This window comes from Methylomonas sp. LL1 (assembly GCF_015711015.1).
Lineage (GTDB): Bacteria > Pseudomonadota > Gammaproteobacteria > Methylococcales > Methylomonadaceae > Methylomonas.
Genome location: NZ_CP064653.1, coordinates 2,592,175 through 2,649,845 on the forward strand (window position 1 = coordinate 2,592,175; position 57,671 = coordinate 2,649,845).

A 57,671-nucleotide genomic window follows, 5' to 3' on the forward strand; every position below is an offset into this window, starting at 1 on the left:
GCGCCATAAAAACATTCTTGGCGGTACACATAAACCTCAGCCACCATCTGCCCCCCAAGTCATCACATTCCTTCCGATCATAAGATCAAGTAAAAAAGCGGGGCAAAACTCAGAGGATCGGCGAAAAACAGCTAAAAGAGAGGTTTTTCGAACATATAGAATTTTTGTCAACATCGTAAACTCGCTTCAAGACCAAAACGGTGAGCTGACGATGTTCATTATTCACATAAAAAATCAAGAGTTTAACCCCCCTGGCATTTCAATCCAAATCCCTATTAAGCACCTTTGGATTGGCTTGATCGGCGGCCTTTGCATCATCAGCCAACCCATGGAATCAATGGCTGCTGATTCCATTCAAGCGAATGGCAACAGCCTACACTCCCCGGCATCTAAAGCTAAATTACAAAACACGCTGTGGGGCCGAGTAGCTCGTAGACATCGCATTGACCCCTATATTCTGTATGCCGTTGCGCTCACGGAGTCGCGAAAAAACGGTGAACAGAATCGTGTCATGCCCTGGCCCTGGGCCATCAATAACGCCGGCAACTCCTTTATTCCTAACAGTCAGCAGGAGGCAGAAGCTTTACTCAATCAAATGCTGGACCAAGGCAAACGCAATATCGACGTCGGCATCATGCAAGTGAATCTGCGATGGCATGGCCATCGCGTTGCAAAACCCGAGCTTCTCTTGATCCCGAGCACCAATCTCGAAATCGGCGCGAGTGTACTCTCAGAGGCCATCCAATCGGTACCTGGCAATCTTGCTCATGGCATAGGGCGATATTACAGTTGGAAAAACGAGCCGGCAGCTATCCAGTACGGGCAAAAAGTGATTGCCTTGGCCGATCAAATCCGTGCAATTCTTTAGCCAATAAAGGATTCCACCATGGATGAGAATCTCTACAAACTGAATCTCGACTACCTCATCGTCGCTCAATCCTTAATTTTTTCCGAAAGCGAACAGAAAGCTATGTTCTGCCTCGGCTTAACGGCAGACGCGGTTTCATTGCTCAGAAAGATGCCACTCGAACGACTGAAGAGCCTGGCACGAAGCGATTGCCTGACCTTTATTCCCCGATTCAATCCCCACAAATGGAGCGAATTCCTAAACACCCCAAAAGCCGAAGTCCCGGATGTACTCGACGCACGAGCCATCGATCTACTGATGCTTTTGTCCGCCCACCCTCCAGAGTCATGAGTAGTCATTGCGCCTTTGCTGCTCGGCTCAATGATCAGTATTGGGCCTATCAATTACTGAGACGAAAGTTGCGTACAAAATTGGCCAGCCGGGCCATCAAAACCCTACGCCCCAAAGACTTGTGTAACCTTTATTTTTCGCTGCACCGAGAAAGTCCAGTATCTGGGCTAGTTCCCAGCATTACGTCGCTACCGCAAGCGCGCGAGTCGTTTCTGTACATGGCCCTATTTGCTTCAATCTATCGAAGCGCTTGTCGGGGCGACATCAGAGCGGAAATAGACCTGAACGCCATTGTCTTTGCCTGGGATTATTTTTGTACCCTCTATCCAAACCATATTAAGGAACGTCGGCCGTTTGGCCGCATACGGCCTGCAAATTTCGATGAAGCCTGGATTATCACCGAAGCACTGAAAGACGGACTCGCTGAACTACCTTATTGTACAAGCTGCCATTTGCCCTATTTGGTTATTCATGGCTGTAAATACCAGCAGGTCTGTCAAATGTGCGTGCTAAACCAGATGCCTAGATCCAGATACATCATTGACTAATTGATTCTTTCCAAAAATCTTGGGATAGTAGCCACTAGAACATAGGATCAGCCGAATATTCGAAGTGGAGTCCAACAATGGCGACATTCTCATCCCAATTAAGCCGAAAAGACACTTCCAATCCCTCAGTCTTTGCCGGACATCATGCTACAGTGATTTGCAACGAATGCAACCGATCCATGGTGCCGAGAGTAGTCGTTTACTATGGCAGACCAACCAAGTCGGTTTGCCCTTTCTGCGGCGCAGCGTTTACGCGGTTTCCGAGCGGACTACAGCAATTTTCACAACGGTTTTCCCAAAAAATTGTTTCATTCGCTGCTTTTAAACGAATAGCTTTGGTCGCCGCTGGCTTTAGTTTGATTTGGCTTCTTGCAACGATGGAAATACTGCCTAGCGAGATGGAAGCCCTTGGGATTTTCGGTAGCATCATTTTCAGCGCTTTCGGCCTAACTGAACTTTTTTATCAAACTATCGAATTCATTGCGGAACAGTTATCGCACAACAGTAACTATTATTGGTCGGCTATAGCTTTGATCGTAATTCTGATTCAGTATGTTAGAGATGATCTAACTCGTTACGTCGTGATGGCTTCCTTCCTGATGATAGTTCGATGGATACTAGCCGGTTTTGCAGCCGCTAGAAATTATTCTCAGTAAAAGTTAATAGTTTATGCGGCCTCGCGCCCGATTGTAATTCCCAATCTGGTCAATCAGATCCATGCGGCCTTGACCAGCTGCACTTTTAAGTAGCTTGGCGATATCATTACCTTCGACACTGCCTTCCTCTTCTATTAACTGGCTTCTTGCAATACCAAGGGTACCGCCATATTCGCCAGCAACGGCAATTCCTGCAAACGCTTCAAACATGGCAGCTCGATAATAAGCCTGCTGACCTGGAGTCAACCTATCTGCAACTTCGTTTACTCTCTGATCTGCCCATACTTCCGAGGCGTCTTTAAAACCGGAATACGACTGGTTTGACGCATACTTTATCGAATCCCAAATACTCATCCCTTTTGCCTGACCCTGTTGTACAAACTCAGCAAACTCTCGGATATGTTGATTGCTAACGGAGCCCACAGCTTCCAGATTCTTCGCTGAGTTGTAAAGGCCACCACCCAAATAATCAAACGACGCCTCAGCTACCGAAGGCGTTTCATTGGCCGCTGCCGCAATCGATTTCCTAAAGTGCTCCGCTTTGACATTCGCCAATTGACCGAAACCTTCTCTTGAGTTTTGTTCACGCTCTGCCAGATTACGATCATGGTGTGCTTCGACACGGGCTTCGCCTCCGGAAATTTTTCCCGTCGCTGAACCAATCTGTGCCTGTGCACGCTGATTCAACGGTTCAGTTTCAGCGTGCGGATCGTTGAGATGAGCCTGTTCGACTAATGCCTGAACCTTGCCAGTTTCCGGTACATTGGCTTTCAGCGATTCGTTCCTACTGGCATCCCAGGTTTGATCGGCTTGCGGCGCATTAAAGGCATCGCCGAGCAGTTGGTAACCCGAGATTTGCGCCTGGTGCGATTGTTGGTCATCCAGCGTGCGATAACTGGGTGATGAGAATCCGGTCAATAACGACATCCCGGCGGCGGCGTAGGCTTGATCGGCATCGCTGATCCAACCTGCCGCTTTCCATTGCGATGCCAGCCGTTGCGTATCGCCCCGCAAGCCGTATTGATCCAGCGTCCGATCCAGGCGTTCCATCAGGCCGGGGTCATGGGCGATTTTGTTACCTGTTTCTGCCGAACCGAAACTGGCTTGTGTTCCGAAGCGTTGTTGGGCCGATAGGGTTTGTTGATAGGATTCGCTGGCGGATACCGCGTCGGCTGCGCTGTGTTGCAACGAGGACAGCGATTGATTTTGTAGCCCCATTGACGCGACGTTTCGGGTACCGGTTTGCGCATCCATTGCCAGGCTTTTCGCCAACCCGGCTTGATAGCCCTGACTGTCGTTGACGGTTTGGCTGATATCGGCGGCAATGGCGTCGGACTTGTCCTGACTGACTTTGAAATCGTTCTGCAAGCGTCCGGAGATTACGCCACTGAGTTGGTCGCTACCCAACTTGGCACCGGCATTGGCACTGCCGGCCACCAAGGCCGAGAACTGATCGGCGGATATGCCGGTATCGGCATGTTTCTTGGCAAAGGCTTCACCGAACTGACGGTTATAGGCGTCGGTATAACTGGAACTGCTGGCAATCTGATTACCCAGCGAACGGCTGTCAAAGGCATCGCTGCTGATGCTGGCCGATTTCATCGCCGTTGACGACACACTGTGCATGAAGCTCCTGGTCGCCTGTTCCGAAGCGCTGTAAGCCGACGACACCGCCAAACTCATGTCCTTGCCGGCGGTAAAGGTGGGCAGCACCTTGTCGACACCGGTTTGGGTGACTGCCGACAACGGACTGTATTGGTGTTGCGCCTGAGCATTCAAGACCGGCGCCGGGCTGATCACGTCAGGCGTGGCGATCTTTTCATTTACATAATCGCCACCGTCCATGCGTCCCAGAAAATGGGTCGCCGTCACCGCACCTCGGTAGATCAGCATCAACGTGATCGCTGGCGTGGATGCCGCCAGCATGCCGCCAATCGACAGCCATTGCTGCAACTCCATGTCCAACTGGTAAATGCCCATCATCGACGGCAGGTTATAGGTGGCCGTGGTCAGCGCCGCCATCTTGCCGGCGGCCGACATCTGGATGAACAGATTGATCACCGCCAAAATTGGCATCCATAATTGGATCCACAGCAACATCGAGAAGTAGCCGATATTCATCCGGATGCCGACATTGCCCAGCATCACCACGAAGGCCATGATCGGGGCAATGGCATAACTCAAGCCTTCGATGAAGGCCATCATGGGCCGTACAATCTTGGCAAACAGCGTTTGCTCGGCGGCCCATTGGGTATTACGTTGCTGAATCGCTTGCTCGACCATGGCCGCTTTGTTCCAATGCAAGCCGTCCTCATGCCGGCCGATCACGCCTTTCTCGAACATTGGCAGGATCGCCGACATCAGCATGTAATCGGCGGCATCGACCACACCGGGCCCTGCCAGCGCATCAAAGGCATCCTGGATTTTCGGCACCGTGTCACCTGCTGCCGGCACAGCCAACGTCGGTTGCAACAACCCTTCCAGCGCCGTCGCGAAATTGCCATTGGCCACCACGCTCAAATCGGCCCAGGCATCCGTGCAGGTTTTGGTTTGTGGTTGGCCGCCGACATAGATTTGGGTCATGTAGATGTCGGAATCAAACCTTATCGCATTCAACGGATCGGCATCGCGCAAGATGGCATCTACTGATTTCTGGTTTAGATCGACACCGGTTAAGGTGCATTCGCGCACGTAATTGGCAAATGAGGTTTCCATATCGCTGCCAGCATTCGGCACATTGGCTGCGCCTAGATTGATCCGCGACAACAGATTCTTCCGTACCGCCGTCAAAGTCTGCAAACTGTCGGCAAAGCCATTGCCGGTCATCGACGGTGTACCAAAGCCTTGTTCGAACAGTCTTGTGGTTCGATAACCCATATTCGACATTACACTACCCACGACCGCCGGACCCAGGGGCACATTGTCGACCACCACGACGCTGCCAGTATAGGCATCCTCGATCGACACCCGCACCGACGGCGCATACAACATCAGCCACAACACGTAGGCCAGCAATAAATCCTGATAACGAATGCCGCGGCCATCCCATTGCAACAACGCTCTGAGCATGACGATGATGACGCCGATCAAACCACCGACGGCTGCGGCGGTCCGGTAATCGCCAGTCCCGGAGATCATCGCGATGGCATTCAGTACAGCTTGCAAATAGGCGGAATCGCCCACGGAGAAGATTTCAAACATGGGCAACCTGCCTTTTAAACAACGAGGGAGAAAACCATCATGGGGAACGGGGAATGAGCGTTTAAGGACTTGGCCAAGCCGCCCCGGAAGCCGGCAATTGCGCCACGGTACCGTAGTGTTTAGGCTTCACGGTGGTCATCAATTGCTGGTAAAACGCCATCAGGGTTTGCGGATTGCCATAGCGTCCGGCGATGGTGACGTATTCGTCCTGGATTTGCTCTCTAGCATCTTTCAGAGCATCCATCAGCAACTTGGCGTAGGCGTGGTCATTCATGTGTGCTGCGGTTTGCACGGCATTCAGCAAATCATTGACGATCAATTGCGCCAGTTCCAAGGCAATCACAGGGGCCGCTTCTTCGGCCCACAGCTTGGCAATGCCGGCATCTTCTCGTGCCAGGTTATGAATCATGCCGCCGATGGCATCCGGCACGGTTTGCATGAAGGCTTTTTCGCTATCGGTGATTTGACCGCTGTTGGTCGAGAATTTGTAAATCAAGCCGTTGCCGGTATTAGCCGAACCCAACAGGATTTCCATCACCCGCTGTTTCAAGCCCACCAGATTGACGTTTTGGACAATGGGTTTCAAACACTGATCGGCATCATGGCCATCCGAACAGGTGTACATCCTGACGGTTTGATAACTGTTGCCGGCGTCGTTGCCGTACATCAAATCCTTGATCCGCAACACCGGAGGCGGCGCGCTGATGGCATTGTTCTCGCCTTTGCCGTCGGGCGCGGCTTGCGGGGCATCGACGATCACGGTACCAGAAATACTCATCGCCGCTTCCAGCAAACTGTTGCCGCCGAAACGAAACCAGCCGCCGGCATTTTGATTGACCAAAGCCCGCCAGACCAGATTACCCTGAATGATCTTGGTCATATCGGTCGGGTCGTTCTGCTTGATCTGCTGTACCGGATCACCCAAAGTACTGGTATTGGTCCAACTGGAAAACACATCAGAAATACCTTGGGTAAACGAGGCATTGGACAGATTGGTCTTGCTTTGTAGGTCGAAGGCTTTGACCGTGTCGTTGACCAAACCCTGAGCTAATCGGCAGGAGTTACTGAACATCTGGTTCATCTCCTGGATTTTCTTTTGCAGGTCGGTCATCACCGACGCACACCAGGGACACATGGCACCGACCGCCAACTGAAACGCATAGCCCGCCGCATTGCCGGCCACGTTACGCATCAATTGCACGAACTGGTTAAAGTTGATGAAACTGAAACTGCCAGCGAACAAATCGATACCGCCGCAGCCGGCGCTGAATGAAGGCGGCACGAACGAGACCAGATTGGTGTTGGTGATGCCATTGCGCGCCACCAGGCTGCCGCCGGTAATCACGCCGCGGCGCTGCCCCAAATGCGCGGTTGGGGCCGTGAAATTGGTCATGGTGCCGAACATGCTGTCCATTTCCTGCTGTAGGTCGGCATAGGCTGGAACGGAACTCTCGACCAACAGAATCAACACCAGCACCTGGCGATAGCGCAAAGACAATGAAAACGAAATCATGGCGTACTCCCCATTTGCGCACTGCGTTGCAATGCCTGGATCAGTGACAGTGGGTCTTGAGTGACCGCAGGGCTGATGCTACCGGCGGCCGGTAACAGCATCGGCGTATTACGAATGCCTTGGGTGGTTTGGTATTGCGAGGCATCGATCCAACCCGATTCCTTGGCAGCCAGTAAAATCCGGCCGGTAACTTCCTCTAACGACAAGGCGCCTTGCGCCAACGGTACAATTTGCTTCGGTGGTTTCATCAGAAACAGCGCCGGTGTCTGTTCAACCCCCAACATCGCCGCTTGCCCTTGATCGCGTTTGAACTGACTGAAAAAGCCGTTCGGCATGGGCAAACCATCCAGCGACACGGGATAGATTTTGAAACCGTAGGCGTTTTCCAGCATCGCCAGAATCGGCGCCTGCACATGGCAATAAGGGCAATCGGACCGGAAGAAAAACAAAATACCGGCTTGGGCGGCAATCGCCTTCAAGGCGCGTTCGGCCACCACGCTGGCTTGATGATTGGCTTCATTGGCCGCATAAGTTGCCACCGGACGGCGCACGGTTTCATCGAGTTGCGGATCGGACATCACCACATAACGAGCGGCGTTGGTGAAGCGCTCGGCTTTGTCCATCATCACACGCTGCAGGTAATAAAACGCTGCGACATTCTCCTGAGTGGGATCATCAATGGCCTGGTTCAGGTAATGCTCCAGGTTTTGCTTCAACCAGGCGGAGGACAGTGGTTGGAGTTCTGCAGAAGGCTGGGCTTGAGTTTTGGGTTCAATTTCAGCTTGAACGACGCTGGGCGGTTTGATGTCAGGCTTCGGTTTGTGCTGATCGGCTTGAATATCGGGTTGGGCTTTTTTAACCGGCTCCGGCAATACCTCATACCAAAACCAGCCGCGTTGTTTGTCGGCGAAATAGGAAACCTCGGGCGCGTCGTCTTTACCCATTGCCAGCGAGGCTCTGAGACACAAGCTCATGATGATCGGTAAAGAAATGGCGTTTCGGTTCATTGCGCCATTGTCAGTCAGATTTTCCCAGCGACTTTTGCAGCTGACGACGAAAACGCTATCAGCTGCAAGATGGCTCGAATTGCGATCTCAGAACGCGACCGTAACGGCAGACGATCACGAATTCGTCGTCAGCTGAAATCGGCATCCAATATCGGTTGACTAAAATGTCGGCGTTATTGCGAACGGACGATAGCCCGCAAATCCCAATAGGAATTCGACTTTCGATTTCCCCACTGTAGTAGGGAAAGGTGGCAACGGTTAACCGGCCCGTAATCCGACGTTATTTCCAAGGTAGGCATGAGTCACGCTATTTTGCCAAGGCAATGCCTAAAAGAACCATCCAGAAAATGACAGTGATATGCCTACTGCGGTAGGCATTTAAGGTGCAAATACCTATGCAGTAAGACGTTTTCCAAGGCTCGCAATGAACAGAAAGTCCCTTAGGCATTGTCCATGTCTATCCCTACAGTTAAGTAATAGGAAAATTCATGTCCAGCGAACAACCTGTCAACGCACAGCCCACTCTCACCGAACAAGACCTGCTGCATTGGATCGAAACCCGGTGCGATCATCTCCAGGCGCAAGCCAAAGTGCTGGTCGATGATTATTGGCGCCAAATGAAAAGCCAGCGCCAGAAACACAGCAAAAGCGAATCGGGTCGAGTTGGCGTCCGCATCCGTTGCCGGGAAAACCAACGCGGTTTCAGCATCGAGTGGTACCGCATGGCCACATTGCGGCAAAACGGTCAAACCAAGCCAATTGCGCAGTACGTTAAGAAAGGCCGTGGCTATCGCTATCCGCTCGGCAACCTACTGAAGGGGGAACCCACCTGGGAAGCGGAATTAGTCGAAGAACTGGAAACCGAGTTTGCCCATATTCGGCAACAGCTCGATCGATTGGGAAAAATTCGTGACGCGGTGCAGCGTTATTGCAGGGTAATTGAAGCCGATGCGAACAACAAATTCATTGGTTGAAGCGAATAAAAGGCAACCATTTTTCTGATTAGCCTAATACGGTCTTAAGCATTATGTTCTGCCAATTTGTTACAGCAGAGTTAGAATTACGAATGACGGCATTGAAATGTTTCAATGGGTGACGTGAAAGGTCAGGGGCTATTAGAGAACAAAAACATCGCCAGTACTTGAAGCGTTCGCGCAGGTAATCAAGCAAGCTGGATTTGATAGCAGCTTTGCCCGAATAACATAAAAAGTCGTGCGTCTAATGGGCGCTCAACCTTGCGCACGTACCCAAAATTTAGGGCGATATGCAAAATATTCCAATCGTCTAAATCCGATTGACAATACCGAAATCCCATCCGATATTTACAGGAGATACAATTTGAAATCTAACGCTAGAGGAGCGATCGTACTTCGGGCTATTGCCGAAGGAAAAACTCTAAACGATGCCGGAAAATCGATTGGTGTAAGCGGAAACCGCGCTAGCCAATTGCTTAACCGAATATGCCGCGAACTAGATTTACCTAGTGAAATCGCCGATATAAGGCGCCACAAGGAAGAGTGCATTAAAAAGATTGAAGGCCTTGAAAATAGCACACTTGCTGAACTACACCCCAAGATTGCCGAGAATTTGGCAAGGGTGCTTCGCCTAGGAAAAGTGGAAGATCTCACTCCGGAATATCTTTCGAATCTATCCGCTTCGCAATTACTAACCGCCAATTTAACGTTAGTTGCGGTAGCCGAAGCGCAAGAATGGCTAGTCAAGAACGGAACATCGCTTAAACGACGGCCACCCGAAGGCAATGTCGAAATGCAAGCCGCTCAACGTGCTATTTCTACGCTTGACGCGTTTCAATTCGATACAACTTTTGTCAGATCGCAACTTCAGTTTCTAATAGATTGTGACGACGACTAACCCTTTATCTCCCCAAGTGTCCGATAAAGCGTTTCCAAATTTTTTATTAATATTCTACAAATAGGGTAAACCAGTGGATCTGTGCATCACTGAAATCGTTGATGATGGATATTCAATGGATAAGGAAGTGGTATGGCTGAAATGCCGAACATCTTCAAATAATATTGTTGCGCTCTGGGGCCAGCTAGGCGGGCCGAATCGAAACATAGCGTCGTTAAAGCACCAACAATTGCCAGTTTATTTGGAGATCTCGGCTCCGGAGGACTGTATTCCTACGCCGAGGGAGAAGTCCGAATATAATCTCTCCGTGAGTGTCCCTTCAAATGTCGGTATTTATATCGACCCCGAGCGCTAAACTCTCGGCCGCGTAATAGCAGTTGACGATGGGGAGAAATGTCTTAGCAAATTCGAACTTAATGAAAATACGCAAATGGATATGATAATAGCCCCCCAATGACGGCCCCATTACCAGTGTCGACGTTAGTCGAGCCTCTTTCATTACCAAGAAAACCACGTTGACTATTGCAAACGACATGCTCAGAAAGATCAATATCGATCAACCCAGCCAATTTTTGAGTTTTATTTCGATTCCGGTGGATATGGTTAAAGCGATTACCGCTATTCCCGGTTCCATACTTTCGATGAAGATCCAAAATACCCAAGATCAAGCCAGTCTGTATAAGGCGCAGACCGATCTGTTGACCCCAATTGCAGGCGCTGCAAAAAATGCAGGATTCCAAAGCGACAACTTCACCTTAAATCATCCGACACAGGGCGGTGGGATTGACTCCTCCCATTGCCCTACGTGCTAAATTGTCAAAGCTAAAAAATCTTCAATTGCTTTGAGAAAACAATTTGATCCGAGTCATTTATATTGCTAAAGCGTTTCCGTTTCTTGCCTTGTTCGGTAAACACATCTATTTCTTTTGTCGCCGCTAGATTGACTATCGATTCTTTGATCAGCGTGGATGTCGCTGGCGTCCAATTGCAGGTTTCGGTAAATAATTGATCGAACCGCATTCCATCCGGTTTTTTACAAAGAAATTGCGGTATTTCATCATGCAATGTATTAATGCTTAATTCCTTTGCCTCGTTATCGAACTGGAAGCTATCGATCGACATTTGACCTGACTGCGTGTCGTCCTTTTTGTCGAAATACCCTAGCATAAACATGTCTAAACCGGGATCACCATAATGGATGAAATAATTATTCAAATCCCAATGGATTCCTGCCATTACATCCCTGGCTTTTGGCTGTTGAGAGAAGTGCAGTAGCCAATAATCGCCATGCCCCCTATCGGATCGGATGAAAAATGATGTAAAAAATTGCGCCCCGCAGGCTTTTACAAAATCCTGATACAGCATCGATTGAATAAAAAGCCGCCAATCTCGCTCGCTGGACTTGATTTCTTCAACCGTTTTACCTCGGAGCAAGTCGGGCGTTTCGATCTTTTCAAGGAGTTTTTTTGTTTGTTCTGAGTCGGAAATATAGTTGATAAGGGAATCAACGGCGTAGGTTAGGATAATTTCGCTTCCTGGAAGCTTGCTGAGTATGCCTTGAATAAAACTTGGCGATATTTCGGAATAGCCATATTGATCCAGCAGGAAAATTGCTCTTCTAGCCCTGGGTGTTTTGCCTACGATGCGCTCGACAAGGTCTGCAGATTTTTTTTGAAATTCGGAGTTCAAGATAAAAATTTTGTCGTTTATAAGCGACTCATATCCGCGTAGTTTTAATTCAAACTCCAAGAACTTATATGCATGTCTGTTTTTTTCGATAAAAACAAAGTCTGCGTCGATTTTTAAAGGTTTCGTTCTGGTTGCGTTGATACTGGCTTCGGCTTCTTTGACTGCATCCAACATGATAAAAGGCGAGCCCAAGGTGATTTGCTTGGTATCCTCATGCAGATAGGCTCCGCCGCCAGCAAAGCCGTCGATTAACGTCAATTTGATAATTTCCCGGCCAGGATTGAACGTTAAGGTCTTGAAGTATTCAATTAAGTAGGCTTTTAAAATCTCGTGCTTGGCAATGCTGTGTTGTCTGATAAACGGATATTCCTTTCCGGGTGTACCCCATTCATAAGATTTTTTTGGCATAAACTTCCTTGATTTACAGGCGTAATTCCGGCATTTGATCCCAGGTTTTACCGCCGAACTCGCGTCCGTTGGCTTTTTTATGGCGTTTTACACCATCTGCGCCCCAGCCGCCCCATTGCTTAAAGAAAAACGCCACGCCGATTCTATCGGCTTGGATTTTGATGTTTTCCACCCATTCCGGCATCATCGGCCTGGCTTTAGGACCGGATTCGCCGCCAACGATTACCCAATGGATACCGTTGAGGTCGATTGTGCCGAGGTCTTCCAATAACGGCTCTATCGACAGAAAGCGAATGGCGGCATTGACCTGTTTCAGATGATTGATGCGCGGTACGCCGAACTTGCGGTCTTCTACTGATACGCCAAGCCAGACGTTCGTCGGACAATGGCGATGGTTAAAATAATCGGGCAAGCGCTCCGCACGCTTTGTCAGTATCTGATAGGTGTGATGCGGAGTTTTTTCGATGACCGCAAATACTTCGTCCAGGTAATGATCGGGAATGTCTTCGTGGAATAAATCGCTCATGGAATTGACGAAGTACACCGTCGGCTTTTTGCGCTTTAACGGTTGACTCAGCCTTTCCGGTATCAAGGTTAATTGAAAGCCGTTTTCGTAACCTCTGGCTTTCATGGCATGCAGGCGCGCAGCCATCAACTCTGCATAACAATGTTTGCAGCCTGGTGAAGTTTTGGTGCATCCCGTGGTTGGATTCCAGGTTTGCTCGGTCCATTCGATTTGCGATTTTGTTGCCATGAAAAATATCTCCTCCGAAGGATTTTAGTTCAAGAAGGCAGTGAACAACACCCCATTAACGATAAGGCAGCTGGAAAAGTTCTGACTTCAATATTGCAAGGGCCGTTTTCGCATGCAAACAGGAGCAAAAAGTTACGCACATATATTCATGTCAAAGGCGAAATTGTCCACAACTCCCCTTTATTTAGATTAAATAAAGATTATATATAGATTAGCACCCTCGATTTTCAGCACAAAATAATCGCCGCAGCCCACGGATAGCATGGCCTACAGCGATTTCACGTTTTGCTCGAAGCGTCGGTCTAATGCCGTGTCAAACGTCGGCCTAATGCCGTGCTTTTTGTCGGTCTAATGCCGTGCCCGTCGGTCTAATGCCGTTACCTTGTCGGCCGAATGCCGTGCCTCCGTCGGTCTAATGCCGTATCCGCGTCGGCCTAATGCCGTATCGAGAGGCTTCGACCGACCCAAAATAGCGTCGGTCTAATGCCGTGCTTTTTTAGTGCTGCTGGTCGTCCAGAAAACGCTGTTGACTGGGCGTCGGCTGGCGTTTGATCTTCACGATATCGTCAGCGAATTCAAAGCTAGCCAAAGTGCCAATGTTCACCAAGGCCTCCAACGCTTTACCCAGCCGATACTTGAAATCGCGCAGGGTTTTCGAGCCACTGCCGCTCAGTCGGTGAACGGTGGTAATTTTCATCGGGAACGGCGCCGCATGGGACGACAGAAAACCGTGTAACCATAATGCCAAGGGTTGTTTGCGCAATTTCTGCCGCTGTTCGAATTCGATGTAGGTGTAGCCTTCCTCGAACAGGCGCAGCATGGATTCGGTCAATTCCACCACGTAGCGCTGCGTCAGTTGGTCACGGTAATAGCGCAAGAAGCCTTTTTCACCGAAGGCATCCCGGCCGTGAAAAGTGATTTCGACAAAGGCGCCTCCCAGGCGGGCCATAGCTTCTTTCAACCATTCATGTTGGCTTCTACCACTGCCGCGCCCCAATGCCGTCAACAGGGCATGGGCACTGAAGGTCACGCTAAATCCCGGTAATTGTTGCCGGGACAAATGCACGATCTGCATCCAGACATCGAGGTCCGATTGGTTGAGCTGTATGCCGAGGTAACGAACCTCGATCCCGTCTACCGCAGCCAACAGGGTGCGTTTTTTGTAGGCAATGCGTTCCTTGCCTTGGATGCCGGCGAACAATGCACTTCGCAAACAGGCATTGGGCGTACCGCGAATTGCCGACGGCCAGTTGGGCAAAGACATCAAGGGTTCGACGACCCGCAATTTGGCCTTTTTCCGTTCCGTCAGAGACTGAAAACGTTCGGTGAGATTGTCGAGCGAATGGTTTGTGCTATTTCTATCCATGACGACCACCTCACTTCTTTAGGTTGCCAGGATTGCAGCCATGGCCCAGAACGCTGTGCGGAATTGGCATGGTTTTAACTAACGCCTGCTCCTCCGGTGTCATATCGAGTTGGTGATGGCAATATTTTCGCCAGGCGCGTTCGATGACCCGTGCATCGTCATCCTGGCGATCGGGAACGCTCGGCGTGCTGACATTAAGGACACGGCCCGCGGTGTCGTCACTTGCCACGTAAACGCTAAGCGGCTGATCGACTTGTCTGACGACGTGTTCCATTGCTGCAGATCGCAGCACTGAACCGCTCAATCCACCTGTCTGCCAAGCATGATCCAGGCGCCAGGGTTGTTCGGGTTGAATCGGCACAATCGATTCGATGACGGTTTCGCTCACGACGGCATCGGGCCGATTCAGCGAAGTACAGGCCGTGCCGCACACTGCGGACACAAGACAATGGATTGCCAGCGATTTGGATTTCATGAGAGCTCCAGAGTAATTAAAGGGAGCTCGTTACACTAAACACTCTTTTACAAAGCCTGCTTGCAGCTGACGTCAAATTCGTCGTCAGCTGCAAGCGACGATTGGAAAATTCCCGGCAAGATGCGGCGTTATGGAAAATACGCCCTCGACTTTGATTGCCCGCATCCGCCAACGCCTGTTTGGCGTCGAGTCCGCGCCTGTCGCTCAGGTTGCGACAACGATGGATGAGGACGTGCCGCGTTATCCGCCGTTTATGAAGGGTCTGCCGGCTGCGCCAGTGGAGCGCATCCTGACCAGTCAAACGGAATTGATTGCGTCTATCGAACAGGCGCTGGCCATGCCGGATAGCCTTTATCAAACCATAGCCGCGCCGGTCATACGCCGTTATGCCGCCTTCAGCCACTTATTGCCGGCTTCGGAATCTCATCACCATCGTGGCGCCGGTGGCTTGTTTCGGCATGGTCTGGAAGTCGCCCATTGGGCGACCTTGGCATCCCAAGGCAGTTTGTTTGCCACGTCAGCATCACCCAAGGAACGAAAAGCACAAGAGTTACGCTGGCGATTGGCGGTCTGTTTTGCTGGGCTGTTGCATGACATCGGCAAACCGGTCGCCGATATCGCCGTGGTCGACGCACAGGGGCAACATACATGGAACCCTTGCGATGAAAACATCACCGACTGGGCTTTGCGAAATGAGATCGACCGATACTTTCTGCGCTGGCGGGATAACCGCCATAAACGCCACGAACAGTTTTCTGCCTTGGTGATCGAGCGCGTCCTGACCCGCGAAGCCCGCACATTCATTCTGGAGTCTGGCCCCGACATCATGCAGGCCATGCTGGAAACCATTAACGGTTTGGACCGCGGCTCCAAAGTTTACGCACTGGTGATAACCGCCGACTGCAAAAGTGTGGAACGGGATTTAAAAGCGCATTATCAAAACATCGACTCGGCCTTGGGCATGCCGGTGGAAAAGTACTTGTTCGACGCCATGCGCCGATTGGTCAAGTCCGGACAATGGACCGTCAACGAAAAAGGCGCTCGGCTATGGCGTTTTGAGGATGGCCTGCATATCGTCTGGCGTGCCGGTGCGCAAGATATCGTCACATTGCTGGCCAAGGACAAAGTGCCCGGCATTCCGCGTGACGAAGACACCTTGGCGGACATCCTGATCGAACGCGGCTTGGCAATCCCTAAGTCCTGGCCAGATGGTCGGCAATACCGATATTGGCAAATGCAGCCAGAAGGCTTGGACAATCCGTTATATCTGTTGCGCCTGAAATCCGCAGAACTGATTTTCAGCGGCGAACCACCCACTGTGGTAGCCGCTCACGAAATCAACGAGCCGGATGTGAATGCGACCGCCGTAAAAACCGAACCCGTTACCAATCAGGCACAGCACATCAGCAAACTGGCAAAAACCAAGAATGTCGCGGCTCTGAAGCAATCCCAACGCACAGATAATCCGAAGCCAGTTGAGCCAAAAGAACCCCAGATAGAACCTGCTCATGACACGAGCGCTGAACTCGATCTACCGGTCCTCGAATCGGCGCCAGGCATTTCAAATTCCTTGCCATCAGATCCCGACCAAGGAGTCTCGCAATCCAAATCAGCCGATGGCGCCCCTTCGCTGTGTCATACCGAGCAACCGAAAAACGCACCTCCAGCCAAACCGACCAACACAGAAAAAACTGATTCAACCGCAAAACCTAATTGCTCCACGACAGACACGAAAAGCATCTCTAGTCCGATCGACACCGCCAAATGCTGGTTGGAAAACCACGGCGATGGCGGTCAATGGCTAATGGACATCGCCTCAATGCTCAATCAAGGCCAATGGCAGTTAGGCAGCGATATATTGGAAGTCCAAGACAAATACTTGCTCCCGTTTCCGGCCACCGCTGAAAAACTCGCTATAGAACCGCCTCAGTTCATCAAAATGCTGGAGGAGACGGGTTGGCTGGTGACCGACATCCTGTCGCCAATGCGCAAGGTCCAAACCATCCAATCGGTTCGCGGCATCCTACTCACATTGGAACCCAGCTTGGCCATAAAGGCGTTATTGAAATCCCAAGATGAAACCAGACCATCAGTGTTATCAGCGCCACCTCCAAGCGACAGCACAGACAACGTCAGTATTCAGGTGCCGTCATCTAAACCTCATAAACGCGCGAAACCTGAATCTAAAGTCGCTCAGCTTCCACCAAAAGTGTCCGGCGACCAACAACCGAGTAACGGTAACGCTTCAGATATTTCGGTCAAATCGAATGTTGACAAATCAAACGCGCCCCAAGCGACAACTCCGGCAAAACCCGGAACTATCGATTTGCTGATAACGCATGTGCGACAACAAAATATTCCGCCCGATGAATCATCGCCAGACCGTAACTGGCACAGTGTTTCTAATACGGAACTCGACCGGTTTTTAGCACAACATCCGACTGTCAAGCGCACTCGCCTGATGCTCGAGATCGCCAATCACCCAGATTGTCGCTCGGTCAGCGCCACGGAAGGCATTAAGGTACGTCTAAGACCATGAAATCCGATTACGACTATCAGTTTCCCTGGCGACCGATTTTTGAAGTGTATGCCATCACTGGCTGGATCGGAGGAGCGGGATTGGCGCATTGGATAAGTTGTTGGTCGGGATTACCGCATGAGCCGTTCGACTGGTTGATAACGGCGTGCGGGGTGATGGTCTGTTGGCGGCTGCCACCGGCAGTGCAGCTTTGGTATCGCAAACGCCGTTTGCGGCAATACCACTTTCAATACCTGGACGCCGAGAAACTCGGGCAAATGGTGCAACACCATCCCGATGAGTTGTGGTTCGGCTGGGGATTCGATTGGGTACAAAAGCATGCGCAATTGGCTTATGAGATTTTGAAACGCGACGTTTCGACGCTGATTCCGAGCGATCATCAACGCATGGGATCGGCCTGGATTCACGGCCTTGAAGTGTCCGAAAGCGACATCCGCCAGCCTTTGCAGCATACCGCCGGCCATACGCTTCTGGTCGGTACCACCGGCGCCGGTAAAACCCGAGCCTTTGACGTGTTGGTTACGCAAGCGGTGTTGCGAGGCGAGGCGGTGATCATCATCGACCCCAAAGGCGATAAGGATTTGATGGCCTGTGCCAAACGGGCTTGCGCCTTGACCAAGCGGCCGGATCGTTTCGTGTATTTCCACCCGGCGTTTCCGGAAGACAGTGTGCGGCTCGATCCTTTACACAATTTCAACCGGCCTTCGGAAATCGCCAGCCGCATCAGCGCCATTTCGCCCAGCGAAAGCAGTAACGATCCGTTCAAGGCTTTTGGCCAAAAATCGCTGGATAACGTGATTCAGGGTTTGATGGTAATCGAAGAACGGCCAACGCTGGTGAAATTGCGCCGTTACCTGGAAGGCGGTCCTTCGACGCTGGTGATTCAGGCCTTGGAACGCTATTTCGACAACAACCTGGGCCATTGGCGGCAAGAGGCGCGGCCTTACCTGAAGAATGCCAAGGACATCGACTCGAAAGCCGTGGGCCTGGTTCGGTTTTACCGGGAGGTCGTGCAGTACCAGTTGCCGAATTTGGATTTGGAGGGCCTGTTGTCCTTGTTCGAACATGACCGAGCGCACTTCAGCAAAATGGTCGCCTCGTTGATTCCGATCATGAACATGCTGACCTCGGGTTCCTTGGGCCCTTTACTGTCGCCCAATCCGCATGACGTGGATGACCTGCGGCCCATCACCAATACCGGCCATATCATCGAAAAGGCTCAGGTCGCTTACATCGGCCTGGACTCGTTATCGGATGGCATGGTGGGCAGTGCGATTGGCTCGATTCTGTTGGCGGATTTGGCTGCCGTCGCTGGCGATCGATACAACTACGGCGTCTCGGACAGACCGGTGAATGTGTTCGTCGACGAGGCGGCGGAAGTCATCAATGATCCCTTCATTCAAGTCCTGAACAAAGGTCGGGGCGCCAAGATTCGCTTGTTCATCGCCACGCAAACTTTTGCCGATTTTGCCGCCCGCACGGGCTCCCAGGACAAAGCTCGCCAAGTGCTGGGCAACGTCAACAATCTTATCGCGCTCAGGATCATGGACAGCGAGACCCAGCAATACATCACCGACAATCTGCCCAAAACACGCTTGAAGTACATCATGCGTACCCAGGGTGTTGCTACCAGTGCGACCAATCCGACGGTATTTTCCGGCAATGTTGGTGAACGCCTAATGGAAGAAGAAGGCGATTTGTTTGCACCGCAACTCTTGGGGCAGTTGCCAGATTTACATTACATCGCCAAATTATCTGGTGGTCGGATCGTCAAAGGCCGATTGCCCGTGCTGCAATCAGCACTTGATACCCAACCGACCTAATCATGCAACGCAATTTGCTATTCAGTCTGATGATCTGGTTGTTGGAAGTGATTCTGGTTGCCAGCTTTGTTTCGGATCGCTGGACTCGGGAAATCCAGGCAACCGAGGACCAGATGCTGATTGCTTTTTTCGGTGTCGAAAAGGAAGCGGAAATTCGGCACACGGCTCAAAATTGGTTTGATCAGATGTTTGTCCGTACCGGGATGAGGAAGAGCATATACCGTTACTTCATTCCTACCGAGCGAGAACGGCAAATGTCCAAAGGCTTTGAAGATGTCGGCCGCCATGATTTGTTTCCCTTCATTCAAAGCCGGTTGGATGTGCTGTGGGATACCGTGTATCAGATGATCAAGCGATTCGTCATGGCCTGCGCCTGGTTACCCTTTTTGGCAGTGGCCATACTACCGTTTGCCATTGATGGTTTGATTCGACGCAAGGTCAGCCAGACCAATTTCGATTATCCCAGCCCTTTGGCGCATCGATACAGCATCTATGTGCTGTTGGGAGCTCTATATCTACTGTTGATGGGCTTAACCCTGCCTTTTCCCGTGCCACCGCAATCCATGCCGATTGGCATATTTATCGTGGCCGGGGCGATGAACACTGTATTGGCTAATACCCAGAAGCGGGTCTGATCAGTGTCAAGAGATAGGCTGCCAGGATTCTCATCACGAAGCACTTGATAAAGTGACGAAAATGGCTGGGTTTAATCATTGACACCACGTTATTCAACTGACGGCCAAAACAGAACCGCTAGAAACAGCATTTCGGAAAGGTTTGGTTATGGCTTTGACGCCTCCGAGTCTGACTTTGAAGCCGATTTTTTGGAAGAAATCGCCTCACCAATGCTGAATTTTTCGCAAAAGATCCGCTTTGGCAATTTTATAAAAACATTGACGAGGCAGACGACCCCGAGTTGGCCAATATGCCTGAAGAGGAGTTTAGGGAGTTGGGTAAGACAAGCAGTCGCGTCACTAGCCTCCATTTTAATCTGTCGAAAGCCCAATGGCAGGGTGGAGCGGCTATACAAACCGGAAAAGTGCATGTGACCTACTCGGCCTTTGCTGACACTGGGCTCTTCTTAAAGCCGCCGGTCCGGAATGACTATTTCCATGCACCACGAATCACTGCTGACGGCCCTTTGCTGTCAACCAAACGATGATTCTGCTGCATAGCTTTATCAAGAAAAATCAAAAAACACCAAAGTCGGAACTTGAACTGGCAAAACAACGATTGAAAGCATTACAGGGAAAGAAATGAACAGTCAACACGAAGAGAATCCTCATATCGGCAGCAGCTTACGACTTTCTTAGCGGGGAAGCGATTCTCGAAGAGGTAACCTCCGTTGCAACCAAGCGAGTCATTGCCTGGCAAATTTCTGAAGGCATGTCTTCGCTTAAGCTGAGTAAAACGGCAATGGCCAAAAAAATGCACGCCAGCCGGGCATCGCTAAATAGGTTGTTAGATTAAGAGGACACCAGCTTAACCCTTACAACCTTAGTAAGCGCCGCCGCTCTTGTGAAAAAGGTAAAAATTGAGCTGGAACCAGTTTGAGTTGAGGGTTTACCGATAAGATAAGATGGGCCGCGTTATCTTGGCCCATCTGCATAGCTTAATTTGCTTCGATTTTGACGAAACAATTTCCTGCTTACATCTGACGATGCATCGCCGCCATACTCAAATTAGCCTCTGCGGCTTTTTCATAGGCGTTAATCAGCACTCGGCAATGGCTTAATAAGGTATCGGCCTGTTTACCGTAAAGATAGCTTTTTGACTGGTATTGGCTGAGCAGCTTTTTGTGTTCTTCAACTTTAAGTTGCAGTTCTTTTGCAGCTTCTTCGTAATGTTTTGCCAGTGCCTCGTGATCAGCTTTGGTCGTTGCGCTTTGTACAGCTTGGGTCATATCCATCGGATGAGGGTTCATCTCACTACATGCCACTAAGATGCCAGCACTTAACAATAAGGTAAGCAATAGTTTTTTTTTCATAGGTTTTCTCCAGATTTATTGGTTATTAATCGTTAATTTCGTCCTGTTTTTATAGTTCATGGAGTGATGAAAAATTAGAAATAACATCAATCCATTCTATAAATCTTTATTTTCAAAGCACAAATAGTGCCATCACTAAAATCAATGAGTTAAATTCATCTTTACATACTCTCGCGGCTAATTGCGCAATACTGGTGCAAACAAAGGTGTTAGCGCACCGCATTGGGTCAACTTCCTAAGCCGATGTGCGTGCAACTTCATATCTTGCCTTTCGAGCCTTAAAAGCTGTGTTCAAGAAGTGTTCGCCAACGAGGCCTTGTAGCATTGCCTCCAGTTGAGATTCGCCTAAATCATTCACCTCTTGATGAAGACGCGGAGCAATCTTGGCAAAAATCGTTACCAGTTGAGGGTCAAAGTGGCTGCCGCCCTCTTTTATGAGCTTGGCAATAGCATCGACCGCAGACCATGCATCCTTATAGGGACGTTGCGAGGTCAGCGCATCAAACACGTCACTGATCGCGAATATTCGCGCGTTCAGTGGAATGGCTTCCGCTTTAAGGCCTTGAAGATACCCGCTACCGTCATATTTCTCATGGTGAAATTCCACGACATCCCGCGCACCGGTTAACCAGTGCGATTTGTTTAGAATTTCCACGCCTAATGCCACATGCGTTTTCATGACCTCGAATTCATCCGCTGTCAGTTTTTCCGGTTTCAGCAAAATCGGATCGCGGATGCCAATCTTGCCGACATCATGTAAAAAGGCTCCTGCAATTAGATCGCGCATATTTTCTTCAGGCAATCCGATGGCTTCGCCAAGCCGAAGCGCGTAGTACGTCACCCGATAGTTATGATGGTTGGTTTCCGAATCGCGCTCTGCGATGGCACAGCCCAGTACATTCATCAGTTCCAGATTGCCTTGCAGTAGTTCGCCGGAAAGCCTAATCACGCCTCGATTAAGGGCCAGGACAATCGGATACATCAAGAGGCTGGTAAAGAAAATGCCTAGAGTCACGAACGCCAGCATACGGATTAGGTTTTGCTTCAAAGTGGCAAACGTTTCCGGATCAACCTGATAAACGCCCTCGAAATAACCCATCGGCGAATCATGTTCGCCGAGTAGCGGCACCAGCGTCACTAGCCACAACTGTCCATGAATGAAATGTAGGTCATGGGTAACCCCGTCAGCTTTTGGAAACTGATGTCGATATTGATCGATGAATTGCTCGACAAATTCCTGTCCTTGGCGAACAGCTTCGAGTTTTAATTGTTTGTTACGGTCGTACAATTCGACAATCAGAAAATGTTGACTAACCAGTTGTTCAGCCAGCTGCCTCAGGTGTTCCGTCGCTTGAATATCGAGTTGCTCCAGAGTATGGGCAGATTCCCCGCTGAATATTGCTGATTCCTTCAGCGCAAGGGCATGAACTAACTGCTCGGCCCTCTTGATCTCCAGCCATGAAATGGAGCCGCCTACCGTTACACTCAGGAACAACCAGCCTAAAAACAATCGGGTCAGAATTTTTCGGTGGATAAAGCGATTGGTGGAAATCGCGTGTGGCGATTTCATCCTTTTAGGCTGATGGCGACGTGATTGCTTGGTTTTCATCGTTCTAAGCAAACTTTGTTGCTCGGTTAAGCAGAATTTTTCTGAGCTCTAAAATTGCCAGAGGGATAAATCCAACCCCGATCCAGACTACGCACTGATGTAACGACACCGATTTGATCTGAAACAGGGTTTGCAGCATCGAAACATGGTGTATCGCCAACTGTAAGCTGAAACTCACTGCCACAATCAGAAACAACCGCAGATTGGAAAACAAGCCTATTTGCCAGATGGTACGCTGATCGCTCCGTGCGCCGAAGGCACGCAGTAGACCGGTAATCACCAGAGCCGTAAAGGCGGCATCGCGGGCCTGGTCAATGCTGTTGCCGACCACATGCAGTTCATAGGCAAACACGCCGAGAGTGACGCTAGCGGCTAACAAACCGGTGAATAACGTGAGGTAAAACAAATGCCGGTTGAGTAACTGAGACTGGGCATGTCGAGGGGGACGGTTCAATACCCCTGGATCAATTGGGTCGGTGGAAAGCGCCAACGCAGCAAAACCGTCAGTGACCAAATTGATCCACAGCAGGTGTAACGGTAAAAGCGGCAATGGCCAGCCCAGTAGCACCGCGCCCAACATCACCAACAACTCGCCGGTGCTACTGCCCAACAGGTAAGCCAAGGTTTTGGCGATGTTGTCATAAATGCCGCGTCCTTCTTCGACCGCAGCCACAATTGAAGCAAAATTGTCATCCGCGACAATCATGTCGGCGGCTTCTTTGGTAACCTCAGTACCGGTAATACCCATGGCGATACCGATAGATGCCTCTTTGATTGCAGGCGCATCGTTAACGCCGTCCCCCGTCATCGCGACAACCGCTCCAGTCGCTTTCCATGCCCGAACGATGCGCAGTTTATGCTCGGCGGTCACCCGCGCATAAACCGAAACATGGGATACGCGTTCTTTCAGCGCACCATCGTCCAAGCGGTCAATCTCCGCACCGATGAGCACTTCATCGCCCTTGTTCAGAATACCTAATTCATGGCCGATCGCCCGTGCCGTATCCGGATGATCGCCCGTGATCATTACGGTTTTGATACCAGCCCGTTTACACTTGGCCACAGCCTCTCTGGCTTCGCCACGAGGCGGGTCCTGTAAACCGACGAGTCCTAGCAAAATAAGCTGTTGTTCAATCTCGGTATCATTGATGACCACGCCTTCTTCAAAACTAAAGCCGTCTAAAGATCGTTCAGCCACTGCAAGTACGCGCAGGGCATCGTTCGCCAGTAGGGTGTTAGCTTGGAGGAATCGGGTGCGGTCGTTTTCTGTCAGTTCCTTGATGCCTTGATCGGTACGGATCAGGGTGCAGCGGCTGAGAATCACTTCGGGTGCGCCTTTGACAAATACCCAGGGATGGTTTTCCTGACGACGGATAACGCTCATGCGCTTGCGGTCGGAATCGAAAGGGATAACCGCCAAACGCGGCATCTCCGTTTCAACGGCCGAACGGGTAATAGTAGCTTTCTCGGCGGCCACCAATAACGCACCCTCGGTAGGATCACCTATAACAGCAGGTCGGCCATCGATTAGCGTGAGTTCGGCATCGTTGCATGCAGCCGATGCACGTAGCAGTGCGAATAATTCGGGGTTTCCTGATGGTAGGCTTTCCACGTTGCCGGAAAAAAATGCGCCTTCCGTGGCGTAACCTTCGCCGGTGATGCGATAGAGGCTTTTTGAGGTAATCAACTTGCGGGCCGTCATTTCACCCATCGTCAGCGTGCCAGTCTTGTCGGTACAAATGACTTGCGCACGGCCTAATGTTTCGACCGAGGCCAAGCGTCGCACTAAGGCATGCCGTTGAACCATCCGTTGCACGCCTAATGCCAGCGCAATCGTCACTACCGCCGGCAACCCTTCGGGAATTGCCGCGACGGCAAGGCTCACCGAACTTAAAAAAAGCTCAAAGGGAGCGATGCCTCGCCATAAGCCAAGACCGAAAATCAAGCCGACTATGCCGAAACACGCCATCAACAACAGGCGCCCAACCCGTTCCAGTTGGCGTTGTAATGGTGTTTCTCCACTTTTGGCCGATTCGAGTAGTTTCGCTATGCGGCCAAGTTCCGTTTCCATCCCGGTGTTAACCACCACTCCGCGAGCGCCCCCCCCGGTCACACTGGTACCGAGAAACACCATATTGTTCCGCTCAGCCAGCGGTGTTTCCGATACCAATCTATCGGTAAACTTAGCAACAGCTTGCGACTCCCCTGTGAGCGGGGCTTCGTTGACACGAAGCACGGATGCTTGAATAAGGCGAGCATCCGCTGCGATCAAATCCCCTGCTTCGAGTAACAAGAGGTCGCCAGGAACGACCTCAGACGTGATGATCACCAGGCTATGACCATCCCGAATCACTCGGCAATGCGGCGCTGTTAAACGAGCGAGTGCGGCTGCCGCTTTCTCGGCACGATACTCCTGGAGAAAGCCAATTACCGCGTTCAAGATCACGATAGCGATGATCGCAATACCGTCGATGACTTCACCTAGCGCGACGGAAACAACCGCCGCACCAATCAGTACCCAAATAACGAGACTTTTAAACTGGCTTATAAAAATCACCAAAGCCGAAAATCGCTTGCCTTTATGCAGTTTATTTTGCCCATATCGGGCAAGTCGATTTTTCGCCTCTTCGACGGCAAGTCCCTGCTGAATATCGGTCGCAAGCTGGCTTACAGCTTCGGTTACTGATAGCTTGTGCCATGTGTTCATCATGACACACCTCCCTTTAACATTATCGGTGATGGAAGGGATAACGACCGGTGGCAGCGGGGGATTACCAAAGCAAGCCCCTATTCAGGAATACTACTTAATAATGAATCCACTGCGGTCGAAACCGCTATATCGATCCTTTTATCGTTTATTAACCCGCCAAATATCCCGCCATCCCCGACCAAACAAATAGTGCTATCTCGCCATAGGAGCACGCCCTTCTCCTTGTCATATAGAAAGCCTGCCACTTCCACCTTGTCGTTGCTGCCAACCACATTTAGATCGATAAGGGCTAAGACCATGATCCAGCGTGCTTCTGGCGGACCAAGGCGTTTTATCAAGACAGGATCGGCGGCCCGTAGACTATCGTTCGTCAGGGCAGTGCCCTCGCGCGAATCACTCAGGATCACCGGGTATCCTTTCCGCTTCAGGATCGTTGCCGCCTTTTGGCGAAAGGGTTCTTCAAGATGTGTCGCGACATGCTTATCGATTCGCCCATCAACGGCAGGCAGTAGCGTAATCTGACCTATGGATTCGGGCTTAAATTCCGAAGCCCGGTAGAATGCGGGCTGGGTAACGGCACACCCTTCCAGCAAGAAAAGCACACCGACTAGCGTGATTAGGATTGATTTATGCCAACGGATAGTCATGACTCTTCCCCCTTCGCTATTTCTGGCGATGCAGATTTGCCATCATCAAATTTTCCTCAGCCGCTTTTTCGTAGGCATTGATCAATGCTTGGCAATGTTCTTTAAACCCTTCGGCTTGCCGGCCGTAAAGATAGCTTTTTGCCTCGTATTGGCTCAAAAGCGTCTTGTGTTCCTGGACCTTGGCCTGCATCTCCTTAGCGGTTTCTTCATAATGCTTTACCAATGCCTCATGCTGTACGGCTAGGTCCAAATCCATCGAATGAGGATTGATTTCACTACAGGCAGCTAGTAAGCCGGTCGTTAAAAGCAAAGTAATCAGTAATTTTGTTTTCATAGGTGATTTCCAGAGAAACGGATTTTAGTTTAGTAATCCAGAAGCAAATTGACGGTGCAGCCGAGCCATTTCCAAGTTTTCTTGCTCGGCTTGAGCATATATTTTGATCAGTTGTAAACAATGTGCTTCGAATTGAGCATATTGCTCATCTGCTTTTGAAAGAATTGCTTGATATTCCCCTAATTCTTTTTTGTGGTCTTCGGACTTCACTTTCATTTCATAGGCTATTTGTTCGTAATGAACTGCCAGCGCTTCATGATCTGTCTTTGTTTTCGCGTTATGAATGGCTACGATCATGTCCATGGGATGAGAAGTCAGCTGGACGCAGCCACCCAACAATCCCAGCATTGCTGAAATGAGTAAAGTTTTCGTCATGCTCATAGTAAAGCTCCTTAAATAAAACCCTGTTTTTGGGGGTGGAGGCACATTAAAATTGGTCGCTAATTAGGTTTTTCGTTTTACGTTTTCCCTTGGTTATAGAGAATGCGGTTCATGTAATTCTCTAAGCGCGGAGCGAATAACCCGGAAAGAAGAATTCAACAACAGCATAACAAGACAGGATGCGACGAAAATATCCGCCCATCCCGATTCAAAGTACCAAACTGCTCCCGCTGTGATAAGTACCGATAGATTTGACGCTATGTCATTTCTTGAACATTCCCACACGGAACTCATGTTAATGTCTTCGTTTCTATGCTTCCACAGAAGAAATAGGCATAGCGAATTTGCAGCCAGGCCAGCCAAACTGAAAGCGCCCATGATCTCGTAAGATGGTAGAACAGGCACAATCAACCTCTGAATGATTTGCGCCGAGACCACACACGCCCCGATCAATATCAGGCTACCCTTGAATAAAGCCACTTTCGCCTTGGTGGCAGCTTCTTGGGAAACGGCGTAAAGGCTCAAGCCATACGTTAGCGCGTCGCCGAGATTGTCCAGGCTGTCCGAGAGTAGAGCCGTCGACTTTCCGTAAACGGCTCCGCCGACAATGACAACAAACATAACAGCATTAACGATGAGAACCGCTTTAAGCGTGCCGCGTTGTCGTTCGCGTAATTTCTCAATTGCGCAGTTATTTTCACAACATGAAGCCATATCAAATTCCCTCGTGAACCTAACAAATTGATGAAAGCATAAGTAACCTCTAAGGACTATGGGTGTCGAAACCGTTCTTGAAATTGCAACACCAGACTGTAAATCACAGGAAATACCAAAAGGCTTAATATCAACACGGTGAGCATGCCGCCCAGCGCGGGGGCGGCGATACGCTGGGTGACATCAGCACCAGTTCCGGTCGCCGTCATGATGGGTATCAAACCTATGATGTTGGCCAGCGAGGTAATGGCTACCGGTCGCACCCGTAGAGCCGTCGCCGCTTCGCTAGCCGCTCGGATTTCCTCGCCGGTCAATGGCCCCTGTTTTTGCGCCCGCAGCTTATCAAGTTCAATGTCGATAAAACTCAGCACCATCACCCCGGTTTCCGCCGCCGTACCGGCCAGGGCGATGAAGCCGACATAGACGGTAATCGACAGGTTGTATCCCAACCAGTATATGAACCAAATTCCACCAATCAGGCTGAATGGAATCGCCAACATCACGATAGTCGGCTCGGTGATATTTCGAAAGGCGGTATACAGCAGGATAAAAATCAGCAGTAGCGTGATGGGCACCACGATGCGCAATCGTTCCGCCGCCCGTTCCATGTATTCAAATTGACCGGACCAAGTGACGGTATAACCTGCCGGTATCGTGACATTTTCGGCTAAGGTCTTTTTTGCCTGCTCCACATAACCACCGATGTCAGAGATTTTAAGGTCGACATAAATCCAGGCGTTGGGCCGTGCATCCTCGGTTTTAATCACATCCGTACCGCGTTTAAAGTTGATGTCTGCCACCGATGTTAAAGGAATCTGGCTGCCTGTCGGGGTGGGAATCAACACTCGTCGCAAAGCTTCCGGGTTATCCCGCAGATCGCGCGGATAGCGCAAATTGACCGGATAGCGCTCTAGCCCTTCGACGGTTTCAGTGATGTTCATGCCGCCAATCGCACTTTGAATCACATCCTGTACATCGCCGACCGTTAAGCCGTAACGCGCGGCTGCTTCGCGGTTGATGTCGAAATCCAGAAAATAGCCGCCGACGGCCCGGTCACCGTAGGCAGACAGCGTATCCGGCAGGGTTTTCATCGCCTGCTCGATTTGCAGCGACAGGGATTGCAGCACATTCAGATCGGGACCGGACACCTTGATGCCCACCGGGGTCTTGATGCCGGTAGAGAGCATGTCTATTCGGGTTTTGATGGGCATGGTCCAGGCGTTGGCCAAACCGGGAAAATGGATGGCCTTGTCCATCTCATTCATCAGTTGCCGGGTAGTTTTGGTCGGATCGGGCCACTGTTCTCGCGGTTTTAACTTAATGGTAGTTTCCACCATCATCAACGGCGCGGCATCGGTGGCGGTTTCGGCCCGGCCAATCTTGCCGAACACATGATGCACCTCGGGAAAGGTCTTGATAATCTTATCGGTCTGTTGCAACACTTCCCTAGCTTTGGTGATGGATATGCCCGGAAAAGTAGTGGGCATGTATAAAATATCGCCTTCATCCAGCGGCGGCATAAACTCGCTACCCAGTTTTGATAGCGGATAGAGCGTAGAAGCCATCAGCAGCAGAGCCACGATCAGCGTGGCAGCCCGCCAGCGCATCGCCATCTTTAATACTGGCGAATGGATGGTATGCAGGAAGAGATTGATCGGATTTTTGTGCTCGGGAATAATCTTGCCGCGCACAAAATACCCCATCAATACCGGCACCAGCGTGATGGTCAAGATCGCGGCGGCCGCCATTGCATAGGTTTTGGTGTACGCCAGTGGGCTGAATAGACGGCCTTCCTGCGCTTCCATGGTGATAATGGGCAGGAAGGACACGGTGATCACCAGCAAGGACGAAAACAAACCGGAGCCGACTTCGCGCGACGCGTTGCCGATGGCTTGCCAACGTTCCTGTGAAGTCAGCTTGGCTTGCTTCTTCTCGGCTGCTTCGGCAAGGTGTTTATGGGCATTTTCGACCATCACCACGCCGCCATCGACCATGTCGCCGATCGCCAGCGCGATGCCGCCCAAGGACATGATGTTGGCGTTCATGCCTTGCCATTTCATCACGATAAAGGCCATCAATATCCCCAGCGGCAAGGTGATGACAATCACCAAGGCTGAGCGCAGATGCAGTAAAAACAAGGCCACCAAGGCGCAGACGATGATCAGCTCCTGGCTCAGCGCCTCTTTCAAGGTATCCACGGCTCGCTCGATCAAACTGCCTCGATCGTAGACGGGGACGATTTCCACGCCTTCCGGCAGGCCTTTCTTGAGTTCATCCAGTTTTTTGCGCACGTCCTCGATGGTCGCCAAGGCATTTTCGCCGAAACGCATCACCACCACGCCGCCGGCCACTTCGCCTTCACCGTTGAGTTCGGTGACTCCACGCCGCAGTTCCGGGCCAATCTGGACATGCGCCACATCCTGCAGGCGTATCGGCGTGCCGTTGGCGTCGACTCCCACCGGTATGGTATTCAGATCGGCGATGGATTTGATATAGCCCAGGCCTCTGACCATATATTCGGTTTCGCCGACTTCCAGCAAACGTCCGCCGACATCGTTATTGGAGCGTTTGATGGCCATCATCACCGTGGACAAGGCAATGTCATAGGCTTGCAGGGCGTTGGGATCGACTTCCACCTGGTATTGTTTGACGTAACCGCCGACCGAGGCGACCTCGGAAACGCCGGGCACGGTCTGTAAGGGATAGCGTAAGTACCAGTCCTGAATCGAACGCAGTTGAGCCAGATCATGCTTGCCGGTCTTGTCCACCAAGGCATATTCGTAAATCCAGCCAACGCCGGTGGCATCCGGCCCCAACGCTGGCGTGACGCTTTGCGGCAGACGATTTTTCACGTAGTTGAGGTATTCCAGCACCCGTGATCTGGCCCAATACATATCGGTGCCATCTTCGAAAATCACATAGACGAACGACAAGCCAAAAAATGAATAGCCGCGTACCACCTTGGCATGCGGCACGGCCAGCATGGCGGTGGTTAAGGGATAAGTGACCTGGTTTTCGACTACCTGCGGCGATTGGTCGGCATAGTCGGTGAAGATAATCACCTGCACGTCGGACAGGTCCGGTATGGCGTCCAACGGCATATTCTTGAACGACCAAACGCCGCCGATTGCCAGGATAATCGCCCCCAGTAACACCATGAAGCGATCTTTTAAAACGCTATTGATGATGAAATCAGTCATGTTGATGCGCTCCTGACTCCACGGACAACGACTTGGTTGCCGGTTGTTGCGGTGCCGAAGGTTCCGTCATTTTAGCGGTAGCTTCATTCAGCTTGGATTCGGAGTCGATCAGAAATTGCGCCGAGGTGACGACTTCCTCACCCGCAGCTAATCCGTCAATAATGGCAATATCGTTATTGGACGACAAACCCGTCGTCACTTGACGCGGCTCGAATTTGCCGGGACTGCGCACCACCAAAACCTGGGTTTGCGCGCCGGAACGGATCACCGCTTCGGAGGGGATCACCACCGCATCCAGTTGTTTGCCGGCATGGATCGTGACTTCGGCGAACATATCGGGTTTTAAAAGCAAGTCGGCATTGTCGAAGACCAGACGCACTTTAATAGTCCGGGTCTTGGCTTCGGCATAGGGATAGATAAATGCCAGGCGGCCTTTGAACGTGCGCCCAGGAACCCCGGCCAAGCGCATTTCAACCGGGTCGCCTTCTTTCACCCAAGGCAGTTCGTATTCGTAAATTTCTGCGTATACCCAGACCGTGGAGAGGTCGGCGATCATGTACAACTCGGTTTCCGGCGTGACGTATTGGCCTTCGCGAGCGCCAATATTGATGACGATGCCGTCCGCCGGGGTATGAATATGCAGACTCTTTTTAATGGATTGGCTATCGGTGAGGTCGTGTAGTTGATGCGCTGGCACATCCAGCAGATTCAAGCGTTCGCGTGAGCTTTTGACCAGTTCTTCCGCTCCTCGACGGATGTCTTCAATCGGGCTTTTTTCCAACACTTTAAGGTTATTCAGAGCCAACACATATTCCTGTTGGCTGGCCACCAGTTGCGGGGAATAAATGCTCAGCAGCTCTTCATTCTTCCTGACCCTTTGCCCAGTCTTATCGGCACGTAAGGTTTCAATCCAGCCTTCGGTTTTGGGGTGCAGGCGGACGATATGTTCTTCATCATAGGCTACGCGGCCGACGGCGCGGACTACGTGCGATAGCAAGGTTTGTTTGGCAAGTGCGGTCCGTACGCCCATGTTTTGTACTGTCGCCGCATCAATTCGAACCGCACCGGCGGACTCGTCAGTTTTCGCCTCGCCGTCGGCATACACGGGTAGATAATCCATGCCCATATTGTCTTTGGCCGGAATCGGTGACGTGACCGAGGGATTCATGGGATTGCGGTAAAACAGAATTTTGGGTTGTTTAGACGCATTGTCGTCGGCATAAACCGGCTCATAGTCCATGCCCATGGCATCCTTGGTGGGCACCGGGGATGTCGCCGATGGATTCATGGTACTTCTGTAAAATAAAGGCTTCTTGCCCTCTGCCGGTTGAATAGTCAATTCCTGTTTAGGTTGCTTACCCATCCAATAGCCGCCTGCCAAGCCTATGCCCAACGTTATCGTGGCGGTTAATAACAATTGCTTATTCATAAATGTCGTCCCCGCCCACATTCGCGCAGAGTTGCGCCAGTGCTTGTTGGGCTTCCGTGAAGGCTTTCCAGTATTGGGTTTCGTATTCGAACAAAGTGATCTGGCTACGCACCAGATTCAAAAAATCGACTTTGTTGACCTGATAACCGGCCAGCATGGAAGCCACAGTCTGCCGAGCCTGCGGAATGATGCCGGTGTCGAACAAGACGAATTGCTGTTTAGCCCGCTGGTAATCGCTATGACTTTGAGTAATTTCAGAACGAACCGTATTCCAGCGATCTTGCAGCGCATAGCGTTGTTGCATCAATTCGCTGTTGCGCTGGTCTATCATCTTGTTCTGCTTGCTGCCGGCAAAAATCGGCATATTCATGCTGACGCCCAAACTGAGCAGATCGGAACGCCGGGTACCGTCCGGCATGTTATCGCGAGCGCCATACGCCGCTTCGACATTGAAATCGGGCAATACCTCTTTTTGAGCCAGTTCCAGTTTTGATTGCGCCGCGTTTATGCCTTGGCGGTCGCTTTCCAACAGCGGCCTTGAACTTTCCGCTTGCTGATACAGCCGGTCTTCCTGCCTGATTTCCGGTAGCTGTATTGCAAGCGTGGCGGGTAACTGCACGGGCTTGTTGGCGGGTTGATCCAGCAAGGCGTTGAGTTTGGCCGCAGTGCTGCGCCGCATTCCGCTCAGATTGATTTTTTGATCGAGCAATTTGGATAATTCGAGTTGGGCCAGCAGCACATCCTGTTGCAAACCTTCACCCACTTCGTATTTGCTTCTGGCAATATCGACGAACTGATGCAATAAGGTGTGATTGTTATCGACAATCTCCATTGTCCGGTCCAGATAAAAAACCTGCCACCACAGGGTTTTCACATCGCTCAGCAAACGTAGCCGTAATTCATCAGCGCTGAGCGTTGCCGCTTCGGCTTCATACAGCGCTGCCTGTTCGCGTAGCGCCAGTTTGCCGGGAAAGGGAATGGCCTGGGAGAGGCCGAAACCGATTTGCGTCATGTCTTCTTGCCGTGTACTAAAACTATTGGTCGGCAAGCTCATGGCATTGAAGGTAATTTGCGGGTCGGGCAGACTGCCTTCCTGCGATGGAATGGCGGCCATCGCCTTGGCACGGGCCAGCATTTGCGCCAGGTCTGGGTTGTCCTGAGCGACTTTTTGAGTGGCCGCATCAAGTGTTAATAGCGGCTGCTCCGCAGCAGCGGCAACGCTACAGACGAAAAACAGCGTCGCCATCAGCAGACGCATTAAATGAACAGATCTCATGATTGTCCTCATAAGCTCGTTATAGCAATGACGATCAACCAACAGGCTGACTTAGCCGATGTCGATCATCTTAATGGCGATGGTTGTTTTTTACGGCAAAACACCGCCGTTGAACAGCTTAGAGGGTAATAATCGGCGGTTTTATATCCGGGGGAACAAGCAACGAAACCGATGTGGGTATTTCTCCAGCGCTATAGCGGCTAGAGATATGGGGCAGGATAAACCCAAAGGATGATGTGATTGCGCAATCGGCGCAAACATGAAAGCTGCAACTGGTCAAGTGAGGCTTGGCAGTAACGGAGTGACAATGATCGGAATGAGATGAAGCTGAAAACCCTTCGTCGCCCATCTCGTCGGCAGCAGCAACGATTTGTACAATCGATAACTGCCTTGTGAGTTCAGAATAATGAGCAAACGCAACCACAACAGGCATAATTGCCATGATGAGGGTTAACATTATGGTTAAACGTAGGTTCATCGTGTTGCGGATTTAACGAATCAAGGTTATGGACCGGTTTTTGTTGCATTCGGACTGATAATACTATCGGTATTTGCAGAAAGTACAACTTTTTAACCATCGACTGATAACAAGTTACCCTCGTTTGATAGAGCGGATCGAGTATTGTCCATTTTCGGACGAATCCTTACGGTGCACCGAGAAGACCCAAAATGCCAACGTTGACCATCGGCAAACTTGCCAAACAAACCGAAGTCACCATCGAAACCATCCGTCACTATCAACGCATGGGTTTACTGACGGAACCGGAGAAACCCGACGGCGGTTATCGCTGTTATTCAACTGATGCGGTTACCCGAATCCGTTTTATCAAACGCGCTCAACAAGCTGGATTTACCTTGAAGGAAATTGCCACCTTGTTATCGCTTGACGGGGCACATTGTGCTGACGTACGACAACTCGCCGAGCAGAAATGCCAGCAGATCGACCAACAAATCAAAAATTTAACAGCTCTCCATCAGGTATTGGAAACTCTGGTCAACGATTGCCAACAGACAGCTTCAGCCGCGCGTTGCGCCATTCTCGAGGCGTTTAGCGATGATGCATCAACCAAATCCTGATTGTAAGTAAGTCACCATCGCCCACTTGACTCTGTTCTGAACAACGGAGTTTAGACTTCTTGCCAGCATTGAGCATTGTTTGGTTGAGGAGATTCGCATGAATACAGACCCTGAAACACCCATTAACACCCCGTCATGGTTAGGTATCGGCGCTCTCTTGGCCGCTATAGGGGCTTCGGCATGCTGTGTCGGGCCCTTTTTACTTTTATCTTTAGGTATTGGCGGCGCATGGATGAGTACGTTGACGGGATTGGAACCGATCCGTCCATTTTTCATCGTCTTAACCCTGCTTTTTATAGGACTCGGCTATCGAAAACTCTATCTAACGCCTGACCGCTGTGCGGCAGGTGAAAGCTGTGCCACATCCGAATTTCAACGCCGACAACGCCTGATATTTTGGTTGGGTTCAACGTTCATTTTGATACTGCTGGCCTTTCCCTGGTTAGCGCCTTTTTTCATGGCTTGACAGGATTCAGATATGACCATTAAATCCAGTTTGTTTATTTTAAGCTTGTCATCAAGTGTGTTGTGGATGCCGGCAGTTCATGCCGAAACGACTGTTACACAGCCGAATCGACAGCAAACGGTGACGCTGGACATAGATAACATGACCTGTGCCATGTGTACAGTCACCATCAAGAAAGCTTTGCAGAAAGTCGAAGGCGTACAAGAAGTGACTGTCGATTACGATTCAAAAACGGCCACCATAACCTTCGATAACCAAAAAACCGATAGTGCAGCCTTGATTAAAGCCACGACGGATGCTGGTTATCCGGGTTCGCTCGCCACACCTGTTGCTCGATGAAGCCAAGGATACAGTCTATGTCTGATTGCTGCTGCCCAAATACTTCCACCAAAACCAAACAGATTTGTCCAAAGTGTGGCTCCACTTGTAAAAGTGTCGGTATGCCGACGCTTTACCATCAAGTCCGGTTTCCAGAGAATCAGGCGCTAATCACTGACAGCTATTATTTTTGCCCGGCAAAAACATGCTCAATTGCTTACTTCTCCAACGCGGGCAACACGATTCCCAAACAGCATTTACGAAGCTATCAAGCGATTCAAAACAACGTGCTTTGTTACTGTTTTGATGTTGACGCCGAGCAGTATTTATCGGCGTTAAAAGCTCAGCGTGCGGAACCGATAAAGGATTTTGTCATGCAACGCACCAAAGCCGGGGAATGTGCCTGTGAAATCAGGAACCCGTCAGGCCAGTGCTGTTTAGCGAATTTTAAATATCTGGAAAAAAGTCATTGAGACACCCTCTATCTCCTGCAAACAGATAACCTCCGGCGCTTTGACGCCGGCTTTTCTCTGATTTCTGCCAATTCCGGCGATTCGAAAAACGTCCGGGCGTTGTCCAGAGAGGATCACTGTGAAAAATGGACAATGTTGTTCACTTCGTTATCGTAGTGTAACCACTGCTGCGTTCAATCGTGACGACTTCACCGATACCTTATTCGATACCCTGAACTCGAAGCATGACTTGTCTCTGCCCCCTGGTCTGCGCGCTACAGTTGAATAATCCAGTTCTGGATTATCCGCATTGTGCGTGTCGATAATCTCTTCAACCATGTACTTGTCGTTTTTAGTCGGTAACTCAATATCTCTAGCTATAGCCAAGTTTGCAATCGATATAAATTATTTATTGTAAAATACTCTACCGCTTAGTAGTATTTAATACATGATTAATTGGCATCTACTTATAACAAGTCTTCCCACCGAGAACGCAACGGCCCGTATGCGTATATGGCGATCTTTGAAGGCTTCCGGTGCGGCGGTGTTGCGTGATGGTGTTTACCTGATGCCTGACCGTGAGTCCTGTCGCGAAACACTAGAAACCATCGCCGTTGAAGTGCGTGAGAATGGCGGCACAGCAATGGTTTTGCGGACTGAAGAGCCGGACAATGGGAATTTCATTGGCTTTTTTGATCGTAGTGAAGAATATTCGGCATTATTAACGGACATAGCCAAAGTGCATGGTGAACTGTCAGTCGATACGGCTCAAGACCTTCTCAAACAATCTCGAAAACTCCGTAAAGCCTTTACCAGCCTGTCTGCCATCGACTTCTTTCCGGGTGAAGCACAACGCCAAACCGAAACAGCGCTGAGTGAACTGGAACTCTCAATTGTTCGGATTTTGTCTCCGGATGAGCCGCATGCAATTGAAGGCTCGATCTCGGTTTTATCTATTAGCGATTATCAGGGCCGTACCTGGGCGACTCGAAACCGTCCCTGGGTGGATCGTCTGGCCTCTGCCTGGCTAATTCGACGCTTTATCGATCCTAAAGCCCAATTGCTGTGGTTAACCTCGCCAACCGACTGTCCGACTGATGCACTTGGTTTCGACTTCGATGGCGCGACTTTCAGTCATGTGGATGGCCGGGTGACCTTCGAGGTGCTACTGGCCAGTTTCGACCTTGAACAACCCGCTCTGAAACGCCTAGGTGCGCTGGTGCATTTCCTGGACGTTGGCGGGGTACAACCACCTGAAGCGGTTGGCATTGAAAGCGTGCTGGGCGGATTACGTGATGCCATCAACGATGATGATCAATTACTGAACGCCGCCAGTGCAGTGTTTGACAGCCTGCTGGTAACGTTTGAAAAAGGAGTAAGCCGATCATGAGTCAACCTGACAAACCCTCATCTACTGAGCAATCTTTAGCCAGACCCGATCCAGTAGGCTTTTGGGAAGCCTTTCGTTTTTGGCTGAAACTGGGATTTGTCAGTTTCGGTGGCCCAGCCGGGCAAATTGCCATCATGCATCAGGAACTGGTGGGAAAACGGCGCTGGATTTCCGAGCAGCGTTTCTTACATGCACTGAATTACTGCATGTTACTGCCAGGCCCCGAAGCTCAACAGCTAGCCACCTATATCGGTTGGTTAATGCATCGCAGTTGGGGCGGCGTCGTTGCAGGCGGCTTGTTTGTTTTACCATCACTGTTGATTCTGATTGGCCTGAGCTTCATTTATATGGCCTATGGTCATCTCACTGGGATTGCCGGCATTCTTTACGGCATCAAACCGGCTGTGACGGCCATCGTGATTTTCGCTGCGTATCGAATAGGATCACGGGCGCTCAAGAATGGGGTGCTGTGGACGATGTCGGCACTGGCTTTTCTGGCGATTTTTTTATTCGACACACCCTTTCCCTTGATTGTGCTGATTGCGGCCATCTTGGGTGCCATTGGCGGCAAACTAGCCCCTCGGAAATTTGCGACCGGCGGCGGACATGGTTCGGCCAAACAAAGCTATGGCCCGGCATTGATTGACGATGACACCCCGACACCTCCTCATGCACTGTTCAGTTGGGCCGCATTGTCAAAAATAATTTTGGCCGGATTGGTTCTATGGGGCGGCGCGATCGGCTTTCTGTGTGCCAGCTATGGTTGGGATGGTGCGTTAACCCAGATGGGCTGGTTCTTTACTAAGGCGGCGCTGCTGACCTTTGGCGGCGCCTATGCAGTTTTGCCCTACGTTTATCAGGGGGCAGTTGAGCATTTCCACTGGCTGACAGCGCATCAGATGATTGACGGCCTTGCTCTGGGTGAAACAACGCCTGGCCCGTTGATCATGGTGGTGACCTTTGTGGGGTTCGTCGCCGGATGGACGAAGGAAGTGTTCGGCCTCGACCAACTGTTTCTGGCTGGCGCTATTGCCGCAACGGTAGTGACTTACTTTACTTTTCTGCCCAGTTTCCTGTTCATCCTGGCCGGCGGCCCTTTGGTGGAATCTACTCACGGTAATTTGAAATTCACCGCACCACTAACAGCCATTACCGCTGCTGTGGTCGGCGTGATTCTCAATCTGGCGGTGTTCTTCGCCTGGCATGTATTTTGGCCGCAAGGTTTTACAGGGAATTTCGATGCCATTTCAGCGGTCATTAGCCTTTGCGCATTTTTAGCACTGTTTCGTTACAAAGTGGGAGTAATCCCGGTAATCGCTGCTTGTGGCGGAACCGGTCTATTGTTTAGTTTCATCAAAATCTGGCTGGCCCAGCAAGGAGTTGTTATATGAATACCGTGCGTCAATCTCACATTTTAGCGCTGTTAATTTCATCACTACTGGGCGGCGTAGCCTACGCGCAAGCGCCCGGCCTGCATGCGGGAACTCTGGATACCGCCAAGATAGAGCAACTGACCGGTGCCAAAGGCAAACTCGACACCGCCGAGAATGTCTTCAAAGTCACCGTGCCACGTAGCGATCTGGCGGTTTCCGTGGCAGGCGTAAAAATGACAGCGGCGACCGGATATACCTCATGGGCCGGATTTTCTCCGGCAGGCGACAAAACCATGGTGATGGGCGACATGGTGTTACAGGAAGATCAGATAAATCCGGTGATGAGCACCGCACTGGAAAACGGCATTGAGGTTACCGCCCTGCATAACCATTTCCTCTGGGATACTCCGAAAGTAATGTTCATGCACATCGGCGGCACCGGCGATGCGGAAAATCTGGCAACGGGTATCGGCAAGGTGTTTGCCAAAATCAAGGAAACCAGCAACGGCAAAACTAAACCAAAACCAAAGTCGTTCGATACCGCTAAGACCTCGCTCGATCCGAAACCCATTGAAACCATTATTGGTTCGCCCGTCGAGAAAGCCGGTGAAGTCTATAAAGTCACCATTGGCCGCACCACGCAGATGGACGGGCATACTGTTGGCAAGACCATGGGTGTGAATACTTGGGCGGTGTTTGCCGGCAGCAATGACAAGGCTATCGTCGAAGGCGACTTTGCTGTGCTGGAATCTGAACTTCAAGGCGTGCTGAAGGCCTTGCGCGGTGCGGACATCACCATCACCACGATCCATAACCACATGATACGCGAATCGCCACGGATCGTATTTTTGCATTACTGGGGAGAAGGTAGCGTTAACGATTTAGCCAAAGCTTTTAAAGCGGCGCTAGATACTCAGTCGAAAGCCTAGGAGTATCAGATGGATTACGGCGCGGCGGCTCCGGCTTATGTGGATGCATTTTTTCGCAATATTCATTGGGAGACGGTTTCAGCGCGTCTGGAAAAAGCGTTAAAAGCACGGACGATCTGGTAGGCGGGGAATGTGCGATGAAATGGATTACCCGCGAACACCCAAAAATTGATCGAATTGCTTGCCCATGGTTGATCGCACGCTTCATCGACGATTCCCCAGAGTTCCTTTATGTGCCTGCCAATGATGTGATGCGAGTCGCCGCCGAAACAGGCGCAACGCCTTATGATGTTCCGGGCGTAGAACTGGGCCATCACGGCGAGCGATGCAGCTTTGATGCTTTCATCGCTAAATATGCTATTCGGGATGCCAGCCTTGATCGACTTGCCCTGATCGTACGCGCGGCTGACTGCGGACAGCCAGAGTTGGCAAAAGAAGCAGCCGGTCTATTGGCCATTTCGAAAGGCTTGTCACTCAATTTCGCCGATGATCACGAAATGCTGAAACATGGGATGGTGATCTACGACGCACTCTATGCCTGGTGTGCCAATGCCGTCGAATAATGCTGATTACTTTTTAGGTCGATAAATGATCCAACGGCTCCTATTGCCCTCAGCAGTTGCCCCGTCTGTATTACCCATCCTCATTGGTCGTGCTTTAAGAGCGTTTTCAGATGGCTATGTCGCAGTGCTCTTGCCCGCCTATTTGTTGGCGTTGGGATTCGACACCTGGCAAGTGGGCGTACTCGCGACATCGACACTGTTGGGATCGGCAGTGGCAACGTTGGCGGTGGGTGCCTGGGGCTATCGGTTTTCTGATCGTCGTTTACTCCTCGGTGCCTCATTGTTGATGGCCGCAACGGGCTTTGCTTTCGCAATAGAATCGTCATTCTGGCCGCTGCTCCTGATTGCTTTCTTTGGCACGCTTAATCCGAGCTCTGGCGACGTGAGTTTGTTTCTACCCCTGGAGCATGCGCGTCTCGCAGAAGCGGCACATGACCAGGCACGGACGGCGCTGTTCGCTCGCTATAGTCTGCTCGGTGCATTGTTCGCGGCGTTGGGCGCCCTGTCTGCCGGTTTACCTGATCATCTTGTCCGGATTATCGCGGTAAGCCAGCTTGATGCGTTGCGAATGATGTTTGTGCTCTATGGTTTGGTGGGCTTCACAGTTTGGTTACTATATAGAAATGTACCCCAGCCTCATTTTGAGGAGCGAAAGCCGCCACAACAATTAGGTGCTTCGAAGCATGTGGTGTTCAAGCTGGCGACTCTATTTTCGCTGGACGCCTTTGCCGGTGGGTTGGTGGTTAATTCGCTGTTGGCGCTTTGGTTATTCAAACGCTTCGATCTGTCCTTAACGGCTGCGGGGTCATTTTTTTTCTGGGCGGGATTGCTCACGGCCCTATCTCAGCTTGCAGCGCCGCGATTGGCAAAGCGCATCGGGCTGATCAATACCATGGTATTCACACACATTCCGGCAAATCTTTGTTTGATCGGCGCTGCATTCGCACCCAGACTCGAAATCGCACTCGGATTGTTATTGTTGCGTTCACTGCTATCACAGATGGATGTGCCCACTCGCAGCGCATTCGTCATGGCGGCTGTGACGCCTGAAGAGAGAACCGCTGCAGCAAGTTTTACATTGGTACCCCGAAGCCTAGCGTCGTCGCTCAGCCCTGCATTGGGCGGTGCATTATTTGCGGCTGGATTCTTTGCTGCGCCCTTGGTGAGTTGTGGTATTTTGAAGATTGCCTACGACTTGATGCTGTGGACAGCCTTTCGAAAATTCGAGGAAAAAACCTAGCCAACACTTATTACGCCGATCCTTAAACGCCTAGGTGATAATTTGTGGGCGCCGAACCCAACTGACAGCGGATGAACTCATTGGAACATATAGGCTATATCATTCGGGCTGTCACATATATTTAGCCATGATCACGACATGCTCAAACAGGGTTTGGTAGTGTACGATGCACTCTTTGCACGGTGTCGTCATTGCCAGAGCGAAACGCATAACTGGCCGCCTGCTTTGTCATAGCCGCATCAAGAACATAAGAAGGCTGAGCGGTTGCTAAAAACATTTTCATCTAAATCGAAATACCATGGGCCAACTGCCACAGCCTTCAAAATCACTTTTCCGTAACCCTACCTTCAGACTGCTGTTTTCAGCCCAGCTCATTTCGCTTGCCGGTAGCGGTGCGACAACGGTGGGCTTAGCGCTGTTCGCGCATCAATTGGTGGGCGGCAGTTCTGCTGCAACGGTGATTGGCAATGCCTTGATGTTACGTATCCTGGCATTTTTACTGTTTTCCCAACCGGCAGGCGTGCTTGCAGATCGAGCGAATCGTAAGCTGTTGTTGATACTGGCCGACCTCGTTCGCTTTGTTTTGATGGCTTTGTTTCCGTTCGTGCATAGTGTGTGGCAAGTCTATCTGATGATTTTTTTGATCAACGCCGCCACCGCTTTTTTCACACCCACTTATGACTCCACCATTCCTGAAGTAGTCGGTAGCGAACATTACGTAAGAGCGCTCTCTCTGTCACGGATAGCGGTCGACATGGAAGCCGTTTTAGGTCCGGCTGTCGCCGGATTGCTGGTTTCTCTGCTAGGTCTTGAGTGGTTATTCTGGTTTGATGCTGCCACCTATTTAATTTCTGCCACTCTCGTCTGGGCCAGCGTATTGCCGCATATACCGAAACCGAGCATTCAATTTTCGTTCAGAAGCTTATTGGTGGAATTAACGTTTGGTAGCAGGCTATTGCTACGCCAGGCCGTTTTGCGGCGGGCGTTATTATTGAACTTGGTTGAAGCGATTGCCGGGGCAGCTGCTATCGTGGCCACGGTGGTGTATGTCAAAGATGTACTGATGTTGGGTGAAACCGAATTTGTTTTGGCTATGGCGGGGCTGGGTTTTGGTTCTACCGTTACCGCATTGTTTTTGGGTTGGGCTTCCGGTCGCTATGAATCCGGCGCAAAAAAACCTTCCGAGCTACATGGTCGCCGCCACCGCTGGACTGAACGCGCCTTGCTAACCGGCGGTGTCGTATTGGGTTTAATATTGTTGCCGGGCTTGCAGCAACCGCCATTTTTGCTTTTCGTCTGGCTTTGGATTTTGAATGGTGTGGGTCAGGCGCTCATCGCGCTATCTTCCTCAACCTTACTGGCCGAACACACTAAAGAATCTGACCGAGGAAAAGCGTATGCGGCACATTTCGCGCTAACGCATACGTTTTGGCTAATCACCTATCCGGCCATCGGACACGGTGTGAGCAGTCTTGGAGCACCGTTGACCTTCACCATCGCCGGTGCGATTTGCCTGATCATCTCCATGGTGGCGATCATTTCACGGAAACCCAATCACGATCACATGCATAGGTAACTGAGGCTACACTTTAATGTTTTAGTATGACGCCAAAAAGCTGATCTCTGATTACAGGGTTCGCGCAATCGACCTTACCGCGGATAAAATCAAAAGATGCCCAGGATAAAAGAAATACGCCCAACGCCCCACTGGCCATACCCTAAACTGAATGGGTTGGCGCAGCAGCCAGAGACCAAATAAGGCAACTATAAAGCTGGTTCCCAGCACTAGCAGCGGATAAAGCTGTAACCCGGTTATATTTGTAAATAAGTAGTCACCTCTATTGATCCATGCAGACAAAGCTGCGGGCATTAGCCAGAAAACAGTTGAATTTCTGATTGCAATGAGAAACGCAGCAGGAAGCAACGTGCCACAAACGCCGTACATAAGAGGACCATCGAACCAATAAGCCAAACAGATCGCAACGATGCTTACGCCAATGCCCATAAGCTTTTTTTGTAACGCCATCCGGGCAATCACGAATCCAATAGTCAAGCTTGGCAATACGTTGAGCGATAGGGGCTTTGTAAAATATACACGATACGCTGGTTCAGAGAGTAGCGAGAAGGCTACTAGCCACACGAAATATCTAATGCTTTGAATACAAAAAGCATCAACTTGAGCTGACCGATTGATATTAGCCGCAATAATTAAACAAAAAAGTGGGTATGAAATGCGGCCTGGTACAAACAAACCAGTGAGTGATGGCCAGATATAATGAATGTGATCTATCAACATCGTTGAGATTGCCAGCCATTTAATTAAATCAATACTTGAGCTCCGATTTTGTATTTTCGAACTATTGGTGATCTGCGTTAATTGTGAAATTCGATGGAAAATTTCTCCCACAGCTAAATTCATCATTTGGCACGAAAACTTATCCCAATACATTGATACACACTAGGATACCTAGCACTTTGGCTATTCATCTTCAGTCCTGGTCAAATGACCAGGGACTGTGTTCCGTAAATCGCCGAACCGTAGATACAACACCGGCACTACCAATAAATTAAGCACGGTCGATGTCAACAAACCGAACAAAATCACCGTCGCCATTGGCGCCTGAATTTCACTGCCCGGCTCGCCGCCGCTAAAGGCAAGCGGCGCCAATCCCAATCCCGCCGCAAGCGCCGTCATTAATATCGGGATCAACCGTTCCGAGGCGCCGCGTCTAACGGCTTCGGTAAAGTCTTTCACGCCTTCCTGTTCCCATAAATTGCGAATGTGGGCAACCAGCATCACGCCGTTGCGGGTGGCAATGCCGAATAAGGTGATGAATCCGATCATCGACGCTACCGACAAGATGCCGCCCGACACATAGACGCCAATTACCCCACCCACCAGTGCCAGCGGCAAATTCGACATCACCAGCAAGGCGTCGCGCATCGAGTGAAAAGCCACATACAGCAATAGAAATATGCCCGCCGTGACCACCGCGCCCAGAATCAGCAGGGTTTGCGCGGCTTCCTGGGCGCTTTCGAACTGCCCGCCGTATTCGATGTGGTAACCCGACGGCATTTGCACCTGCGCGGTCACCCGCTGGCGAATGTCGTTCACGACACCGGCCAGGTCACGGCCCGCCACGTTGGCCATGACTACCAGTTTGCGCTGTACATCTTCGCGACTGATCGTGTCCGGGCCACGGGTTTTCTGAATATCCGCCAAGGCATGCAGGGGCAGCTGCGCACCGTTGGCCGTGGTTAATAACGTGGCGCGAACGGCATCAAGGTCTTCCTTGGATTCGCTGGGATAGCGCACCACCAAATCAAAGGCGGTTTGTCCCTCGAAGATGCGTGACACTTCCTTGCCTTGAAAGGCCGTTTCCAGTACCTCGGCCACTTGCTCCATGGTGAACCCATAACGGGCAATGGCGGCACGGTCAAACTTCACCGATAGAAACGGTACATCCGACGGATTGTCGATAGAGACATCCACAGCCCCCTCGACGGCGTCCACCAGTCCCTTCACTTGCTGGGCCAGACGGCGCAATTCCGCCAAATCGTCACCGAAGATTTTGACGGCGATATTGGCGCGAGTACCCGACAACATGTGATCGATGCGATGCGAAATCGGTTGTCCGATCACGGCGTTGGCGCCTGGCACCAGCGTCAACTTTCGTCTCAACTCGGCTAGCACGGTTTCCTTGTCGCGGTCTTTCATCGCCAGCCGGACATCGATCTCCGAGGCATAAACCGCTTGGGCATGGGGATCAAGTTCCGCGCGCCCGGTTCGCCGCGCCGTGGCGGCGGTTTCCGGCAGTTGCAGAATGATTTTTTCGGCCATCTGGCCAATCTGATCCGATTGCTCCAGCGACGTGCCTGGAAGCGTCACCACGGCGATGGTGAGGCTGCCTTCGTTGAATTCGGGCAGAAACGAGCGACCGGTCAGCGCCAGGGCGATCAGGGTGGCGACTATCGTGCCGGTTGATGCCACCACTGTCCAGCGCCAGTGAGGTAGTACGCGAGCCAAGCAGGCGGTGTAATAAGTTTTCAGTCCAAGCGCCAATTTGCTCTCGTGCGCTTCCGTTACCGTGCGTGAATGTGGCAGCAGATAACTGCTCAAGGCCGGCGTAACGGTTACCGCGACTAGCAGGGATGCGGCAATGGCCACCACATAAGCAAATCCCAAGGGTTGCATCAATCGTCCTTCGATGCCGGAGAGGAAAAACAACGGTACAAAAACCAGCATGATGATCAAGGTGGCGTAAACGATGGAGCCGAGAATTTCATGGCTGGCACGAAGCACCGTGGCGGCAATCGGCGCGGGTGATGGCTGCTCGGCACGCTCTCGCAGCCTGCGCACGATGTTTTCCACCACGATAATGGCATCGTCCACCAACGCCCCCAATGCGATGGCCAAGCCGCCGAGGGTCATGGTGTTGAGGGTAGCGCCGGAAGCGCTCATGGCCAACACGGCGACGATCAGTGAAATCGGCAATGCAATCAAGGTAATCAGCGTAGCGCGAGCACTCAACAGAAACAAGGCCACTATGATCACCACCAATATGGCACCATCACGCAGCGCGTGACCAAGATTGGCAACCGCAACGGCAATGAAGTCCGCTTGTCGAAAAATATTGGTATCGATAGACATGCCTTTGGGCAGTGCCGTCTGGATTTCATTGAGTGTTTTTTCCAAACGCTCGGTCAATTCCAGGGTATTGACCGACGGCTGCTTCTGGATGCCGATAATGACGGCCGGTTCGCCATCGTGAGAGCCGGTACCCCGTTTGTAGGCCGGTCCGATGCGAATGTCGGCGATATGTTTCAATAACACCGGGCCCGAGGGACTCGATACGGCCGTTTGCGCCAAATCCTCGATCTGCTTGACTCGACCCAAACCCTGTATCAGATATTCCTGGCCGCCACTGGCGAGAAAACCGGCAGAGGCGTTGGTATTAGAGGCACGCACCGCCTCGATCACGTCATTGAGGGATAGCCCGTAGGCCACCAGACGTTCCGGGCGGACTTCCACTTGATATTGTTTGGTATCGCCGCCGATGCTGATTACCTCGGCGACACCGGGCACTGCCAGTAAACGCCGGCGTATGGTCCAGTCTGCCGTGGTTTTTAAGGTCATGCCATCGTCGTGATCGGATCGCAGCGCGATAAACAGAATTTCCCCCATCACCGAAGCGATTGGGGTCAGGATCGGCGAGGGCAAGTCTTGTGGCAGTGCGCTACGCGCCAATTGCAGTTTTTCGGCGACGATCTGCCGAGCCTGATAGATGTCGGTACCCCAGGCAAATTCGACATTGATCACCGCAAAGCCGACACCCGTGGTGGAGCGGACCCGACGCACACCCGGCGCGCCGTTCATGGCGGCCTCGATGGGAAACGTCACCAGTTGCTCCACTTCCGCCGGCGCCATGCCGTGCGCTTCGCTCATGAGGGTGACCGTCGGTGCCGTCAGGTCGGGGAATACATCCACCGGCATACGGGTGGTTTCATAACCACCCCAGAGCAACAGCAATAATCCTAATAACAGGACAAACAGGCGATTCTTCAGCGACCAATCCAGCAGCCATCCAATCATGACACCCCTCCTTAATGGACGTGGCCATGCACGGCAGCGCCGGGCGCGGTTGCCGCGAGATACACCAGATATGCGCCTTGGCTGACGACACGGTCAGTCGGCGCGAGACCGTCTTTGACTTCGACAAACCCCGCGTCCCGCACACCCAGCTTGATCAGCCGACGCTCGAAGGACTCGCCGCCGGTCTGGACGAACGCCACGGAGAGCCCGTTGTCATCGACCAATGCCGATTCCGGCACGGCCAACGCCTCGGTCGCCTGACCGGTAAACAAGCGCACCCGAGCAAAGGACTCTAATGGCAGGCGCGGATCAGGCCGGTCGAGCTCAAAGATCACCGGCAGGGTTCGATGTACGGGATCGATCACCGTTGCCAACGATACCAGTCTGCCGTTTTCGCCGGGATTGATTTCGAAAATTTCGTCAAAACCGTCAACCTTGAAGGCTGCGCCGCTGATCTGCGTGAGTTGTGCGGAATCAGCTTCCGGCACCCGAGCTTCCAGCCAAAGCCTGTTCCGATCAACGACTTGAAACAGTTTCTCACCGCTTTCGACGTAGCGGCCGTTACTCACAAACGATTGCGCGATAATGCCTGCCAGTGGTGCCTTGAGCGGAATCGCGCTGCCGCTGGCACCGGCAGGTTGTCGGTATTGATTCAGGCGTTTTTGCGCAGCTTCCATTTCAGCATGCGTCAACTCATGCGTGGTTTGCGCGGTGAGGGTTTGGCGCTCGGCCATCACGCCGCTGTCGAGCAACATTTTGGCGCGGTCATGCTCTTTATGCGCCAAGTCGTGACGCAGTTGCGTCTTACGGGCTTCCTCGCTCAAGGACGCCATATCGCCCCGTTCGGCCAGACGCGGCACGATGGATGCCAAAAGTTGGCCACGGGCCACCTCATGGCCCACCACGGGCATCTGCTCGGGAAATATGACGATGCCGGCACTCGGCGCCGTCAGGGTTGTTTCCGCGTTGGAAGGCGCATGCAATACTCCGGTAGCAGGCAGCGAGGCACGCAAGGTTTTTCGCTGAACCACGGACGTAGCGAATGCCACCTGCCATTGCTGTTCCTTGAGAAAGGAGATTTCACCGGGCGCTTTAGCTTCTTCCTTGGCTTTTGGCGCCGACTGCAAATCCGGGTAAACCTGAACCGGACCCAAACGATGAACCGAATTCAGTTTGGGCGTTTGGACAGTTACGCTCACTTGCCGCTCACCTGCATGGACGGGTTTCACCACCGGCCGGAAAATGCCGGGATTTTCCGATGGGCCAGCCTCAAAGTTCTCGTCGGCTTGTCCGCCACCTGACAGCGTCACGATCACCTTGCCTTCGGTCAAAGCCTTAAAGTCGGCCAACTTGGTCAGATGCGCGGCAAATGACGATGCCTCGCCCACGACCAAGACTTTGAATTCGACAAACAGCTCGCTGTTCTCGGTGTAATCGGTGTACGCCAGCGCTTCTCTTTCAGCAGCATTGGCCCCATTGACCTGTAACGCCAAAACCAGGCAGATTAGTAGTAAAAGACTTGATGATTTCAAAGAAAACCTCGACCCGGCTTCGTTTCAATAAAGATGGATGGTGATAGCTGCTCAAATTCCGGTTGATCGGCAATGTTTAAACTCGATTGCGCCAGTGACACTGGATGAACGGTGTTGTTCAAGGTTGTACGCCAACCGCCTGGTTATACATCGCTATGTTGCGCTGCAATCTGATTTCCTGCTCTTTGGCGTTGCGGATAGCCTCTAGGCTACGAGCCTGGATTTTCAGCAAATCCAGCAAATTGATTTCCCCCGCATTAAAGCTGACTTCGGTCATTGCCAGATGTTTCGCGGCAATGTCTTTCATTTGATTGGCAATCGTGACTTCTTGGTGGGTTACTTCCACAGCGTGTAGGGCCTCGTGAAGATTCTTCTCCAGTTGGCGTTGCAGGTGTTCGCGTTGCGCCAGGGCCTGGTTTAATTCCAAATGCGCCGAGGCAATCTCAGGGGCATCGTAAGTGCTATGGCCAAACGGAATCACAACGCCGATACCCACGCTTTGCATATCATCGCCGCCGCGTTGGTCGCGACTGCTCTTGGCACCAAGGTTGATTTTGGGTTGATTGATGGTGTCAGTAGTCTTCGCCCATTCAGTCGCCGCTTGTTTGCGGGCAACCATTGCGTTGATTGCTTCCAACACGGGATGGTCGGGCAGTATGGTATCCACAGCGCTCTGTTGCTCCAGATAAGTACCTGGAACCTTAGTGGTTTGCGTCAAGCTGGCGTAACTTTTACGACTGTGCATCATTTCCGCTTCGGCCTGCGTCAGCAAGGAACGATTTTGCAAATGCTCGCTTTCCGCCAAGAGTAAATCGGCACGCGGCAAATCACCCAGCTCGACCCGTCGCCGCACTTTTTCCAATAACCGTCCCGAAATATCCAGATTATATTGGGCCTGCTGTAGACGGTTTTCCGCCAGACTCATATCCCATAGCGCTGCTCTGACCAATCGATAAACTTCCAGTTTCACTGCTGCCGACTGCTTCTGCGCGGAATGATGAGCCTGTTCCGCAACATTTTGTGCCGCCGACCGTTGCCCCCAGTTCCACACGGTAAACTCCAGTTTGGCCGAGGCTTCACGGGAGCCTCGGTTGTCGGCGACACGATCATCGAAGTAATCCAATGCCAATGCTGTCGAACCGGCAAGCCAACTGTCCCCGCGTTGTTGCAAAGCATCGGCTTGCTGTTCCAGCGCTTCATTGATCAAGCGATCAGGATATTTTTCCAGCGTCTGCTCGACCAACTGCGATAACGTCAAAGCCGGATCGATTTCAGTCGAGTCATGGTGCTCGATCATCGAAGATCCAGAATTGACCGGATTTTTAACGGTTAAATCATCAGCAAGACATGGCAGAGCCGACAGCCATAGCAGCAAACAGCGTTTAAAATATCCGTGTGCCATCTTGTTCTCCAAACCAGCCTTAGAAGCAATGAAACAAATTTTCAGCAACCCATTTGGGATATTTCTGGGACACTGATTCAGCACATTGGCCAGTTGCTTTAACCAGTAACAGTTTATGAAACGGTAATGCTCGCACCTTAACTAGAGTCCTTGAATTGATGTGGATTTCAGTTTAGCATGCTATCCCCCAGGAGAGGATAAAAAATGACGACACATGCATCGCACCCCGACATCATCAAGCGGCTTAAACGCGCTGAAGGCCACCTGAAAAGCGTCATCACCATGATTGAGGATGATCGCGCTTGTTTGGACATTGCCCAGCAGCTACAGGCCGTTGAAAGCGCTGTCGCCAATGCCAAGAAGATTTTGGTTCATGATCACATCGACCATTGCCTAGAACACGCCGTGCGCGATGGCGCACAAAGTGCGGACGATACCATCCGCGAGTTCAAGGCCATCACCAAATACCTGTAACAATAACCCTGCCACTAACTTGCTATTGCTATCACGAAAGGCAGTCGCACCCGGACAGTAGGATCAAGGCAACCTGTTTTCGTTAGGATCTGGCCGCCAAAAAACCCATTTCTTTGGCCGATACTTGATAATGGCGATGAAAATCCGCCAGCTCTTTTTGATTGGCGGTCTTGAGTTGATAGGCTTCCAGAACCGGTAATTGCTGCCGAGCGATGCTTTGAGTTGCAGGATGGCGTATCGCGGTCAGAAATGATGACAAACTGGTCACTACCTGACCGGCTTTGGCTTTTAAAGACGCTTTGACCAGACTGTTCAGCAGATTGGGCGTGTATTTGAGCATGTAATCGGCATAGCGCTGAATCTGTGGGTGTTGCTGTTCCAGCGCCTGACGTTCCTGATCGAAATCGTCGCGCAGTGTAATGCCCTTGTCGGCGAAGACGATGGGGGCTGAGTCGGACATATCGCATGCCCAGCCGCTTTGTAACTTAAGCAACTCCGCCTGATATTGCTCTTCCCGATAGGGGTAAAACGGCATTGTGCGGCACCGCAACGGTTTGTCGGCATGAATGCTGCAAAGATTGTCGGCGCCGAGCGCTGGACAAGGAAGATTAGGCGGCAAATAAGCCGTTGGTACGATCAGCGACGCCAACTGTTTGCGGTTGGGCAAATGAAACACCGCGCCTAATTTGGCAACCATCGTAAAGTCTTTACTGCCTTGCCGCACCGGTGACCACACCATAGCCAGGGGGAAACGGTCGGCATGACGGAATGCATCGTCGATAGTCAAAGGCACCTGGCCGTAGCAGCACTTACCACACGCTGTACATTGAAAACGGTAAGCCATCCGTTAAATCAATCTAAAACCGTCGTCGTGCCGCAGCATTTTTTGGCCTTTTTTCCAGAGCCGCAAGGACACGGATCATTGCGGCCGACTTTATTAACGAAACGTTGTGGCCCTTGCGGGTTGATTTCGCCGCTGACATACAACCATTGGCCGTCGTCACGGCGAAAGCTGGATCGTTCCAATTGAATCATGTCTTGTTTATCGCGGCGAAAACGGATAACAAACTCTATTTCAGCATTATCACCATTTTCAGAGACATTACGAATCTCAAGACCTTTCCATTCACATTCTTCCGCCATCCGTTCGGCTTCCGCGCGATTGAAATCTTCTCGAATTTCCGGGGCATGGGTACGTTCGATGTGATCCAGATGGCGGGTAACGAATGCAGTGTAGCGAGAACGCATTAACGCTTCGGCCGTTGACGCGATCACTCCACCCTCTATGAATTTGCCGCAACAGTCCGCGTAGTGTTGATTGGAACCACAAGGGCATACAGTCATTATTGTTCTCCTGTTTAGATCATCTGCAAGTCGGCAAAAGACATCGTAATCGACAGTAGATTCGGGTTCAACACTACTGGCATCTGTCCTTTCATCCTCTGATGTTATTTTCTGTTTGTTACAAACTTATCAGCCTGATTGCAACTTATCCTCGGCACTAAGGATTCGAGTGAGTGGCCGCGCCCTTTCCGTTCGTTGGTGCAACCAAAACCTTGTCTATACGAGTGCCATCAATATCGACCACTATCTGGAAATCCCCGTTCTTAATGTTCTTGATCTGAATGATTTGATCGTTAGATAAGACAATTCTGCAGCTAATAGCAAATTCGCTATTAGCTGCAAACGACCTGCCGAAAATTCTCTTCACAATAATGACCATCCTAACCGGAGGTCATTATGGAACCCGTAGCTATCCCCCGATCCATCGACGATCCGATCCACATTCTTTTGTGGAGTGCCGACGAGATTGTACCGTTCATGGTCTGCATACTGACCGGCATGTTGATCGACCACTTCATTCCAGCATTAGCCATTGGACTGATTGCGGTTAAATTCTACCGCCGTTTTCGTGACAACCGACCCGACGGCTATACCTTACATTCCTTGTATTGGTTAGGTTTGCTGCCCAGCCAGGCAATGACGATTCCTAATCCCTATATCCGTCGCTTTCTGCCATGAAGTTGTCGGATTTCCTGCAGACCTGGGATGGCCACGAGACCGAGAACCGTTTCAGTCGAGTCATTATCATCGGCTTACTGGTGATTTGTGTCATTACCTCACTGGCAGCTTGGCGTACCGAACGCAGCATCATTTTGGTGCCCCCTACGTTGACCCAGGAAGTTGAAGTAACGCGTAGTAGCGCCTCTAGTGAGTTCAAGGAGTCCTGGGGTTTGTATATGGCAGAGTTGCTCGGCAACACCACCCCAGCCAATGCCGATTTTCTAAAGGTGGCCATCGAGCCCTTGTTGGCGCCGGACATTTATCGTAGCGTCCTGGATGCCATGACCGATCAAATCAAGGCCATCAAGATGGATCGGGTGGCAATCAGCTTCACTCCACGTCATGTCGATTACGAAGCCGAGACCAACAAGGTCTTCGTCAGCGGCGAACTCAAAAGCCAAGGCCCAAGCTCCAAACCGGACATTAAACCGCGCACCTACGAATTCATCATCGCCATCAAAAACTACCGGCCTCGACTGGAGTTTATCGATGTCTACCCCGATTCGCCCAGAACCTTGGATCGTTTGAAAGCGACCCAAGGCCAAACCCGCTAGGCTCAACCATGAAACGATCATTCCCACCATTTTTGTTACTGCTGACTGTGAGTACTGCCTTATCTGCGGATGAATTACCCGTGACCGTTTTACCGCCGGTTACCACGGTAGCAGCTCCTTTGCCACCAGCAGGCGAGGCCGCTGGGCAGCAAACGGATTTGGGCATCGAGCTACCGCCGGTGGATGCCAGTGTATTGCAGACAGCCAAGCAACAGGCGGCAGCCACATCGACAACGTCCGTCGCTCCGCAACACATTCAAGTCAAACCTGGCATTAACGAATTAATGCCGATTGCCGTCGGCCACTTGAACCGATTGATCACTCCGTTCGAACATCCCGTAGTCACAACGACCAGCCAAGCGACCACTAGCACCAAGGGCAAAATCGTCTACGTCGCTACCGCCGACGAAACGCCGGTGACCTTATACATCACCCCCGGCGACAATCAGGACATCGCCTTATCGCTGACCTTGATCCCCAAACGCATTCCAGCACGGGAAATCCATCTCAGTCTGGACAAGGACAGCTACAAGCTGTTGAGCAAACTGCAATCGCCCAGTACGTCTTCAGGCACAACCAGTGATCAGGAACAAGCTTACATCGCCCAAATTAAAAAGCTGTTCCGCGACCTGGGTCTGCAAAAGACACCGCCTGGCTTTTCCCTACGCGATCCGAGTAAGAGCGAACATATTCAGTGCTTGCAAGAACGGGTGCAGATTAAGACCGGTCAAGTATTGGAAGGTCACGACATGTTGATACTGGTCGGTCTGGCTCGTAATACCGGCATGGAGCCTATTGAGTTTGACGAGCGATCTTGTGCAACGACCCAAGACGAGGTGTTAGCTGTTGCCAGCTGGCCCAAAGTCGTACTGGGACAGAACGAATCTACCGAACTCTATGTTGCGGTCAGACATGCTCCAGAAGAATCATCGACGCTCAGACCGTCATTGCTCAATGGGAGTCAACCCTGATGGCCGGCATGGACAACTGGTGGTCACGTTTGAGTCCTACCGCCAAGCGCAATGTTGCGGTAGGCAGTATCGGCACCGTGCTATTGGCAACCATCATTGCCCTGGCCTCGGTGTCACCAGAGATCGCCAAGCCCACCAGTAAACAGGCGACGATTCAGCACATCCTGACCGACAGCGATCCGCGCTCATTAGGCATTGACGGCATTTCCTCCCAGCTTCGCGACCTGCTGCAAAAAAACGAAGAGCAAGGACGGCGGTTAGCGGCGATTGAGGAACAGCAAAAACGCGAGCAGCAATCCGACGAACTGCGTTTCAAGCAATGGACTAGCGCCGAACGGGAAGCCTATGAAGCTAAACTCCAAGCTGTTAGCGGTGAAGTCGAGTCGTTAAAAAACAAAACCACAGTAACGCCGCCTACAGAGAGTGTTGATCCTAATGCATTGCCTGGCAACAATACGCCGTCACCTAATTCTGTTGGCCGCCGTTACAACTCGACTAGACCAAATACCGCTCAAGAAGATCTGAACAGCGTGTTTGAACAGGCGGCGATTCCTACACCTACAACTGGCAATGCCGGTGTCTCGGACGGACGAACCGGTGCCAATGCACAAGCGCCTGCAGCGATGCAGATTCGCGTGATACAGGAAGACAAATCGTCTAAATCGACTACAGATGCCAAAGCAACCGGCGAGAGTAGTGCCACTCATTCTACCCACAACGACGTATTCATCCCTGCAGGTAGCATTCTGACTGGCGTGTTATTGAACGGCCTGGATGCACCTACCGGCAAAAAAGCAAAAAAAGAACCAATGCCGGTGCTGTTCCGCATCAAGAAGGAAGCCATTCTGCCCAACCGCTTTCACGCCGATGTCCGCGAGTGCTTTCTGTTGGCCGCCGGCTTCGGCGACTTGAGTGCCGAGCGCGCCTATTTTCGTGGCGAGACCTTTTCCTGTGTGCGCCAAGACGGTGGCGTGATCGAAGTACCCATGAATGCTTATGCCACCGGCGAAGATGGCAAAAACGGGGTGCGCGGTCGAGTCGTTTCCAAACAAGGCGCGTTATTGGCGCAATCGATGATGGCCGGATTCCTGAGAGGCTTTTCCGATGCCTTTGGCCGCAATCAGATTCCGGTGTTGATGACCGGCGGCCTAGGCAGCCTGGCTGGTACCACTCCGTTTCAAAGTGCCTTTTCCTCGCAGTCGATGGAAGGCGGTGCACTGAAAGGTGCCGGTTATGCGATGGAGCGGCTGTCGCATTTTTACATGGATATGGCCGAAGAGATTTACCCGGTCATCGAAGTCGACGCCACCCGCCAAGTCAATTTCATCGTGCAGAAAGGCACGGCATTGAAATTGAAAACCGCTAGCTGATTCCTCAACCTAAGATCCGGAATGATTTTATGACCCTACGCCAGACCAGCTTACTACTTCCATTATTTTTATCGGCTTCAGCTGCATTAGCTACCACCCCACCCAAACCTGATGCATCTGACATTGCCGCCAGTTTGTTATCGATCAAAATCGACGGCATGCAGGATTTGCCGATCAGCGGATTGAAGATGGTCAAGACCGGCGCACAAACGGTGTTCATTTCCAGTAATGGTCGCTTTGCGTTTTATGGCGGTAAACTAATGGATGTCTGGACCCAGCAGGAAATCAAGGATTTGCCTGACATCGACAAAATCGCCAATCGCATCGATCTGTCGCGGATGAAACTCAACGTCGATGACTTGGGGCCGGTAACGATTGGGCATGGTAAAGAATCGGTATTGATCTTTATCGACCCACGTTGCCCGTATTGCGGCAAAGTTATGAAAGACCTGCAAACCTTGCAGGACAAATACACCTTCAAGCTGGTGATGGTGCCGATCCTCGGTGCCGAATCGCAAAACATCGTCGTGCAACTGGCGTGTCAGTTGGGTTCAGCGGATGTCAAAACCAAGGAATCCGTGCGCGAACGACTGTTGAAACAGGATTACGCCGGGTTACCGACCGAACAACCCACGCAATGTAACAAAGAGCCGTTACAGAGAACCATCGTTACCGCCAAGCTGTTTGGTTTGCAAGGGGTGCCGTTTCTGATTGCCCCAGATGGCCGTACACATAGTGGCGCGCCGGAAGTCTTGTTCGATTGGTTGGCCAACAAACCCAATGCCGTACCCGCCGCAACCGCTCTTGAACCTACGAAAGTGGAGAAAAAACCATGAAACGTTATTGCCCGTTTCCATTACTCCTTTCCAGCTTGATGTTGGTTCTTGTCACTGGCTGCGCAACCCAGTACGGCTGCAAAGGCATGCCGGATGAACCGCAGTGTTTATCGACCACACAAGCCTATCAAGTCACTAACCCTGCCTTGGCGGAACCATCAGTCGATCAGGACACGCCTATTGAACCTCAACTTCAGCCGAGCCCACCCTTACAACAACCCGTACCGAAGATCGATGACCCCACGCCGATTCGCACCCCGTCGCAAGTCATGCGGATCTGGATTGCGCCTTGGGAAGATGCCGAAGGCGATCTGATGGTCTCCAACTATGTCTACACCGAACTGGAGCCTCGGCGCTGGATGATCGGTAAGTCGGCCCCGACTCTGAGTCCATCGCTCATTCCGCTGCAAGTCGAACAACGGCCACCTGAAAAACATCAGGCATTGGATAACGATGATTTGGAATCGCGTGGTTTGCCATCCACGTTGAACAGCCCAGCCGCCAAAAACTAAATTCTTCACCGCCGTTACCTTCGGGATCGGCGAGTCTTAGCGGGCGACCGCTGATGTTGAGCCGGAGCAAGCTTCCGAGATCGGACGGGTAACTGTCGTCATTCAACTATGAGGTCGTCTTGTATGAAAGTGTCCTATCGAACCGGGGTTCTAGTCGCCCTGGCTTCCTTGTTTTTTGTGTTGTTGGCGCCCGACGCCATGGCCGGTGCCGGCGGCACCGAGTTCAACAACGTCTGGACCTTGCTGACCGGTTGGGTCGAAGGTTTGTTGGGTCGGATCATCGCCATCGTCTTCGTGATTGTCGGTCTGGTCGCTGGCGTGGTACGCGGCAGCATCATGGGCTTCGTGCTGGGTATCGCCAGCGGCGTGGGTCTATTTGCGGCACCGACCATCATCACCAATATTGTCACCGCGACACTATAAGGTTGTTATGAGCAACATTACCGGACCACACCCCGTTACCGAGATGACGGCGGGCAACCGCCGTAACCCAGAACACACGCCTGATCGCACGGTTCGCGTTCAAGCCGCCGATGGTAAACCAATCAATCCGTGCCATCCGGCGCGAGCGCGGGAACTGCTGCGCAAGAAACGCGCCGTGCGCGTCAGCCGGCATCCCTACACCATTAGACTGTTGCTGCAAAATCAGGCTGAAACCATGCGTTTGTTATACGCCGAGGAGGAATCGGCATGAAACAGTCCAGAATCCATACTGCCGATACGCTTTTTTCAACCCTCGCTTATGACTGCGACCACCATTTGTTTTTGCTGGCGGATTCCAGCGTGGGCTTTGGCTTTATCTGCCGGCCATTGACTGGGGCCGATCCCAGCGTTTCCGCTCGAGTCAATGTGTTGCTGAATCAGGACTGGCCGACCGATACTTTATTGCAAGTCAGCCTGTGGACTTCACCTGATATCGAAGAATCGCTGGCCATCATGCAAACACGGCGATTGAAACAGCAAAAGCCGACGTACAAAACGATGACAGGGGCCAGCATCGATTTTCTGCGGCAAGGTACCACCAAACCTCCGGAATCGATTTCAGGCGCTCGGCTGCGACGCAGTCACGTCATCGTCACGGTAAAATTGCCCATCGCCAACCCCAGACCCAGTGAAGCGGAAATCCGCCGCGCCACCGAATTGCAACTCGCCACTCAGCAGTCCTTATCGACGATTGGCTTGTATCCCTCGATTTTGGACGCCGATCAATATGTGCGGG

Annotated in this window: 54 protein-coding genes (2 of these 54 only partly in view); 30 read left to right on the plus strand and 24 right to left on the minus strand. The window is 51.4% G+C overall.

The features are described 5' to 3' along the window. The 3 genes from IVG45_RS22670 to IVG45_RS12060 all read left to right on the plus strand — a co-directional run. On the plus strand, positions 1-868 hold the 3' portion of the coding sequence (locus tag IVG45_RS22670; protein ID WP_230874560.1) for a transglycosylase SLT domain-containing protein. Its footprint begins 62 nt before the window's first position; the window shows 868 of its 930 coding nt (coding positions 63-930); its start codon lies off the left edge, out of view; it ends in the stop codon at positions 866-868. Between the two features lie 18 nt (positions 869-886). Beyond that, positions 887-1,198 carry a flagellar transcriptional regulator FlhD gene (locus tag IVG45_RS12050; protein ID WP_196434073.1) on the plus strand — a complete coding sequence of 104 codons (312 nt, stop codon included), beginning with the start codon at positions 887-889 and terminating at the stop codon, positions 1,196-1,198. A 625-nt stretch (positions 1,199-1,823) separates the two neighbouring features. Continuing rightward, the gene (locus IVG45_RS12060) at positions 1,824-2,402 is read left to right on the plus strand and encodes a hypothetical protein (protein ID WP_196434075.1); all 579 of its coding nucleotides are present in this window, start codon (positions 1,824-1,826) and stop codon (positions 2,400-2,402) included. Positions 2,403-2,405: 3 nt separating this feature from the next. Here IVG45_RS12060 and IVG45_RS12065 read toward each other — a convergent pair whose 3' ends face one another. From IVG45_RS12065 to IVG45_RS12075, 3 genes are all read right to left on the minus strand, one after another. Next, positions 2,406-5,603 carry a conjugal transfer protein TraG N-terminal domain-containing protein gene (locus tag IVG45_RS12065; RefSeq protein ID WP_196434076.1) on the minus strand — a complete coding sequence of 1,066 codons (3,198 nt, stop codon included), beginning with the start codon at positions 5,601-5,603 and terminating at the stop codon, positions 2,406-2,408. 61 nt (positions 5,604-5,664) lie between these two features. After that, positions 5,665-7,116 carry a conjugal transfer protein TraH gene (locus IVG45_RS12070; protein WP_196434077.1) on the minus strand — a complete coding sequence of 484 codons (1,452 nt, stop codon included), beginning with the start codon at positions 7,114-7,116 and terminating at the stop codon, positions 5,665-5,667. Continuing rightward, positions 7,113-8,123 (minus strand): conjugal transfer protein TraF, encoded by a 1,011-nt coding sequence (locus IVG45_RS12075; RefSeq protein ID WP_230874561.1) that lies wholly within the window; start codon positions 8,121-8,123, stop codon positions 7,113-7,115. The genes IVG45_RS12070 and IVG45_RS12075 overlap by 4 nt, the downstream gene beginning before the upstream one ends. 488 nt (positions 8,124-8,611) lie before the next feature. On the opposite strand from IVG45_RS12075, the gene mobI reads away from it, so the two are divergent. The 3 genes from mobI (at position 8,612) to IVG45_RS12090 (ending at position 10,807) form a co-directional block, all read left to right on the plus strand. Next, on the plus strand, positions 8,612-9,097 hold the full coding sequence (gene mobI, locus IVG45_RS12080) for a conjugative transfer protein MobI(A/C) (RefSeq protein WP_196434078.1): 486 nt from the start codon (positions 8,612-8,614) through the stop codon (positions 9,095-9,097). 364 nt (positions 9,098-9,461) lie between these two features. Further along, positions 9,462-9,995 (plus strand): hypothetical protein, encoded by a 534-nt coding sequence (locus IVG45_RS12085; protein WP_196434079.1) that lies wholly within the window; start codon positions 9,462-9,464, stop codon positions 9,993-9,995. A 533-nt stretch (positions 9,996-10,528) separates the two neighbouring features. Continuing rightward, positions 10,529-10,807, plus strand: coding sequence for a hypothetical protein (locus IVG45_RS12090; RefSeq protein WP_196434080.1), 279 nt, complete (start codon positions 10,529-10,531; stop codon positions 10,805-10,807). Between the two features lie 10 nt (positions 10,808-10,817). Here the strand turns inward: IVG45_RS12090 and IVG45_RS12095 are convergent, their stop codons facing one another. The 4 genes from IVG45_RS12095 to IVG45_RS12110 all read right to left on the minus strand — a co-directional run bounded on the left by IVG45_RS12095 (position 10,818) and on the right by IVG45_RS12110 (position 14,687). Beyond that, on the minus strand, positions 10,818-12,092 hold the full coding sequence (locus IVG45_RS12095) for a three-Cys-motif partner protein TcmP (protein ID WP_196434081.1): 1,275 nt from the start codon (positions 12,090-12,092) through the stop codon (positions 10,818-10,820). 13 nt (positions 12,093-12,105) lie between these two features. Further along, positions 12,106-12,846 carry a DUF5131 family protein gene (locus tag IVG45_RS12100; protein WP_196434082.1) on the minus strand — a complete coding sequence of 247 codons (741 nt, stop codon included), beginning with the start codon at positions 12,844-12,846 and terminating at the stop codon, positions 12,106-12,108. 496 nt (positions 12,847-13,342) lie between these two features. After that, positions 13,343-14,212: a plasmid replication initiator TrfA gene (gene trfA / locus IVG45_RS12105; protein WP_196434083.1), complete on the minus strand. Its 870-nt coding sequence runs from the start codon at positions 14,210-14,212 to the stop codon at positions 13,343-13,345. A gap of 10 nt (positions 14,213-14,222) precedes the next feature. Continuing rightward, complete coding sequence (locus IVG45_RS12110) at positions 14,223-14,687, minus strand: hypothetical protein (RefSeq protein WP_196434084.1); 465 nt, start codon at positions 14,685-14,687, stop codon at positions 14,223-14,225. Between the two features lie 130 nt (positions 14,688-14,817). Between IVG45_RS12110 and mobH the strand changes: the two genes are divergently transcribed. The 4 genes from mobH (at position 14,818) to IVG45_RS12130 (ending at position 20,309) form a co-directional block, all read left to right on the plus strand. Beyond that, positions 14,818-17,226, plus strand: a complete 2,409-nt coding sequence (gene mobH, locus IVG45_RS12115) for a MobH family relaxase (protein ID WP_196434085.1) — start codon at positions 14,818-14,820, stop codon at positions 17,224-17,226. Further along, complete coding sequence (traD, locus tag IVG45_RS12120; protein ID WP_196434086.1) at positions 17,223-19,049, plus strand: conjugative transfer system coupling protein TraD; 1,827 nt, start codon at positions 17,223-17,225, stop codon at positions 19,047-19,049. Before mobH ends, traD begins: the two co-directional genes overlap by 4 nt. A gap of 2 nt (positions 19,050-19,051) precedes the next feature. After that, positions 19,052-19,684, plus strand: coding sequence for a DUF4400 domain-containing protein (locus IVG45_RS12125; protein WP_196434087.1), 633 nt, complete (start codon positions 19,052-19,054; stop codon positions 19,682-19,684). Between the two features lie 523 nt (positions 19,685-20,207). Beyond that, the gene (locus IVG45_RS12130) at positions 20,208-20,309 is read left to right on the plus strand and encodes a type II toxin-antitoxin system RelE/ParE family toxin (protein WP_196434088.1); all 102 of its coding nucleotides are present in this window, start codon (positions 20,208-20,210) and stop codon (positions 20,307-20,309) included. Positions 20,310-20,697: 388 nt separating this feature from the next. On the opposite strand, the gene IVG45_RS12135 is transcribed toward IVG45_RS12130, so the two are convergent. From IVG45_RS12135 to IVG45_RS12185, 11 genes are all read right to left on the minus strand, one after another. Continuing rightward, the gene (locus IVG45_RS12135; protein ID WP_196434089.1) at positions 20,698-21,036 is read right to left on the minus strand and encodes a hypothetical protein; all 339 of its coding nucleotides are present in this window, start codon (positions 21,034-21,036) and stop codon (positions 20,698-20,700) included. Positions 21,037-21,271: 235 nt separating this feature from the next. Beyond that, positions 21,272-22,645, minus strand: coding sequence for an HD-GYP domain-containing protein (locus IVG45_RS12140; RefSeq protein ID WP_196434090.1), 1,374 nt, complete (start codon positions 22,643-22,645; stop codon positions 21,272-21,274). 4 nt (positions 22,646-22,649) lie between these two features. After that, entirely contained in the window at positions 22,650-25,355 is a 2,706-nt protein-coding gene (locus IVG45_RS12145) for a cation-translocating P-type ATPase (protein WP_230874562.1), read from the minus strand. Between the two features lie 77 nt (positions 25,356-25,432). Next, complete coding sequence (locus IVG45_RS12150; RefSeq protein WP_196434091.1) at positions 25,433-26,002, minus strand: hypothetical protein; 570 nt, start codon at positions 26,000-26,002, stop codon at positions 25,433-25,435. 16 nt (positions 26,003-26,018) lie between these two features. Further along, complete coding sequence (locus IVG45_RS12155) at positions 26,019-26,336, minus strand: hypothetical protein (protein WP_196434092.1); 318 nt, start codon at positions 26,334-26,336, stop codon at positions 26,019-26,021. A gap of 24 nt (positions 26,337-26,360) precedes the next feature. Next, positions 26,361-26,717: a hypothetical protein gene (locus IVG45_RS12160; protein WP_196434093.1), complete on the minus strand. Its 357-nt coding sequence runs from the start codon at positions 26,715-26,717 to the stop codon at positions 26,361-26,363. A 93-nt stretch (positions 26,718-26,810) separates the two neighbouring features. Beyond that, a complete protein-coding gene (locus IVG45_RS12165) occupies positions 26,811-27,431 on the minus strand; it encodes a cation transporter (protein WP_020485869.1) in 621 nt (206 codons plus the stop codon). A gap of 56 nt (positions 27,432-27,487) precedes the next feature. Further along, on the minus strand, positions 27,488-30,631 hold the full coding sequence (locus tag IVG45_RS12170) for an efflux RND transporter permease subunit (RefSeq protein ID WP_196434094.1): 3,144 nt from the start codon (positions 30,629-30,631) through the stop codon (positions 27,488-27,490). Next, a complete protein-coding gene (locus IVG45_RS12175) occupies positions 30,624-32,060 on the minus strand; it encodes an efflux RND transporter periplasmic adaptor subunit (protein ID WP_196434095.1) in 1,437 nt (478 codons plus the stop codon). The genes IVG45_RS12170 and IVG45_RS12175 overlap by 8 nt, the downstream gene beginning before the upstream one ends. After that, positions 32,053-33,318, minus strand: a complete 1,266-nt coding sequence (locus tag IVG45_RS12180) for a TolC family protein (RefSeq protein ID WP_196438012.1) — start codon at positions 33,316-33,318, stop codon at positions 32,053-32,055. The genes IVG45_RS12175 and IVG45_RS12180 overlap by 8 nt, the downstream gene beginning before the upstream one ends. 136 nt (positions 33,319-33,454) lie before the next feature. Then, complete coding sequence (locus tag IVG45_RS12185; protein ID WP_196434096.1) at positions 33,455-33,793, minus strand: hypothetical protein; 339 nt, start codon at positions 33,791-33,793, stop codon at positions 33,455-33,457. Between the two features lie 212 nt (positions 33,794-34,005). On the opposite strand from IVG45_RS12185, the gene IVG45_RS12190 reads away from it, so the two are divergent. From IVG45_RS12190 to IVG45_RS12240, 10 genes are all read left to right on the plus strand, one after another. Continuing rightward, positions 34,006-34,413 carry a MerR family transcriptional regulator gene (locus tag IVG45_RS12190; protein WP_196434097.1) on the plus strand — a complete coding sequence of 136 codons (408 nt, stop codon included), beginning with the start codon at positions 34,006-34,008 and terminating at the stop codon, positions 34,411-34,413. A gap of 97 nt (positions 34,414-34,510) precedes the next feature. Then, the gene (locus IVG45_RS23005; protein ID WP_331725254.1) at positions 34,511-35,218 is read left to right on the plus strand and encodes a MerT/CopZ fusion-like heavy metal transport selenoprotein; all 708 of its coding nucleotides are present in this window, start codon (positions 34,511-34,513) and stop codon (positions 35,216-35,218) included. Between the two features lie 17 nt (positions 35,219-35,235). Continuing rightward, a complete protein-coding gene (locus IVG45_RS12205) occupies positions 35,236-35,670 on the plus strand; it encodes a putative iron-sulfur cluster-binding metallochaperone (protein ID WP_196434100.1) in 435 nt (144 codons plus the stop codon). Positions 35,671-36,097: 427 nt separating this feature from the next. Further along, positions 36,098-37,039 (plus strand): chromate resistance protein ChrB domain-containing protein, encoded by a 942-nt coding sequence (locus tag IVG45_RS12210; protein ID WP_230874563.1) that lies wholly within the window; start codon positions 36,098-36,100, stop codon positions 37,037-37,039. Further along, positions 37,036-38,430, plus strand: coding sequence for a chromate efflux transporter (gene chrA / locus IVG45_RS12215; RefSeq protein WP_196434101.1), 1,395 nt, complete (start codon positions 37,036-37,038; stop codon positions 38,428-38,430). The genes IVG45_RS12210 and chrA overlap by 4 nt, the downstream gene beginning before the upstream one ends. Next, positions 38,427-39,341: a DUF1259 domain-containing protein gene (locus IVG45_RS12220; RefSeq protein ID WP_196434102.1), complete on the plus strand. Its 915-nt coding sequence runs from the start codon at positions 38,427-38,429 to the stop codon at positions 39,339-39,341. The genes chrA and IVG45_RS12220 overlap by 4 nt, the downstream gene beginning before the upstream one ends. Before the next feature lie 9 nt (positions 39,342-39,350). After that, on the plus strand, positions 39,351-39,464 hold the full coding sequence (locus IVG45_RS12225) for a Fe-Mn family superoxide dismutase (protein ID WP_230874564.1): 114 nt from the start codon (positions 39,351-39,353) through the stop codon (positions 39,462-39,464). 14 nt (positions 39,465-39,478) lie between these two features. Beyond that, entirely contained in the window at positions 39,479-39,904 is a 426-nt protein-coding gene (locus IVG45_RS12230) for a chromate resistance protein ChrB domain-containing protein (RefSeq protein ID WP_196434103.1), read from the plus strand. 25 nt (positions 39,905-39,929) lie between these two features. Further along, positions 39,930-41,144 carry an MFS transporter gene (locus tag IVG45_RS12235; protein WP_196434104.1) on the plus strand — a complete coding sequence of 405 codons (1,215 nt, stop codon included), beginning with the start codon at positions 39,930-39,932 and terminating at the stop codon, positions 41,142-41,144. 298 nt (positions 41,145-41,442) lie between these two features. Continuing rightward, a complete protein-coding gene (locus tag IVG45_RS12240; protein WP_196434105.1) occupies positions 41,443-42,720 on the plus strand; it encodes an MFS transporter in 1,278 nt (425 codons plus the stop codon). A gap of 51 nt (positions 42,721-42,771) precedes the next feature. On the opposite strand, the gene IVG45_RS12245 is transcribed toward IVG45_RS12240, so the two are convergent. The 4 genes from IVG45_RS12245 to IVG45_RS12260 all read right to left on the minus strand — a co-directional run bounded on the left by IVG45_RS12245 (position 42,772) and on the right by IVG45_RS12260 (position 49,671). Next, complete coding sequence (locus tag IVG45_RS12245; RefSeq protein ID WP_196434106.1) at positions 42,772-43,566, minus strand: TraX family protein; 795 nt, start codon at positions 43,564-43,566, stop codon at positions 42,772-42,774. A gap of 57 nt (positions 43,567-43,623) precedes the next feature. Then, positions 43,624-46,737, minus strand: coding sequence for an efflux RND transporter permease subunit (locus tag IVG45_RS12250; RefSeq protein ID WP_196434107.1), 3,114 nt, complete (start codon positions 46,735-46,737; stop codon positions 43,624-43,626). Between the two features lie 11 nt (positions 46,738-46,748). After that, positions 46,749-48,269: an efflux RND transporter periplasmic adaptor subunit gene (locus IVG45_RS12255; protein ID WP_196434108.1), complete on the minus strand. Its 1,521-nt coding sequence runs from the start codon at positions 48,267-48,269 to the stop codon at positions 46,749-46,751. Between the two features lie 118 nt (positions 48,270-48,387). Further along, the gene (locus IVG45_RS12260; RefSeq protein WP_196434109.1) at positions 48,388-49,671 is read right to left on the minus strand and encodes a TolC family protein; all 1,284 of its coding nucleotides are present in this window, start codon (positions 49,669-49,671) and stop codon (positions 48,388-48,390) included. A 204-nt stretch (positions 49,672-49,875) separates the two neighbouring features. Between IVG45_RS12260 and IVG45_RS12265 the strand changes: the two genes are divergently transcribed. Beyond that, positions 49,876-50,145: a metal-sensing transcriptional repressor gene (locus IVG45_RS12265; protein WP_196434110.1), complete on the plus strand. Its 270-nt coding sequence runs from the start codon at positions 49,876-49,878 to the stop codon at positions 50,143-50,145. An 82-nt stretch (positions 50,146-50,227) separates the two neighbouring features. On the opposite strand, the gene IVG45_RS12270 is transcribed toward IVG45_RS12265, so the two are convergent. Both IVG45_RS12270 and IVG45_RS12275 read right to left on the minus strand, forming a co-directional pair. Continuing rightward, positions 50,228-50,938 carry a YkgJ family cysteine cluster protein gene (locus IVG45_RS12270; protein ID WP_230874565.1) on the minus strand — a complete coding sequence of 237 codons (711 nt, stop codon included), beginning with the start codon at positions 50,936-50,938 and terminating at the stop codon, positions 50,228-50,230. A gap of 59 nt (positions 50,939-50,997) precedes the next feature. After that, positions 50,998-51,489, minus strand: coding sequence for a YchJ family protein (locus IVG45_RS12275; protein WP_196434112.1), 492 nt, complete (start codon positions 51,487-51,489; stop codon positions 50,998-51,000). A 396-nt stretch (positions 51,490-51,885) separates the two neighbouring features. Between IVG45_RS12275 and traL the strand changes: the two genes are divergently transcribed. The 9 genes from traL to traC form a co-directional block, all read left to right on the plus strand. Then, positions 51,886-52,167 carry a type IV conjugative transfer system protein TraL gene (gene traL / locus IVG45_RS12280; RefSeq protein WP_196434113.1) on the plus strand — a complete coding sequence of 94 codons (282 nt, stop codon included), beginning with the start codon at positions 51,886-51,888 and terminating at the stop codon, positions 52,165-52,167. Next, complete coding sequence (locus IVG45_RS12285) at positions 52,164-52,763, plus strand: TraE/TraK family type IV conjugative transfer system protein (protein ID WP_196434114.1); 600 nt, start codon at positions 52,164-52,166, stop codon at positions 52,761-52,763. The genes traL and IVG45_RS12285 overlap by 4 nt, the downstream gene beginning before the upstream one ends. Before the next feature lie 80 nt (positions 52,764-52,843). Beyond that, entirely contained in the window at positions 52,844-53,734 is an 891-nt protein-coding gene (locus IVG45_RS12290; RefSeq protein ID WP_230874566.1) for a TraK domain-containing protein, read from the plus strand. Next, positions 53,734-55,104 carry a TraB/VirB10 family protein gene (locus IVG45_RS12295; RefSeq protein ID WP_196434116.1) on the plus strand — a complete coding sequence of 457 codons (1,371 nt, stop codon included), beginning with the start codon at positions 53,734-53,736 and terminating at the stop codon, positions 55,102-55,104. The genes IVG45_RS12290 and IVG45_RS12295 overlap by 1 nt, the downstream gene beginning before the upstream one ends. A 29-nt stretch (positions 55,105-55,133) precedes the next feature. Continuing rightward, positions 55,134-55,940, plus strand: coding sequence for a DsbC family protein (locus tag IVG45_RS12300; protein WP_196434117.1), 807 nt, complete (start codon positions 55,134-55,136; stop codon positions 55,938-55,940). Then, positions 55,937-56,452, plus strand: coding sequence for a TraV family lipoprotein (locus IVG45_RS12305; protein ID WP_196434118.1), 516 nt, complete (start codon positions 55,937-55,939; stop codon positions 56,450-56,452). The genes IVG45_RS12300 and IVG45_RS12305 overlap by 4 nt, the downstream gene beginning before the upstream one ends. Before the next feature lie 123 nt (positions 56,453-56,575). Continuing rightward, positions 56,576-56,875 carry a TraA family conjugative transfer protein gene (gene traA / locus IVG45_RS12310; RefSeq protein ID WP_026601817.1) on the plus strand — a complete coding sequence of 100 codons (300 nt, stop codon included), beginning with the start codon at positions 56,576-56,578 and terminating at the stop codon, positions 56,873-56,875. A 7-nt stretch (positions 56,876-56,882) separates the two neighbouring features. Beyond that, on the plus strand, positions 56,883-57,146 hold the full coding sequence (locus IVG45_RS12315) for an RRXRR domain-containing protein (RefSeq protein WP_230874567.1): 264 nt from the start codon (positions 56,883-56,885) through the stop codon (positions 57,144-57,146). Next, a protein-coding gene (traC, locus tag IVG45_RS12320) for a type IV secretion system protein TraC (RefSeq protein WP_196434119.1) crosses the window boundary here: on the plus strand, positions 57,143-57,671 show its 5' portion. 1,886 nt of this gene lie beyond the right edge of the window; the window shows 529 of its 2,415 coding nt (coding positions 1-529); the start codon lies at positions 57,143-57,145; the stop codon falls past the right edge of the window. Before IVG45_RS12315 ends, traC begins: the two co-directional genes overlap by 4 nt.

What these genes read in the sequence shown, in the direction of transcription:
- IVG45_RS12050 (WP_196434073.1), top strand. Translation starts at nt 887, where the DNA reads ATGGATGAGAATCTCTACAAACTGAATCTCGACTACCTCATCGTCGCT.
- IVG45_RS12060 (WP_196434075.1), top strand. Translation starts at nt 1,824, where the DNA reads ATGGCGACATTCTCATCCCAATTAAGCCGAAAAGACACTTCCAATCCC.
- IVG45_RS12065 (WP_196434076.1), bottom strand. Translation starts at nt 5,603, where the DNA reads ATGTTTGAAATCTTCTCCGTGGGCGATTCCGCCTATTTGCAAGCTGTA.
- IVG45_RS12070 (WP_196434077.1), bottom strand. Translation starts at nt 7,116, where the DNA reads ATGATTTCGTTTTCATTGTCTTTGCGCTATCGCCAGGTGCTGGTGTTG.
- IVG45_RS12075 (WP_230874561.1), bottom strand. Translation starts at nt 8,123, where the DNA reads ATGAACCGAAACGCCATTTCTTTACCGATCATCATGAGCTTGTGTCTC.
- mobI (WP_196434078.1), top strand. Translation starts at nt 8,612, where the DNA reads ATGTCCAGCGAACAACCTGTCAACGCACAGCCCACTCTCACCGAACAA.
- IVG45_RS12090 (WP_196434080.1), top strand. Translation starts at nt 10,529, where the DNA reads ATGCTCAGAAAGATCAATATCGATCAACCCAGCCAATTTTTGAGTTTT.
- IVG45_RS12095 (WP_196434081.1), bottom strand. Translation starts at nt 12,092, where the DNA reads ATGCCAAAAAAATCTTATGAATGGGGTACACCCGGAAAGGAATATCCG.
- IVG45_RS12100 (WP_196434082.1), bottom strand. Translation starts at nt 12,846, where the DNA reads ATGGCAACAAAATCGCAAATCGAATGGACCGAGCAAACCTGGAATCCA.
- trfA (WP_196434083.1), bottom strand. Translation starts at nt 14,212, where the DNA reads ATGGATAGAAATAGCACAAACCATTCGCTCGACAATCTCACCGAACGT.
- IVG45_RS12110 (WP_196434084.1), bottom strand. Translation starts at nt 14,687, where the DNA reads ATGAAATCCAAATCGCTGGCAATCCATTGTCTTGTGTCCGCAGTGTGC.
- mobH (WP_196434085.1), top strand. Translation starts at nt 14,818, where the DNA reads ATGGAAAATACGCCCTCGACTTTGATTGCCCGCATCCGCCAACGCCTG.
- traD (WP_196434086.1), top strand. Translation starts at nt 17,223, where the DNA reads ATGAAATCCGATTACGACTATCAGTTTCCCTGGCGACCGATTTTTGAA.
- IVG45_RS12125 (WP_196434087.1), top strand. Translation starts at nt 19,052, where the DNA reads ATGCAACGCAATTTGCTATTCAGTCTGATGATCTGGTTGTTGGAAGTG.
- IVG45_RS12130 (WP_196434088.1), top strand. Translation starts at nt 20,208, where the DNA reads ATGATTCTGCTGCATAGCTTTATCAAGAAAAATCAAAAAACACCAAAG.
- IVG45_RS12135 (WP_196434089.1), bottom strand. Translation starts at nt 21,036, where the DNA reads ATGAAAAAAAAACTATTGCTTACCTTATTGTTAAGTGCTGGCATCTTA.
- IVG45_RS12140 (WP_196434090.1), bottom strand. Translation starts at nt 22,645, where the DNA reads ATGAAAACCAAGCAATCACGTCGCCATCAGCCTAAAAGGATGAAATCG.
- IVG45_RS12145 (WP_230874562.1), bottom strand. Translation starts at nt 25,355, where the DNA reads ATGATGAACACATGGCACAAGCTATCAGTAACCGAAGCTGTAAGCCAG.
- IVG45_RS12150 (WP_196434091.1), bottom strand. Translation starts at nt 26,002, where the DNA reads ATGACTATCCGTTGGCATAAATCAATCCTAATCACGCTAGTCGGTGTG.
- IVG45_RS12155 (WP_196434092.1), bottom strand. Translation starts at nt 26,336, where the DNA reads ATGAAAACAAAATTACTGATTACTTTGCTTTTAACGACCGGCTTACTA.
- IVG45_RS12160 (WP_196434093.1), bottom strand. Translation starts at nt 26,717, where the DNA reads ATGAGCATGACGAAAACTTTACTCATTTCAGCAATGCTGGGATTGTTG.
- IVG45_RS12165 (WP_020485869.1), bottom strand. Translation starts at nt 27,431, where the DNA reads ATGGCTTCATGTTGTGAAAATAACTGCGCAATTGAGAAATTACGCGAA.
- IVG45_RS12170 (WP_196434094.1), bottom strand. Translation starts at nt 30,631, where the DNA reads ATGACTGATTTCATCATCAATAGCGTTTTAAAAGATCGCTTCATGGTG.
- IVG45_RS12175 (WP_196434095.1), bottom strand. Translation starts at nt 32,060, where the DNA reads ATGAATAAGCAATTGTTATTAACCGCCACGATAACGTTGGGCATAGGC.
- IVG45_RS12180 (WP_196438012.1), bottom strand. Translation starts at nt 33,318, where the DNA reads ATGCGTCTGCTGATGGCGACGCTGTTTTTCGTCTGTAGCGTTGCCGCT.
- IVG45_RS12185 (WP_196434096.1), bottom strand. Translation starts at nt 33,793, where the DNA reads ATGTTAACCCTCATCATGGCAATTATGCCTGTTGTGGTTGCGTTTGCT.
- IVG45_RS12190 (WP_196434097.1), top strand. Translation starts at nt 34,006, where the DNA reads ATGCCAACGTTGACCATCGGCAAACTTGCCAAACAAACCGAAGTCACC.
- IVG45_RS12205 (WP_196434100.1), top strand. Translation starts at nt 35,236, where the DNA reads ATGTCTGATTGCTGCTGCCCAAATACTTCCACCAAAACCAAACAGATT.
- IVG45_RS12210 (WP_230874563.1), top strand. Translation starts at nt 36,098, where the DNA reads ATGATTAATTGGCATCTACTTATAACAAGTCTTCCCACCGAGAACGCA.
- chrA (WP_196434101.1), top strand. Translation starts at nt 37,036, where the DNA reads ATGAGTCAACCTGACAAACCCTCATCTACTGAGCAATCTTTAGCCAGA.
- IVG45_RS12220 (WP_196434102.1), top strand. Translation starts at nt 38,427, where the DNA reads ATGAATACCGTGCGTCAATCTCACATTTTAGCGCTGTTAATTTCATCA.
- IVG45_RS12225 (WP_230874564.1), top strand. Translation starts at nt 39,351, where the DNA reads ATGGATTACGGCGCGGCGGCTCCGGCTTATGTGGATGCATTTTTTCGC.
- IVG45_RS12230 (WP_196434103.1), top strand. Translation starts at nt 39,479, where the DNA reads ATGAAATGGATTACCCGCGAACACCCAAAAATTGATCGAATTGCTTGC.
- IVG45_RS12235 (WP_196434104.1), top strand. Translation starts at nt 39,930, where the DNA reads ATGATCCAACGGCTCCTATTGCCCTCAGCAGTTGCCCCGTCTGTATTA.
- IVG45_RS12240 (WP_196434105.1), top strand. Translation starts at nt 41,443, where the DNA reads ATGGGCCAACTGCCACAGCCTTCAAAATCACTTTTCCGTAACCCTACC.
- IVG45_RS12245 (WP_196434106.1), bottom strand. Translation starts at nt 43,566, where the DNA reads ATGATGAATTTAGCTGTGGGAGAAATTTTCCATCGAATTTCACAATTA.
- IVG45_RS12250 (WP_196434107.1), bottom strand. Translation starts at nt 46,737, where the DNA reads ATGATTGGATGGCTGCTGGATTGGTCGCTGAAGAATCGCCTGTTTGTC.
- IVG45_RS12260 (WP_196434109.1), bottom strand. Translation starts at nt 49,671, where the DNA reads ATGGCACACGGATATTTTAAACGCTGTTTGCTGCTATGGCTGTCGGCT.
- IVG45_RS12265 (WP_196434110.1), top strand. Translation starts at nt 49,876, where the DNA reads ATGACGACACATGCATCGCACCCCGACATCATCAAGCGGCTTAAACGC.
- IVG45_RS12275 (WP_196434112.1), bottom strand. Translation starts at nt 51,489, where the DNA reads ATGACTGTATGCCCTTGTGGTTCCAATCAACACTACGCGGACTGTTGC.
- traL (WP_196434113.1), top strand. Translation starts at nt 51,886, where the DNA reads ATGGAACCCGTAGCTATCCCCCGATCCATCGACGATCCGATCCACATT.
- IVG45_RS12285 (WP_196434114.1), top strand. Translation starts at nt 52,164, where the DNA reads ATGAAGTTGTCGGATTTCCTGCAGACCTGGGATGGCCACGAGACCGAG.
- IVG45_RS12295 (WP_196434116.1), top strand. Translation starts at nt 53,734, where the DNA reads ATGGCCGGCATGGACAACTGGTGGTCACGTTTGAGTCCTACCGCCAAG.
- IVG45_RS12300 (WP_196434117.1), top strand. Translation starts at nt 55,134, where the DNA reads ATGACCCTACGCCAGACCAGCTTACTACTTCCATTATTTTTATCGGCT.
- IVG45_RS12305 (WP_196434118.1), top strand. Translation starts at nt 55,937, where the DNA reads ATGAAACGTTATTGCCCGTTTCCATTACTCCTTTCCAGCTTGATGTTG.
- traA (WP_026601817.1), top strand. Translation starts at nt 56,576, where the DNA reads ATGAAAGTGTCCTATCGAACCGGGGTTCTAGTCGCCCTGGCTTCCTTG.
- IVG45_RS12315 (WP_230874567.1), top strand. Translation starts at nt 56,883, where the DNA reads ATGAGCAACATTACCGGACCACACCCCGTTACCGAGATGACGGCGGGC.